This window comes from Anabaena sp. FACHB-1391 (genome assembly GCF_014696755.1).
GTDB lineage: Bacteria > Cyanobacteriota > Cyanobacteriia > Cyanobacteriales > Nostocaceae > Dolichospermum > Dolichospermum planctonicum.
This window is the reverse complement of the sequence record NZ_JACJQS010000001.1, coordinates 56,467-114,137: the sequence shown is the minus strand read 5'-3', so window position 1 is coordinate 114,137 and position 57,671 is coordinate 56,467. Positions and strand designations below refer to the sequence as shown.

The 57,671-nt window shown below is 36.9% G+C and carries 55 protein-coding genes and 1 pseudogene (2 of these 56 only partly in view); 26 read left to right on the top strand and 30 right to left on the bottom strand.

Annotated elements, in window-relative coordinates:
- Positions 1 to 447 carry the 5' portion of an alpha/beta hydrolase gene (locus H6F62_RS00610; RefSeq protein WP_137906471.1) on the bottom strand. Its footprint begins 441 nt before the window's first position, so 447 of the gene's 888 nt are visible here — the first part of the coding sequence; its start codon is at positions 445 to 447; its stop codon lies off the left edge, out of view.
- A gap of 142 nt (positions 448 to 589) precedes the next feature.
- Between H6F62_RS00610 and H6F62_RS00605 the strand changes: the two genes are divergently transcribed.
- The 5 genes from H6F62_RS00605 (at position 590) to H6F62_RS00585 (ending at position 5,291) form a co-directional block, all read left to right on the top strand.
- On the top strand, positions 590 to 901 hold the full coding sequence (locus H6F62_RS00605) for a carbon dioxide-concentrating mechanism protein CcmK (protein WP_137906470.1): 312 nt from the start codon (positions 590 to 592) through the stop codon (positions 899 to 901).
- An 88-nt stretch (positions 902 to 989) separates the two neighbouring features.
- Positions 990 to 1,340, top strand: a complete 351-nt coding sequence (locus tag H6F62_RS00600; RefSeq protein ID WP_137906469.1) for a carbon dioxide-concentrating mechanism protein CcmK — start codon at positions 990 to 992, stop codon at positions 1,338 to 1,340.
- Positions 1,341 to 1,748: 408 nt separating this feature from the next.
- Positions 1,749 to 2,888, top strand: a complete 1,140-nt coding sequence (locus H6F62_RS00595) for a HetZ-related protein 2 (protein ID WP_137906468.1) — start codon at positions 1,749 to 1,751, stop codon at positions 2,886 to 2,888.
- Between the two features lie 485 nt (positions 2,889 to 3,373).
- Entirely contained in the window at positions 3,374 to 4,300 is a 927-nt protein-coding gene (locus H6F62_RS00590) for a class I SAM-dependent methyltransferase (protein WP_137906467.1), read from the top strand.
- Positions 4,293 to 5,291, top strand: a complete 999-nt coding sequence (locus H6F62_RS00585) for a PrsW family glutamic-type intramembrane protease (protein WP_190371075.1) — start codon at positions 4,293 to 4,295, stop codon at positions 5,289 to 5,291. The genes H6F62_RS00590 and H6F62_RS00585 overlap by 8 nt, the downstream gene beginning before the upstream one ends.
- Before the next feature lie 22 nt (positions 5,292 to 5,313).
- Here H6F62_RS00585 and H6F62_RS00580 read toward each other — a convergent pair whose 3' ends face one another.
- The 4 genes from H6F62_RS00580 to H6F62_RS00565 form a co-directional block, all read right to left on the bottom strand.
- Positions 5,314 to 5,475 carry a hypothetical protein gene (locus tag H6F62_RS00580; RefSeq protein ID WP_162501165.1) on the bottom strand — a complete coding sequence of 54 codons (162 nt, stop codon included), beginning with the start codon at positions 5,473 to 5,475 and terminating at the stop codon, positions 5,314 to 5,316.
- Positions 5,476 to 5,830: 355 nt separating this feature from the next.
- Positions 5,831 to 6,856 (bottom strand): bifunctional riboflavin kinase/FAD synthetase, encoded by a 1,026-nt coding sequence (locus tag H6F62_RS00575; RefSeq protein WP_137906465.1) that lies wholly within the window; start codon positions 6,854 to 6,856, stop codon positions 5,831 to 5,833.
- A 104-nt stretch (positions 6,857 to 6,960) separates the two neighbouring features.
- The gene (rsmG, locus tag H6F62_RS00570) at positions 6,961 to 7,695 is read right to left on the bottom strand and encodes a 16S rRNA (guanine(527)-N(7))-methyltransferase RsmG (protein ID WP_137906537.1); all 735 of its coding nucleotides are present in this window, start codon (positions 7,693 to 7,695) and stop codon (positions 6,961 to 6,963) included.
- Between the two features lie 189 nt (positions 7,696 to 7,884).
- Positions 7,885 to 8,565, bottom strand: a complete 681-nt coding sequence (locus H6F62_RS00565) for an energy-coupling factor ABC transporter ATP-binding protein (protein ID WP_137906464.1) — start codon at positions 8,563 to 8,565, stop codon at positions 7,885 to 7,887.
- Between the two features lie 120 nt (positions 8,566 to 8,685).
- On the opposite strand from H6F62_RS00565, the gene H6F62_RS00560 reads away from it, so the two are divergent.
- The 4 genes from H6F62_RS00560 to H6F62_RS00545 all read left to right on the top strand — a co-directional run bounded on the left by H6F62_RS00560 (position 8,686) and on the right by H6F62_RS00545 (position 11,316).
- Positions 8,686 to 9,609 (top strand): Sll0314/Alr1548 family TPR repeat-containing protein, encoded by a 924-nt coding sequence (locus H6F62_RS00560; RefSeq protein ID WP_190371074.1) that lies wholly within the window; start codon positions 8,686 to 8,688, stop codon positions 9,607 to 9,609.
- 74 nt (positions 9,610 to 9,683) lie between these two features.
- Positions 9,684 to 10,142, top strand: coding sequence for a DUF3531 family protein (locus H6F62_RS00555; protein WP_137906536.1), 459 nt, complete (start codon positions 9,684 to 9,686; stop codon positions 10,140 to 10,142).
- An 8-nt stretch (positions 10,143 to 10,150) separates the two neighbouring features.
- Positions 10,151 to 10,582 carry an NUDIX domain-containing protein gene (locus H6F62_RS00550; RefSeq protein WP_137906462.1) on the top strand — a complete coding sequence of 144 codons (432 nt, stop codon included), beginning with the start codon at positions 10,151 to 10,153 and terminating at the stop codon, positions 10,580 to 10,582.
- A gap of 146 nt (positions 10,583 to 10,728) precedes the next feature.
- Entirely contained in the window at positions 10,729 to 11,316 is a 588-nt protein-coding gene (locus tag H6F62_RS00545; RefSeq protein ID WP_137906461.1) for a Uma2 family endonuclease, read from the top strand.
- Between the two features lie 83 nt (positions 11,317 to 11,399).
- On the opposite strand, the gene H6F62_RS00540 is transcribed toward H6F62_RS00545, so the two are convergent.
- Together H6F62_RS00540 and H6F62_RS00535 are read right to left on the bottom strand one after the other, a co-directional pair.
- The gene (locus H6F62_RS00540; protein WP_190371073.1) at positions 11,400 to 11,672 is read right to left on the bottom strand and encodes a cupin domain-containing protein; all 273 of its coding nucleotides are present in this window, start codon (positions 11,670 to 11,672) and stop codon (positions 11,400 to 11,402) included.
- Between the two features lie 19 nt (positions 11,673 to 11,691).
- A complete protein-coding gene (locus tag H6F62_RS00535) occupies positions 11,692 to 12,030 on the bottom strand; it encodes a Mo-dependent nitrogenase C-terminal domain-containing protein (RefSeq protein ID WP_137906459.1) in 339 nt (112 codons plus the stop codon).
- Positions 12,031 to 12,602: 572 nt separating this feature from the next.
- Between H6F62_RS00535 and H6F62_RS00530 the strand changes: the two genes are divergently transcribed.
- Complete coding sequence (locus tag H6F62_RS00530; RefSeq protein WP_190371072.1) at positions 12,603 to 13,388, top strand: hypothetical protein; 786 nt, start codon at positions 12,603 to 12,605, stop codon at positions 13,386 to 13,388.
- Between the two features lie 9 nt (positions 13,389 to 13,397).
- Here the strand turns inward: H6F62_RS00530 and H6F62_RS00525 are convergent, their stop codons facing one another.
- The 3 genes from H6F62_RS00525 to H6F62_RS00515 form a co-directional block, all read right to left on the bottom strand.
- The gene (locus H6F62_RS00525) at positions 13,398 to 14,144 is read right to left on the bottom strand and encodes a DevA family ABC transporter ATP-binding protein (RefSeq protein WP_137906457.1); all 747 of its coding nucleotides are present in this window, start codon (positions 14,142 to 14,144) and stop codon (positions 13,398 to 13,400) included.
- 139 nt (positions 14,145 to 14,283) lie between these two features.
- Positions 14,284 to 15,438 (bottom strand): ABC transporter permease DevC, encoded by a 1,155-nt coding sequence (gene devC / locus H6F62_RS00520; RefSeq protein ID WP_137906456.1) that lies wholly within the window; start codon positions 15,436 to 15,438, stop codon positions 14,284 to 14,286.
- Positions 15,439 to 15,512: 74 nt separating this feature from the next.
- On the bottom strand, positions 15,513 to 16,922 hold the full coding sequence (locus H6F62_RS00515) for an HlyD family efflux transporter periplasmic adaptor subunit (RefSeq protein ID WP_137906455.1): 1,410 nt from the start codon (positions 16,920 to 16,922) through the stop codon (positions 15,513 to 15,515).
- A gap of 3 nt (positions 16,923 to 16,925) precedes the next feature.
- Here H6F62_RS00515 and H6F62_RS00510 point away from each other — a divergent pair, with 3 nt between their 5' ends.
- On the top strand, positions 16,926 to 17,066 hold the full coding sequence (locus H6F62_RS00510) for a hypothetical protein (RefSeq protein WP_190371071.1): 141 nt from the start codon (positions 16,926 to 16,928) through the stop codon (positions 17,064 to 17,066).
- 655 nt (positions 17,067 to 17,721) lie between these two features.
- On the opposite strand, the gene H6F62_RS00505 is transcribed toward H6F62_RS00510, so the two are convergent.
- From H6F62_RS00505 to psbP, 5 genes are all read right to left on the bottom strand, one after another.
- Positions 17,722 to 18,450: a phycocyanobilin:ferredoxin oxidoreductase gene (locus tag H6F62_RS00505; protein ID WP_137906454.1), complete on the bottom strand. Its 729-nt coding sequence runs from the start codon at positions 18,448 to 18,450 to the stop codon at positions 17,722 to 17,724.
- A gap of 55 nt (positions 18,451 to 18,505) precedes the next feature.
- Complete coding sequence (locus H6F62_RS00500; RefSeq protein WP_137906453.1) at positions 18,506 to 18,859, bottom strand: DUF86 domain-containing protein; 354 nt, start codon at positions 18,857 to 18,859, stop codon at positions 18,506 to 18,508.
- Entirely contained in the window at positions 18,849 to 19,139 is a 291-nt protein-coding gene (locus H6F62_RS00495; protein WP_137906452.1) for a nucleotidyltransferase family protein, read from the bottom strand. Before H6F62_RS00495 ends, H6F62_RS00500 begins: the two co-directional genes overlap by 11 nt.
- Positions 19,140 to 19,231: 92 nt before the next feature.
- Complete coding sequence (locus H6F62_RS00490) at positions 19,232 to 19,825, bottom strand: nucleoside triphosphate pyrophosphatase (RefSeq protein ID WP_137906535.1); 594 nt, start codon at positions 19,823 to 19,825, stop codon at positions 19,232 to 19,234.
- 73 nt (positions 19,826 to 19,898) lie between these two features.
- Complete coding sequence (gene psbP, locus H6F62_RS00485; RefSeq protein ID WP_190371070.1) at positions 19,899 to 20,444, bottom strand: photosystem II reaction center PsbP; 546 nt, start codon at positions 20,442 to 20,444, stop codon at positions 19,899 to 19,901.
- Between the two features lie 511 nt (positions 20,445 to 20,955).
- On the opposite strand from psbP, the gene H6F62_RS00480 reads away from it, so the two are divergent.
- The 4 genes from H6F62_RS00480 (at position 20,956) to H6F62_RS00465 (ending at position 24,897) form a co-directional block, all read left to right on the top strand.
- Positions 20,956 to 21,288, top strand: a complete 333-nt coding sequence (locus H6F62_RS00480; RefSeq protein ID WP_137906450.1) for a hypothetical protein — start codon at positions 20,956 to 20,958, stop codon at positions 21,286 to 21,288.
- Between the two features lie 61 nt (positions 21,289 to 21,349).
- On the top strand, positions 21,350 to 23,452 hold the full coding sequence (locus H6F62_RS00475; protein ID WP_137906449.1) for a pentapeptide repeat-containing protein: 2,103 nt from the start codon (positions 21,350 to 21,352) through the stop codon (positions 23,450 to 23,452).
- 53 nt (positions 23,453 to 23,505) lie between these two features.
- A complete protein-coding gene (locus tag H6F62_RS00470; RefSeq protein ID WP_137906448.1) occupies positions 23,506 to 24,000 on the top strand; it encodes a hypothetical protein in 495 nt (164 codons plus the stop codon).
- Between the two features lie 120 nt (positions 24,001 to 24,120).
- The gene (locus tag H6F62_RS00465) at positions 24,121 to 24,897 is read left to right on the top strand and encodes an ion transporter (protein WP_137906447.1); all 777 of its coding nucleotides are present in this window, start codon (positions 24,121 to 24,123) and stop codon (positions 24,895 to 24,897) included.
- A gap of 39 nt (positions 24,898 to 24,936) precedes the next feature.
- On the opposite strand, the gene H6F62_RS00460 is transcribed toward H6F62_RS00465, so the two are convergent.
- The 3 genes from H6F62_RS00460 to H6F62_RS00450 all read right to left on the bottom strand — a co-directional run bounded on the left by H6F62_RS00460 (position 24,937) and on the right by H6F62_RS00450 (position 29,037).
- On the bottom strand, positions 24,937 to 25,530 hold the full coding sequence (locus H6F62_RS00460) for a Uma2 family endonuclease (protein ID WP_137906446.1): 594 nt from the start codon (positions 25,528 to 25,530) through the stop codon (positions 24,937 to 24,939).
- Between the two features lie 61 nt (positions 25,531 to 25,591).
- Entirely contained in the window at positions 25,592 to 27,844 is a 2,253-nt protein-coding gene (locus H6F62_RS00455) for an ATP-dependent helicase (RefSeq protein ID WP_242025881.1), read from the bottom strand.
- 119 nt (positions 27,845 to 27,963) lie between these two features.
- Positions 27,964 to 29,037, bottom strand: coding sequence for a RuBisCO accumulation factor 1 (locus tag H6F62_RS00450; RefSeq protein ID WP_190371068.1), 1,074 nt, complete (start codon positions 29,035 to 29,037; stop codon positions 27,964 to 27,966).
- Between the two features lie 304 nt (positions 29,038 to 29,341).
- Between H6F62_RS00450 and ubiE the strand changes: the two genes are divergently transcribed.
- Together ubiE and H6F62_RS00440 are read left to right on the top strand one after the other, a co-directional pair.
- Complete coding sequence (gene ubiE / locus H6F62_RS00445; protein WP_137906443.1) at positions 29,342 to 30,031, top strand: bifunctional demethylmenaquinone methyltransferase/2-methoxy-6-polyprenyl-1,4-benzoquinol methylase UbiE; 690 nt, start codon at positions 29,342 to 29,344, stop codon at positions 30,029 to 30,031.
- 10 nt (positions 30,032 to 30,041) lie between these two features.
- Positions 30,042 to 31,271 (top strand): DUF445 family protein, encoded by a 1,230-nt coding sequence (locus H6F62_RS00440; protein WP_137906442.1) that lies wholly within the window; start codon positions 30,042 to 30,044, stop codon positions 31,269 to 31,271.
- Between the two features lie 122 nt (positions 31,272 to 31,393).
- On the opposite strand, the gene H6F62_RS00435 is transcribed toward H6F62_RS00440, so the two are convergent.
- Together H6F62_RS00435 and H6F62_RS00430 are read right to left on the bottom strand one after the other, a co-directional pair.
- Positions 31,394 to 33,106, bottom strand: coding sequence for a diflavin flavoprotein (locus tag H6F62_RS00435; RefSeq protein ID WP_137906534.1), 1,713 nt, complete (start codon positions 33,104 to 33,106; stop codon positions 31,394 to 31,396).
- 240 nt (positions 33,107 to 33,346) lie between these two features.
- The gene (locus H6F62_RS00430; protein WP_137906441.1) at positions 33,347 to 35,065 is read right to left on the bottom strand and encodes a diflavin flavoprotein; all 1,719 of its coding nucleotides are present in this window, start codon (positions 35,063 to 35,065) and stop codon (positions 33,347 to 33,349) included.
- A gap of 323 nt (positions 35,066 to 35,388) precedes the next feature.
- Here H6F62_RS00430 and H6F62_RS21140 point away from each other — a divergent pair, with 323 nt between their 5' ends.
- From H6F62_RS21140 to H6F62_RS00410, 5 genes are all read left to right on the top strand, one after another.
- Complete coding sequence (locus tag H6F62_RS21140) at positions 35,389 to 35,520, top strand: hypothetical protein (protein ID WP_255501491.1); 132 nt, start codon at positions 35,389 to 35,391, stop codon at positions 35,518 to 35,520.
- A 460-nt stretch (positions 35,521 to 35,980) separates the two neighbouring features.
- Positions 35,981 to 36,679 (top strand): acyltransferase, encoded by a 699-nt coding sequence (locus H6F62_RS00425; protein WP_137906440.1) that lies wholly within the window; start codon positions 35,981 to 35,983, stop codon positions 36,677 to 36,679.
- A 259-nt stretch (positions 36,680 to 36,938) separates the two neighbouring features.
- Entirely contained in the window at positions 36,939 to 37,580 is a 642-nt protein-coding gene (locus H6F62_RS00420; protein WP_028083111.1) for a hypothetical protein, read from the top strand.
- Between the two features lie 102 nt (positions 37,581 to 37,682).
- Positions 37,683 to 38,492 (top strand): pentapeptide repeat-containing protein, encoded by an 810-nt coding sequence (locus H6F62_RS00415; RefSeq protein ID WP_137906439.1) that lies wholly within the window; start codon positions 37,683 to 37,685, stop codon positions 38,490 to 38,492.
- Between the two features lie 250 nt (positions 38,493 to 38,742).
- Entirely contained in the window at positions 38,743 to 39,486 is a 744-nt protein-coding gene (locus H6F62_RS00410) for a DUF561 domain-containing protein (protein ID WP_137906438.1), read from the top strand.
- A 65-nt stretch (positions 39,487 to 39,551) separates the two neighbouring features.
- On the opposite strand, the gene H6F62_RS00405 is transcribed toward H6F62_RS00410, so the two are convergent.
- Positions 39,552 to 40,700 carry a DegT/DnrJ/EryC1/StrS family aminotransferase gene (locus H6F62_RS00405; protein WP_190371067.1) on the bottom strand — a complete coding sequence of 383 codons (1,149 nt, stop codon included), beginning with the start codon at positions 40,698 to 40,700 and terminating at the stop codon, positions 39,552 to 39,554.
- 110 nt (positions 40,701 to 40,810) lie between these two features.
- Between H6F62_RS00405 and fetB the strand changes: the two genes are divergently transcribed.
- Complete coding sequence (gene fetB / locus H6F62_RS00400) at positions 40,811 to 41,587, top strand: iron export ABC transporter permease subunit FetB (RefSeq protein WP_190371066.1); 777 nt, start codon at positions 40,811 to 40,813, stop codon at positions 41,585 to 41,587.
- Positions 41,588 to 42,183: 596 nt separating this feature from the next.
- Here the strand turns inward: fetB and aroA are convergent.
- Both aroA and H6F62_RS00390 read right to left on the bottom strand, forming a co-directional pair.
- Positions 42,184 to 43,533, bottom strand: coding sequence for a 3-phosphoshikimate 1-carboxyvinyltransferase (gene aroA, locus H6F62_RS00395; protein WP_190371065.1), 1,350 nt, complete (start codon positions 43,531 to 43,533; stop codon positions 42,184 to 42,186).
- 303 nt (positions 43,534 to 43,836) lie between these two features.
- Positions 43,837 to 44,475 carry an IS607 family transposase gene (locus H6F62_RS00390; RefSeq protein WP_137906434.1) on the bottom strand — a complete coding sequence of 213 codons (639 nt, stop codon included), beginning with the start codon at positions 44,473 to 44,475 and terminating at the stop codon, positions 43,837 to 43,839.
- A gap of 216 nt (positions 44,476 to 44,691) precedes the next feature.
- Between H6F62_RS00390 and H6F62_RS00385 the strand changes: the two genes are divergently transcribed.
- Together H6F62_RS00385 and H6F62_RS00380 are read left to right on the top strand one after the other, a co-directional pair.
- The gene (locus H6F62_RS00385) at positions 44,692 to 46,305 is read left to right on the top strand and encodes an ABC transporter substrate-binding protein (protein ID WP_190371064.1); all 1,614 of its coding nucleotides are present in this window, start codon (positions 44,692 to 44,694) and stop codon (positions 46,303 to 46,305) included.
- Between the two features lie 318 nt (positions 46,306 to 46,623).
- Positions 46,624 to 47,649: an ABC transporter permease gene (locus tag H6F62_RS00380; RefSeq protein WP_137906432.1), complete on the top strand. Its 1,026-nt coding sequence runs from the start codon at positions 46,624 to 46,626 to the stop codon at positions 47,647 to 47,649.
- A 327-nt stretch (positions 47,650 to 47,976) separates the two neighbouring features.
- Here the strand turns inward: H6F62_RS00380 and H6F62_RS00375 are convergent, their stop codons facing one another.
- The 3 genes from H6F62_RS00375 to H6F62_RS00365 form a co-directional block, all read right to left on the bottom strand.
- Complete coding sequence (locus H6F62_RS00375; protein WP_190371063.1) at positions 47,977 to 51,045, bottom strand: type ISP restriction/modification enzyme; 3,069 nt, start codon at positions 51,043 to 51,045, stop codon at positions 47,977 to 47,979.
- 478 nt (positions 51,046 to 51,523) lie between these two features.
- The gene (locus H6F62_RS00370; protein ID WP_190371062.1) at positions 51,524 to 52,720 is read right to left on the bottom strand and encodes a site-2 protease family protein; all 1,197 of its coding nucleotides are present in this window, start codon (positions 52,718 to 52,720) and stop codon (positions 51,524 to 51,526) included.
- Between the two features lie 413 nt (positions 52,721 to 53,133).
- Positions 53,134 to 53,382, bottom strand: coding sequence for a photosystem I reaction center subunit PsaK (locus H6F62_RS00365; RefSeq protein ID WP_137906429.1), 249 nt, complete (start codon positions 53,380 to 53,382; stop codon positions 53,134 to 53,136).
- A gap of 144 nt (positions 53,383 to 53,526) precedes the next feature.
- On the opposite strand from H6F62_RS00365, the gene H6F62_RS00360 reads away from it, so the two are divergent.
- Positions 53,527 to 54,177, top strand: coding sequence for a phosphoribosylanthranilate isomerase (locus H6F62_RS00360; protein ID WP_190371061.1), 651 nt, complete (start codon positions 53,527 to 53,529; stop codon positions 54,175 to 54,177).
- 59 nt (positions 54,178 to 54,236) lie between these two features.
- Here the strand turns inward: H6F62_RS00360 and folE are convergent, their stop codons facing one another.
- From folE to H6F62_RS00340, 4 genes and pseudogenes are all read right to left on the bottom strand, one after another.
- Positions 54,237 to 54,944 (bottom strand): GTP cyclohydrolase I FolE, encoded by a 708-nt coding sequence (folE, locus tag H6F62_RS00355; RefSeq protein ID WP_137906427.1) that lies wholly within the window; start codon positions 54,942 to 54,944, stop codon positions 54,237 to 54,239.
- Positions 54,945 to 55,130: 186 nt separating this feature from the next.
- Positions 55,131 to 55,280 (bottom strand): annotated as a pseudogene (locus H6F62_RS00350) (SDR family NAD(P)-dependent oxidoreductase); the annotation flags it as partial.
- A 346-nt stretch (positions 55,281 to 55,626) separates the two neighbouring features.
- Positions 55,627 to 56,607, bottom strand: a complete 981-nt coding sequence (locus H6F62_RS00345; protein ID WP_137906426.1) for an acetyl-CoA carboxylase carboxyltransferase subunit alpha — start codon at positions 56,605 to 56,607, stop codon at positions 55,627 to 55,629.
- 180 nt (positions 56,608 to 56,787) lie between these two features.
- A protein-coding gene (locus H6F62_RS00340; RefSeq protein ID WP_137906532.1) for a long-chain acyl-[acyl-carrier-protein] reductase crosses the window boundary here: on the bottom strand, positions 56,788 to 57,671 show its 3' portion. 136 nt of this gene lie beyond the right edge of the window; 884 of the gene's 1,020 nt are visible here — the last part of the coding sequence; its start codon lies off the right edge, out of view; the stop codon is at positions 56,788 to 56,790.

Below are 57,671 nucleotides of genomic sequence, written 5' to 3'. Positions count from 1 at the left end.
ATCAATTAACACCAGTTTTTTTACTGCTTCTGGATAAGTAAGGGTAAAATCTATAGCGGTCGCACCACCCATAGACGCACCCACCAAAATCACAGGCTGATTAATTAAGGTTTGCCAGAAAGAGAAAAGGTGAGTTTTAATTGATTCAGGACTATAAGTAATTCCCGGTAATCTATCCGTAAAGCCAAACCCTAATAAATCCACCGCCCAAACTTCATTATTTTCAGCTAGTAAAGGCAAAATTTGCCGATATTCAAGGACAGAACTATCAAAACCATGAATTAAGAAAATCGGTGTACCACCCTGACCTTGATGGACATAAGTAGTATCAGTAGTTGCATTTATACAGGGAATAGCGATCGCCTGACGTTGGATATTTTGGGCCAAAGCGATAGATGTGGTTTGTGTGAGTTGCCCAACTGCGGGGGGGAGAAAACTTGGAAACATAAAACCCAGTTTACATCAGCGCGTACCACTTGCAACAATACCCAGTAATTAATTAAAAAAGAAAATTTCCACAAAAATAAAAATCGGTACACAATCCTCGTAAAATAAGAATCAATTATCCCTAACGTAGGAGATTCAGCCCATGCCAATGGCAGTTGGCGTAATTGAAACATTAGGTTTTCCCTCGGTTTTAGCATCAGCAGATGCCATGGTCAAAGCAGCGGGTGTCACCATTGTGTACTATGGTATCGCCGAAGGTGGTCGCTTGATAGTTGCCGTCAGGGGACACGTTGCCGAAGTCCAAACAGCCGTGGCCGCAGGTATTACTGCGGGTGAAGAAATCTATGGTGGTCAGGTTATTACCCACTACATTATTCCCAACCCTCCGGAAAACGTAGAAACGGTCTTACCCATTCACTTCACATCGAAATCCGAACCTTTCCGTATTTTCTAAGTAAGTGCGCTATCAAAAATTGAAGTATTCCTTCATACAAATAATTTGTAGCCCTCCATAACTTTATATTCAAAACAGGAGATGAAAAATGTCATTACAGGCTGTCGGATCATTAGAAACTAAGGGTTTTCCCGCTGTACTCGCAGCAGCAGACGCAATGGTGAAAGCAGGACGAGTTACCCTAGTTGGTTATATCAGAGTTGGTAGCGCCCGGTTTACAGTTAACATTCGTGGTGACGTTTCCGAAGTGAAAGCCGCTATGGCTGCCGGTGTAGATGCTGTAGAAAAAGTTTATGGTGGTACTTTAGAATCTTGGGTAATTATTCCCCGTCCCCATGAAAACGTAGAGGCTGTATTGCCAATCGCTTATACAGCAGAAGTACAACAGTATAGAGATTCCGTAGAAAATCCCATCATTGCTGCCTCTAACAGGGGTTAATTTAATACTTTATCAATGGGTAAGGGGTAAGAGGATGAATGCAGTAGTCTAAATTAATACTGAAATCGGCCATAGTCAATCACGGCTACACAGATAAAACCTGCTTATGCAGGTTAGAAATCCTTGGTTTTTCATTAGTCCACCCAAGTGAAATTGGCTTGTGTAGTAGCGAATTATATTCGCTTTTAAAACATCCTCTCATAAACATCTAACGGTAAAGATTGTAGAGCCGAGAATCCCTAACAGAAGAACCTCTCTACATCCTTTACCGGCAATGTCTATTAAATCATCTATTCTTATCTGCGTTTATCTGCGGTCAATCACTCTAGAAATCTTATACATAATAAATTAGGAGTTATTAATTGCCACTAAATCGCCAAATCTAATTTCGAGGAGAGCAATATTGCTATGACACAAAATGGGGTAGATATAGCTGAATATTGGCAACAACGACTGGCTACAGACTGTCCAGAACAAAGTCAGGCTAATAGAGAAAGTATTATTTCCTGGCTGTTGGAAATAGATTTAAACCGGTTTAATTTACTTAACCCCAAAGAATTAGAAATTGCTAAACAAGCAATAGAATATCGGTGGCGAATTTTGCACAAACGCTATTTAGGAATGAGCAGAGAAAAGGCTTATTGTCAACTTATTAGTCGTTTGGGTAGCGTAGTTACGATTAGAAATAAAATTCAGTCTTGGATATCTCTAAGCAGAGATCGTCAACGTAGTGTTGTTGATGTACTTCAAGAAGTGCTTCAGGAATTATTACAAAGTGATTCCTATATTCAACAACAAATGAGCCAAATTAGCGCATTAACAACAGATAAAAGATTGCGAGATATGTTGTTATTTGCTAGTATTGAAGAATATTGTTTACGTCCAGTTCGGAATCAACCAATATTAATGTACAGGTTTGTTAATTACCTAAGAAGAATCCAGAGAGGGGGTTTAACACAAGTACCTACCAGTGAATTAGTGAGACTTGTTTCCGAGGAGATTATAGCAGAAAATAACGATAATCCTGTTAGCTTAATTGATAATCAAGCGATCGCACAATATCAAGAAATCCAATATCTAGAAGAACAACAAGCTAACCGTCAACTCGTACAAGAAGAATTTGCAGAATATTTATTAGCAAATATTGGACGACTAGCAGTAGATTGGTTGCAGTTATATCTGCAAGGTAAATCTCAAGAACAAATTGCCAAACAACTTAATAAACCTATTAAAGAAGTATATCGTCTGCGAGAAAAAATTAGTTATCATGCTGTGCGAATTTTTGCGATTAAAGGTCAACCAGAATTAGTAGATAACTGGCTTTCCACATCCTTAAAAGAAGATAACTTAGGGTTAACTGCAACAGAATGGCAACAACTTGAAGAACAATTAACCCCTTTAGCCCAGCAAGTTCTCAACCTGTGTAAAGCTGGTAATTCCATAGAAGAAATAGCCCAAAAACTACAACGTAAAACCCATCAAGTTCTAAGTGAATGGACTAAAATCTATCTTGCAGCCCAAAAGCTGAGAAGTAATAATCATCCTTAAAAATCAAGAATTTCTGGTGTAACCTTATTTCCTTATTTCTTTATTTCCTTACTGTTCATGCCTTTGCGTCTTTGCGTGAGACAAATTCATACCTTCATTCACCAACACGTAAATTAAAGGTTTATTAAATTACAACCACTTTGATAATATTTCAAGATAATATTTCAAGATAATATTTCAAGATAATATTTCAAGATAATATTTCAAGATAATATAGGAATCCGGTTTGATTCTGTGAATTTACTTGTGTGGTCAGGGAACAGGGAACTCTTAACAGGGAACTCTTAACAGGGAACTCTTAACAGGGAACAGGGAACTCTTAACAGGGAACAGAAAAGACAGAATTGATACCTACTGAGTCTTGTATGGCTACGCCACGCAAGCTATCAAAAATCAAATATTATTCCTATATTTCAAGTAAGTATTGAATTTCATCAAATCCTTAGGCTTTAATGTATGTAAAGGCTACTTACCAAAATTGATTTATGACAACTACCATCAACAATGCCCCTGATTTAGCTTCTCGCTTCATTAATGGCATTTTAGCGATTAAACCCCTAGCAAACCTGGCCAAACACCAAGCCCGACAAATGATGATTAAACGGGCAGAAAAAATAGGTGTACCCTGGACAGAGGAAGTAGAAAAACTGCAACAGCGTGACTGGGTAAAAGACTTATCAAAAGTTGAAAATCCCCAAATTCAAATTAATTACCCAGAATACTATTTGCGGCCATTTCATGCCTACGAACACGGAAATTTAAGTTGGCCAGCAGCTTTTGAATTAGAAGTGGCTGCTCGCACCGTTCATGCTAGTATCTGGACTGAAGCCGGTTCTCAAGGTGACACTAAACTGCGTCAAAGTTACCACAATATTCTCAAAGAAAAAATTTATCCCCAACCACAAAATATATTAGACTTAGGATGTGCGGTGGGATTAAGTACCTTTGCCTTACAATCAGCTTATCCCCAAGCCAAAATTACCGGTTTAGACTTATCTCCTTACTTCTTAGCTGTAGCTAATTATCGTAGTCAAGAACGTCAAACTCAAATTAACTGGGTTCACGCTCAAGCAGAATCTACAGGATTTACAGATGCTACCTTTGATTTAGTTTCTATTTGTCTGATGTGTCATGAATTACCACAATCAGCAAACTACAGGATTTTTACTGAAGCTAGACGTATCTTACGTCCAGGTGGCCACTTAGCAATTATGGACATGAACCCCAAAGCAGAAAATTACAAAAAAATGCCACCTTATATTTTGACACTGCTCAAAAGCACCGAACCTTATTTAGACGAATATTTTAGTTTGGACATTGAACAGGCTTTAATTAAGTCCGGCTTTAACGCTCCTACTATTACTAGCAATAGTCCCCGTCATCGTACTGTAATTGCTCAGGTGAGTGGATAATTTATTACTAGTGCTATGGGCAGTGATTCCCCCCTTACTGTTTTTGTGGTTCTACTACCGCAGAACCCCGGCTGCCCCACCTGTGTTAAATTTACTCATATTGTTCATTATTGGCGCTATATCTGGTTTTGTGGCTCTTGGGCTGGAATTTGCCCTGGAAAACACTGCTAACTGGCTTTTAAACTGGCAACAGATACAGCGTCATTTTTTTGGTGTAATTTTTCGGCAAATATTAGCAATAGCACCAATTGAGGAAAGTTGTAAATTAGTAGCAGTTATTCTGCCCATTTGCTATTTACAACGTCAGTATTATTTGCGATGTACTACCGTATTTTTGTTTACCATAGCAGTAGCGTTAGGGTTTGCAGCAGAAGAAACCTGGATTTATCTATTTAATGGTACATCCTCAATTTTAGAAAGGACTATTGGTACACCAGTTCATGTGATGTTTTCCGCTCCTTGGGGTTACGCTTTGGCGGTATATTTTGGTACTAAACCAAGGTGCGATCAAGATCGGAATTTGATTTTTACCGCTTGGTTAAATTCTGTCTTTTTTCATGCTTTAGTTAATATTTTATCTATTGCTGGCAGGTTTCCACAGCCCTTATACTTACTTACTTATGGTTTATTTCCCTTGCTGTTATGGATGTTTTGGAGGTGGGAAAAATTACTGAGAAAATTACAGGGTAAACGTCCTTTAGTGTTAATTGGTGGACATAGATCCTCAGTGCGTAAGTGGCAAAAGGGTTTAGTATTATTAATGTTTTTATTGGGTGGAAATTCTATATTTAGGTTTTTAATTTTGTATAGAAAAATTAGCCCTTTGCGGTGGGAACTTTGGTTTGAACCGGCAATTTTTTGGTTTATAATTAGGGATATTACGCTCAATCTCTGTTTAGGAGTTTTAGCTTGGTTAATTTATCGGTATTTACGGAATTTAGTGCGTCCTGAGTACTTTTTAAATCATCAATACTTTATACGTAAGTCCTGAATAAATTTATTATAACCATTTCTCACTGGGGGGAAATGTAGAAGGTTTGTTTCTGAGTTTGGACTAAAAACTTGTTTAATAGTTTAGCCTTTCCTACAGTATTACCACGTAAAAATTCTAATCTAGCATGAGAATTAAAAATTTCTGAAGTTGCTAAACCACCGACACAAGGAGAGGAAAGCAAAAAACAGCTTTTTGGAAATGGTTTTACTTTTAAATATATTATTCAATCACAGATTTTATAATTAATTTCAAAAAGTTTAAAACCATGATCTTCTTCTAAAAATTTTTTCGCAAGTGCTATATAATAGAAATACTTTTTGGGAGGTTATACCTCCCATGATATTTGATATTAAATAAGCGGTTTTTTATTTGTAGATGCACTTTTTACCTTTCTTATTACAGCAATTTTAATGTACTTGTACCACACTTTTGTTTTTATATTCCTTTCTTCCTTTGCGTAAGATTTTCAAACTTGGTTCATTTACTTAAAAATCGCTGTAATGTTTAAGTTGACATTAAAAATTCCCCGCGCAATATTAAGAATTAAAAATTGCTTGAGCTGCTGTACAATCAAGTTGAATTTGATCTTTCAGCGCTTCCAAAGAGGGAAATTTCTGTTCAGGACGCAAAAATTTTACTAGTTGTATCTCTAAAATTTTTCCGTATAAATCACCAGACCAATTTAAAAAATGTACTTCTACACGAGTATCTATACCATTAACTGTGGGACGGTTCCCGATATTCATTACCCCTAATTGCGGAATAGAGTCTGTATCTGGAGTTTCGTTATGAATCATCACCTCCACAGCATAAACACCATGACGAGGTAAAAATTTATCCTTTGGTAGTTGGATATTCGCCGTAGGAAAGCCGATAGTTCTACCTAATTTCTGACCTGTTACTACTTCACCCGTAAGAGTATAAGGTCTTCCCAGTAGACGATTTGCTTTAGGAATATCACCTACTTCTAAACTTTCCCTAATTAAGGATGTACTGATACGAGTATCATCTGTTGTGGACAAGCTGTCTGTATCATTTTTTATAGGAACTATGGTCACGGGTATATTGTATTTAGCTGCGAGTATTTGCAAATCCTGGGCTGTACCCATACGCTTTTTGCCAAAACAGAAATCTTGGCCAACGCTAATTTGTTGACATTGGAGTTGTTGAACCAGAATTTTATCCACAAATTCCTCCGGGGAAAGAGCGGACAATTCTCTATCAAAAGGTAATAATACCAATTGTTCTACCCCAAGCGATCGCAATTGTTGCACTTTTTCATCCAGTGGTGTTAATAAATCACGGGGTTGTCCTGTAAAAAACTCATGGGGGTGGGGATCAAAAGTAACAACGGTTGAGTAAGGGCGCGGATTTTTTCGGTCTGGGTCGGTTGAATTTTCCCCACTTTTACCCCATACTGACTGCAATACTGGCTGAATTACTCTTTGATGACCAAGATGAACACCATCAAATTTACCAAGAGCAACAGCGGTTGGTGTCAGCAGCCTTTCTGTTGAAGAAGCAACCCATACAGAACACCCATTTTGAGACAAATTTAACACTTAGATTTTGGGAATTTTAGGTTTATTGTCGCTGTTAGCGTTGAGTCTCTCACGCTATTAGATATCTAATCACTAATCTAATCTAAAATCGAGAAATTCGCTGATTAAATTGGTTTTTGACTGGGTATACCAACCCCACGGGGAAAACTAATTGGTGTGTTGGTGACTTTTCGCAAATAAAGGCAATGACGCATACTATTACTCCAAGGAGTAGAAAATTCTTCAATTAATTCAACTGCTCCACCTAATTGTTCAACAGCAGTTTCTAAACTTTCATTTTCTGCTTCGCTCCAACTACCCCGATAAATTATCGCCAAACCGCCTTTTCTGACTAATGGTAAACTATATTCAGCACAAACAGAAACATTTCCCACAGCCCGAATCACAGCGACATCATAATTTTGTCTGTGTTCATACTGTTGACCAATTTCTTCCGCTCTCCCAAGTAAAGTTTTAGCATTATTGAGAGTAAGTGCTGATAAAACTGTCTCAATAAAAGCAATTTTCTTACCCGTAGAATCTAAAAGTGTAACTTGAGAATTGGGAAAAATTAGAGCAATTGGTAAACCAGGAAAACCTGCACCTGTACCAATATCAATTATCCGTTTTCCCCTGTCAATACCGGGAATAAATATTTGTTTTGGTGCAATTCCTCGCAAGGAATCCCAAAGATGTTTCTCCCAAAATTCTTCAGGTTCAGTAATGCGAGTTAAGTTAATTTGGCGATTTCCCGCAATGATTAATTGATAAAGTTGTTGAAATTGGTTTTCTTGTAGATTTGTCGGTTGCCAATTTAGGGTCTTTTCCCATATTTCCGCCATTTTCGGTAAATTAGCGATAGATAAAGGTTCTATATCCATTATTGAAAATCACTTTTTCCCATTAATTTTAGCCAATTTTTACTTGAACATTGATATCAAATTCATCTGCGTTTATCTGCGGTTAAATTCCCTATTTCTTGACAAAATATGAATTAAATGAACCACGAAGACGCAAAGAAGGAAGAACAACGAAGAAGAAAGTTAATATTAATCTGGTAAATTAGTCACTACTCCTTGTGTTTTATTTCCCAAAGTTGTCGGCTCAACTGATTTTAAAATACCATGATCTAATGTCCAACAATAATCAGCTATTGGTAACATATCACTGGCATCATGTGTTACAATTAACAATGTCCAATCTTTTTTCAGTTTAGCTAATAAGTTTACCAGTTGACGACGCATAGACCAGTCTAAACCGGCTGTGGGTTCATCTAATAGCAATAAGTTCGGCTGACGAATTAATTGGACTGCTAAAGCTAACCGTCTTTGTTGTCCACCGCTTAAATTAGTAGGAGATACAGATAAAGATAAATTATTTAATCCAACTTCTGTTAATGCTTGTTTAACCTGTTCTAATCCTAGTTCAGGATGTCCTAAGCGCAACTCTTCTAAAATTGTCCCCCCGCAAAAGTGTCGTTCTGGAAATTGAAATACTAAACCTGCTAATTGTTGCAGTTGTTCAGCTATGAGTCCCTGCTCTCGCCAAAAAACCCCACCAGTGCTAGGATCAGCTAGTCCAGATAGAATTTCTAATAAGGTGCTTTTCCCTGAACCGCTAGGTCCAATTATTAAACCCAGTTTCTGGGGTGGTAATTCTAAGTTAATGGCTTGGAGAATTGCTTTGGGGCAAGCCGTGGGGTGATAAGTTAGATTTCTAAGATAGAGCATCTGTTAAGATTACCAAGTTAGGGTAAATTTTGGTGGCAATAGACGTAATTTATAATTCACTGTTTTGCATTTTAGGTAATAGATAAAACAATTTCAACCGTAATTATTCCCGTGATGACGATGTTAAAACATTTCTTAATTCCTCAATTCATCATATCTTGGCGATTTCCTATATTTTTAAAAGTGACTGTTACTACTTCAATTCTTTTAAATCTATTTGTAAATCCCTCCTTTGCTGCTGATCCATTTCGGACTCAAGAAACTCGTAAAATTGGTGATAATACGGAATTTGTTTTTAAGGCGATTTTCCAAGAGGGAAATTACCCAAAAGCTAAAAAATCCTTACAAGCAGCTATTTCTAGCGAACCCAATGAACCCTTAATTTATGTGATTCAGGCTGGTTTAGCTTATAGAGATCAAGATTGGGCAAGTTTAGAAAACTACAGTCAAAAAACTCTGGAAACTGCACAAAATCTTATTTCTAGTGATCCATTACGTGGTAATTTATACATTGCTGCCAGTCATTTTTTAGAGGGGGCGCTAATTCTCGGTCGAGAAGGGACTATCAATGGTGCTGGACCTGCTTTTAGTCGCTTACGAAAAGTATATACATATTTTGACAGAGCGGAAGAAATTTCTGCCAATGATCCAGAGTTAAACTTAATTCGCGGCTATATGGATTTAATGTTAGCTGTAAATTTGCCTTTTACCAGTCCAGATGATGCAATTGAACGGTTGCAAAAAAATGCGGCACCTGGTTATTTAGTAGATAGGGGTATTGCTTTAGCTTATCGAGATTTGAAACAATATTCTCAGGCTTTAGATTATGTCAACCGCGCTTTAAAAACAACTGCTGACAACCCAGAAATTTACTATCTAAAAGCTCAAATTCTTCAGGAAAAAGGAAAAAGGGAAAAAAGTCAGGATTTGATTAAGGAAGGAATAGTTTATTTTGACAAAGCATTAGCCAAAAAATCTCAACTTCCTGTTAATTTAGTCGAACAAATTGAATATGAACGCAGTCAAGCTGTTAGTAGTTATTAGTTATTAGTTATTGGCAAGAATTTCTTACCCATTACCCATTACCCATTACCCATTACCCATTACCCATTACAAAAATGCAAATTCAATTCCGCGAGTTTAATCCTTTTGATGTCTGGATTTGGTTGAAGTTTAGCACCATTCCCTCTCTGCAAGAAAAAAAATATGTAGAAGAAGTATTTAATTCCTGGTTTTATTTAGGTAAATTGGGGGGATTTAATGCGGAAAATCTGCAAATACAAGATACAGGAATTGATATCAGCTATATGAATTATGATGCAAAAGGCTATGATAAAAGCTTACTGGCTTTGATGCACAATATGGGTGAATTTGAATATGAAGGAGAATGGATGCGTTGTTGGTTTGATTTGGGAACAAGTGATGCGATCGCTTTAGACATTCTGATCAACGCATTAACACAACTAACTCAAGAATATGTCGCTATCGAAGAACTATACCTTGGTGGTGAAAATTCAGATTGGCCTATAGAAAATAGTGAAAGTCACCCCGATTCAATCTACGATCATTATAATTAATTACTATCATGAATAAAGAAGGTCAAATTCGAGTAATTGTTTTAGCACTAATTCGAGATGGTAATAGAATCTTTGTTTCTGAAGGATATGATCCTACAAAACAATCAATCTTTTATCGCGCTTTAGGTGGTGGTGTAGAATTTGGTGAAACTAGCCGCATAGCTTTAATTAGAGAGTTTCAAGAAGAAATTCAAGCCGAATTAACCAATATTCGCTATCTAAGTTGTATCGAAAACCTATTTACTTTTAACGGTAAACAAGGACATGAAATCATTCAACTCTATGAATGCGATTTTGCAGATTCCAAATTTTACCAAATCGAAAGTTTAACTTTTTCAGAAACACCAGAACGTCAACATCGCGCATTATGGATAGATATTTCCCGGTTTAAATCTGGTGAATTGAGATTAGTTCCTGACGTATTTTTTGATTTTTTATAAACAGTTTTCTAAACCCACGCAGGTGGGTTTTGTCTCTGTAGACCCGGTTTCTAAACGCCTAATTTAGTCTAAATAATCAATTGAGTTGAGAAGTCGGGGATATTATTGCTATTTTAAAAATAAAGGTAAATAGGAGAAAGTTAATTATGACCTTACAATTAGCAAAACCACAGGTTAAAAATTTTCGCTTTAATATTTCTCAATACCATCAAATGAGTGAAGCCGGTATTTTGTCAGAAAATGATAAAGTAGAACTGATTAATGGAGAAATTATAGAAATGTCACCAATTGGTAGAAGACACGCAGCTTGTGTTGACAGAATTAATCGCTTATTCAGCAATATTCTGGGAATAAAAGTAATTGTTAGGGTACAAAATCCGATTCTCTTGAATAACTTATCTGAACCTGAACCAGATATCGCATTACTACAAACCCGTGCAGATTTTTATGAATCTGGACACCCCCAACCCCAAGATATATTCTTATTAATTGAAGTTGCAGATAGCAGTATTGAATATGATAGAGACGTAAAAATTCCTCTCTATGCTAGTAGTGGTATTACTGAAGTTTGGTTAGTTGATATTTATCAACAAGTAATTATTGTCTATCGCTACCCTAGTGAAAATGGTTATAGGGACATTCAAATACTAAGTCGCGGGGAAAAATTGTCAATTTTAGCATTCCCCGAAAATAATTTATTTGTAGATGATATTTTAGGATCAATGGTTTCATAGCAACCCGCTAAAAAATATCAAATTCCCATCTCTCAGATATTGATTATTTGGGTTGCATCAAAATTAGTAAAAATAAATTACAATTAATCAAAGCGATAATGTTTCCTGACATCGCTGATAATTTCCCAGACACAAGACATACCAGCAGGAAAAGTCACTAAATCTCCTTTACCCATTTGTACCGCTTGTCCTCCATGAGGAGTGACAATGACATTACCTGCTAAAAAGTAGCAAACTTCCTGATCATCGTAAGTCCAAGGAAACTTGGATATTTCCTTTTCCCAAATTGGCCAATTGAATACATCTAACTGATTGAGATGTGCAAGACTTGGTTGATGTTCGACTTTAATTTCCATGGCCTATTTAATGTTCTATTCAGCAGTAAGATTGAATGTCTTCTCCACACTTATCTACTAAATAACATAATGCACGAAAACGCAAGCCTACAAACTGGTCATACAGGGGGTTAAATTTGCATAAAGGGGGAATGTGGGCGATTTTGCGACCAAAAACCACGATATCACGCTCAAACGGACATTGGGCAGGAATAAGTTTAGCAATCAATTTAGCGACTTGACGATTATCAATTTCGATTTCATCCAGAAATTGACGTAATTTTTGCAATAAATTAAACTGATTTTTAGCTTGACGGTTTTGCTCCTCATGGTTAACAAAACTAGAGATAATCATTGGTTGACTATTGGTTTTCAGCATAGTTGTAAGTCCTCCGTAGATGAGATTGATGAAAATTTGCCTTGGTCATTTAGATGATAAATTGTCTTGGCAATTTGCACTGAACTTGAGGAACGGTAAAGTAGTTGAACTAATTTTTATTTAAACGGGCTTTATGTGGAATAACTGTTCCCCCCAATACAAAATAACAAAGAAAAGATAAAAGTGGTATAGCATTAGCTTATGGATTTCTGATATTCAATATAGTAATCTCATATATGAGATCCCAATAATAGTCTAAAAACTGCACAATAATCACCATATACATTGGCAATAACATGGACTTATACAGCTTTTACCCTTGCCAAGCCGCATAACCATGAGGAAACCATAACATTGATTGTAGGTTATGGAATGTCAAGAAAAATGTAATGTATGTTACATTACCCTAACTAAATTCTGAATACTGATAGCCTGTTAATATAGCAATCGTAAATGATAGTTGAAAAAATTTAAGTAGTGTAGTCAGGCCTGGAAAACCAGCCCAAGGTTGGCAATGCACTAGGTATATTTCAACAATCAAATATTAGTCTTATAGTTAAAGGTTGCAAATTATGTCTAGTACAAATTTTCTCAATCAATCTTCTTTACCGAAGATCACAAAAACGACTCAAGCCGTAGTTGTCAATGAATCCCAAAGTCCACCATTGCTACTATTTGCCAGTGGAGGAATGGTTTTAGCTCTGATTGGTGTAATTGTTTATAGTAAAATTTTATTGCAGCAGAGTGAGAAAAAATTAAATTTTGAAAGATTCCGCACACAAGAATTAGACAAAAAACTGAAGTTAGCTTTGGAAACTATTCGCAAACTGGAAAATAATCCCGATTTAGCTGACTCACGGCATTTTAATCTAGATTATCTGCGAATGCGGATGTCAGAGGATGTATTCCATTTAGCCCTGATTAATCAAATGAAAATCAAGGTTAAAGATAAGATATCTTTGGCGCTGCGTCCTGGTCAATCGGGACAAGGATCTGTGGGAGTTGCCAGTAGCAATCATGGTAAGCAAATAGATGAAACTTTTGATATTGAATATGAAACCGGTGTAGCACCGAAAATTGTGAAGCGGGTACTATTCCGAATACAAATTCGATTAATTAAGTTACCAATTCAAGCCACTTCTACTACTATCTCCCAAATAATTAATTGTATAGAAACTTACCTGCTGCCCAGTGAAAATGGCGATACCTGGCAACCGACTATTCAAGGTCGGATTGTTTATATGCATTGGGATCAAAAGGCGAAACCTACGCCGCTGCTTGTACTGGAACAATTAAGTGAAGGGGTGAATGTGACATTCAAAACTACCCGCAAAGCACCTGTAGTGACAATATACTAATAAGCAAATTCACGTTATTAGACTGTTATGATTATTTGTCTTAGAGTCGTGATTCAAAGCGACATTTTGAGCATCACGGGTCAGAAGACCATCTTCCATTTCCACAATGCGATCGGCAATATCTAAAATCCGGTTATCATGGGTAACAAGTAAGATAGCAGTTCCCTGATCTTTAGCCAAACGTTGCATGATTTCTACTACATCACGTCCTGATTGTTTGTCTAATGCCGCTGTTGGTTCATCAGCCAATACTAAAGGAGGATGATTGACTAAAGCGCGAGCGATCGCTATTCTTTGTTTTTGTCCACCTGATAAATTATCTGGATAGTAATTAACACGTTCTTGTAAACCCACAGATTTCAGCATAGCTTCTGATTGAGAAATAGCTGCTGATTGGGAAATACGATGATTTAATTCTACAGCCATTTGCACGTTTTGTCTAGCAGTTAAAAAACCCAATAAATTGTGAGCTTGGAAAATATAACCAATATTACGACGCATCTTTACTAGTTTACTTTGACTTGCGCCGCACAGTTCTTCACCTAAAAATTTTAGACTTCCTTCTTGTACCGATCTTAAACCACCAATTAGGCTCAGTAATGTTGTTTTACCTGAACCTGATGGACCGGTCATAATTACAATTTCTCCGGCATATATTTCCAAATTAATATCAAATAAAATCTGTTTTCTTAGAGATCCTCTACCATAGTAGTGATTAATGTTTTTAATAGTTATTACAGGTTTTTTGTTGATCATAATAGAAAAGTTGAGAAGAAAGATGGAATAATCAGGGCTGATAAACCTTTAAGCATAACCAGGGCGGTTAAGATAACCACCCCACAAGAGTTTTAATTTTAGGTAATATGTAAGTTAAATACCTATTATGTATTACCTATTAAAAAATATCTGCTGGGTCCGCAGAACCCAATTTACGAATAGCAATCATTCCCGAAATAAAGCACATTAAAATAGTTAACATGATTACCATAATAGCGCGATTATAACTCATGAATATGGGTAAAAGAGTAGCGTCTCTAGCAACATTGTACAAAACAAGAGCGCAGGCAAATCCGGGTAAATAACCGACAACAGCTAATAAAAAAGCTTCTTGAAGGATCACCGTTAATAAATAATTTTGAGTGTAACCTATGGCCTTGAGAGTAGCATATTCAGATAAATGATCTGTTACTTCTGTATACAAAATTTGATAAACAATGACAGTTCCCACAATAAAACCCATAATTGTCCCTAATGTAAAAATAAAACCAATAGCCGTACTACTTGCCCAATAATTTCTTTCAAATTCAACAAATTCCTCCTTAGTTAGAACATTAATACCTGTAGGTAAATAACTTCGCAAATATTGAGCCACTTGATTAGGATCTGCGCCAGGTTTTAACTTAATTACCCCAATATCAATTAGTCCCCGTTGACGATTATTAAAAATTCGCAAAAAGTTAAGATCGCTAGTAATTAAATTACCATCTGCACCAAAAGATGCTCCTAAAGTAAATAATCCACCCACCTTAACTTGTCGTCTTCTTACTTCAGCAGTGACAATTTTTCCCTGATTAAAACTATCAGTAATCGGACCATATTCTACCCGAGAAGAACGATCATATAAAACCACATCAGGAAGTTTAAGTTTATTTAAGTTTTCATTTACTCCGGGTAAATTAAACAAATTAACCTCTGGATTTATGCCGAAAATCAAAATACTGCGAGGGCGACCTGTAACGGGATTTCTCCAGCTTGTATAGTCTAAATATATGGGATGTACTGATTGAACTGTGGGTAAATCTAACGCCTTATATAAAGTTCTTTGGGAAAAACTTTTCATTGATAAAACAGCATTAGATTGATTATTAATTAAAATCACATCACCTGCTAAACTGCTGTGCATTCTGACGTTACTATAATAGAGTGCATCCCGAAAACCCAATTGCATGAACATTAAAATATCAGCAAACGCAATACCTGACAAAGCTACCGCTAGGCGAGTTTTTTCTCTTGTCAGTTGTAGCCAAGATAAAGGTATTTTCACTGCCATTTTTTAGCTTTTTTTGATTTTGGAAACAATTAATTAAGTAGTTTAACCTGAATATTTTTCAGAGAAATAGGAAGTTAATTAGCATTAATTTCTACCGTAACTTTAGCATTAGTTAAACCAGAAACTTGCTTATTAAACTCTGGAGATAAAGCAATTTTTACTTCTACAACTCTAGCATCAATATCTGCTGCCGGGTCGTTATTGAGAACATCTTTCTTGCCAATTTTTCTACCAATTTCCGTAACTTTACCCTTTAATTGACCATTAAATGTGCCATTATCACTGGAAATAGTAGCAGTTTGACCTAAACGGATTTTACTAATACTATCTTCAGGAACTTCTGCGACTACAAACATTTGATCGGTTTGTCCAATTTCCGCAATCCCATTTACACCCATCATCTCCCCTGATTTAGTATGAATTTTTAATATTTCACCGGAACTAGGAGCTTTAACATAACTTTGCCGAAGTTCTGCTTGAGCTTTTCTCATTAAGGCAATTGCATTAGTAACTTGAGCTTGAGCTACTTGAACATTTAGTGGACTAACTACTAATAGACGATTTAATTTTTCTCTTTCTTCGTCTATTTGTTTTTGCAAAGTGGCTATAGTTTTATTGCGGTTAGCGGTAGCTTCAATTAACTGCTGTTGTAAAGTATTTAGAGTTTTTACTTGATTAGCTCTAGCTTCAGAAATTTGTTGTTTTATAGTAGCTATTGCCCGTTTTAAACTAGCTTGACTTTCAATTAATTGTTGATTAGTTGTCACTGCATTTAACTGTCTTCTATCTCGTTCTTGCTGAGAAATAGCACCTTGTTTGTATAAAAATTCATAACGTCCAGAATCTACTTGAGCATTGCGTTGTTCTGCTCTAACGCGCTCAACTGTAGCTTTTAAAGACTCCCTTTGTCCCAATAGTTCGGCCTCTAAACGGGTAACTGTGGCTTCTTGGGCAATTTTCTCACCACTTAACTGAGCCGCAATTCTGCTAATCATGGCTTGTTGAGCTTCCTTTTCCCCGGCCAATTGGGCTTGTAATCGGGCAATAATGAATTTTTGGGCTTGAACGTCCTTAGGAGAACCCGCACGCACCTGGGCTAAATTCGCGCGGGATTCTTGCATTTTGGCTTTGGCTTCTTCGACTACGGCCATACTGGTATCGCGGTTATCTAAAATAGCCACAACCTGCCCTTGTTGTACTCGTTGTCCTTCTTTAACTAGAAGTTGTTGGACTCGTGAATTACCTGATAAACCTGCAGGAGCGGAGAGTTTAATAATTTCTCCTTTTGGTTCTAAACGTCCTATGGCGCTAATAGTATTCGGAATTGGTGCTACAGATACAGCAGAAGTCAGTTTTTTCAATTGTTCCATTCTGGTTGTAGCTAGTAAACCGGCAGCTAATGCTACTGGTAAGGCTACAGCAACACTTAACCAAACTTTAGGTTGTTCAACCTTAAATTTCGATTTTTCATCCACCGTTGACATGATATGTTACCTATTGATCTGAATTGTGGTGATGAAACTAAAAAAATTAACTTAGCTATAGGGGAATTAGTCACTTTATGGATTAACTTAGTGACTATGGAAAATCCACATTTTTATGGCTTGATTTTGACAACCATTGTTTAATTGGTATGATTGACTTTGGATAAACTACATGATGATCATCTTAATCTCTATCAACTTTGACCTTAATTTATTCAATTAATAAATTAAAGTTTAAAACTTTGATTTTTAGAGTTAATTGAGGAGAATTTGCAAGTCTTTTTAAGATGACTAGCACTTTTTAAAACATCTGTTTAATCCCTTACTTTTATGTGAGAACGTCAAGAAGATTTAATATCTACAAAACACATAAAAAATCTAACAGCACAGGAAATAGATGATAATTTTACCAATTAATAATCACTAGTTATCGGCTTAAATTAGATAACTAGAAATTTGGCTGATTAACTTTAGTTTCCCGTCCGAGAAGTATCAGTGGTGATCACTTCATGTAAATTCTACATTTATTGATTGAGAGAAAACGTAACACAACTTACAGTTAGAGTAATAGAGTAATAATGGCAAGTATTTGGCTATCAGAGATGATTTATAAATTTATAAAGTAATCTTAAATAGTAATCTTAAATAGTAGGGTGTGTTAGTGCCAGCTTAATGCAGTTTATGTATTGATATATATCGGTGCATTACGGCTAATTATTAATATCTAATTATTAATATCTCAAACTCCTAAATATTCTATAACCGTAACACACACTACTTAATATTTACCGCTGAATGCTTACGGTAAGTCAAATAAAACTGTAGTCATATAATTTTCTGCCCATTCTGTACCAAAAGCTTTTTCTAGAACTCTCCGGGTTTTATCATTTTGTTGTTGTTTTGTACAGTAGTTATGTTGTCCAGCAATAATTTGAGCTACTTTTTCTGGTGCCACTGGACTAGATGCAATTGCTTGTGTACAATGTATTTCTAGAAATGACTTGACTTGAGATAAAAAACTTATTTCTTCTGCGGAAGAAGTAGGACGAATAAACAGACAAAAATCAGAAAATATATTTCCCCATTCTGGTAATTCACGAGGTTGAGAAAAGTTGGGTTTAGTTAATTCCCTCAGTTGAGAATTATAACCATCTGGTAAAATCCGATCTAAATTTACAGGAGAAAGATCAGCAATAGCGGCACTAATTTGACCTCTACCTCCAACTAAATCACAGCCAAACATGGGTATATCATATTCTGGACGGGGAAACATCACACAATGAAGAATATCTAACATATTCCCCACCCTTGCTAGTTCTAAGTGCATTTTGCGAAACTGGGAAGTTTGATAACAACGATTTTCAATAATCAATTTTTCTCCCTCTAGTCTACCTTCCACATATCCCAACTCCGCAGGTAAATGGTATGGTGATAAGTCTAGGTGTTGATGCCAAACTGCTTCAATACAATCAGCTAGTTGACGAATTAGGGGATGTTGTTGTTCGCGCAAGGAAGGAGTAAAGGACATATTATTTAGGAAATACAATTTATTTGTTAGTTTACAACTATCTGCACCAGATCAACTATTCTTCTGATATTTCTCTCTCCAGTATTTCTTGTAATTGTGGTAATAATGGGGATAAATCATTTTGAATAGTTTCCCAAATCCTACTCAAATCAACTTGAAAATATTCGTGAGTTACCACATTTCGCATTCCTCCCATCAAACGCCAAGGTATAAGAGGATAGCTTAACTGAATATCGTTCGGTACATTTCTAGTAGCCTCTCCAATCACGATAAAATCATAGAGAACAGCTTTGACAATCGTTTGATTTTTTGCAAATTCTTCAAAGGTTATATCCCTTGTCCTTTGTTCAATTTCATTGATAGATAAGACAATATCTTGAACGCGAAGCCGCCAATCTCTAAAAGGCACGAATGATATCCTTGAATACAGGTTTTCGCAAATGTTCTCTCAAAGCATCCTGAGTTCCCAAATCTACAGGACATCCCAGAATATCTTCTAAATAATACTGCACTCGCAAAAGTTGAAACAACCCACCCGGACGATTAAACTCCACTAAAAAGTCTATATCGCTATCTAAAAGAGCTTCATCCCGCGCTACTGAACCAAACAAATTAAGGGATTTTACTCCCAATTCCTGCAACTTTTCTCGATGTGCTGCTAAAGTTGCTATTACCTCATCTCGTCTCATGGTTTGTTTTCGGAAACTAATTTCATATTCAGATAGTAGTCTCTATTTTCTAACATTTTCTCTGAGAAAAATTGGGAATAATAATTACCTAACTATCCCCAAAAATCTGTCACTTCATATCCTAATTCTCCGATCATTTCCCGTAATAGAGGTAAACTTAAACCAATGACGTTACTATGACAACCCTCGATTTTTTCCACAAATAAACTCCCGTACCCTTCTAAAGCAAATGCTCCAGCGCATTTGAGGGGTTCACCTGTTTTTACATAGGCTTGAATCGCGCGATCGCTCATTTTAGCAAAATACACCCTAGTAACTTGACAGTTGACAAGATGCCGATTTTGTGCAGTGTCAATCAAAACATGGCCTGTATACAAGTCGCCAAAATTACCTTGCATTACTTGCCAACGAGCGATCGCTTCTTGATCATCTGCTGGTTTACCATGGATTTTACCATTAATTGCCAAAACTGAATCACAACCCATGACCAAAGCTGATGGAAATTGGGAAACTACAGTTTCCGCTTTAGACTGGGCCAAAGTTTGTACCAATTCCCCGGGTTCATTGAGTTGTATTTGCGACTCATCAAAATCACTAGGGCAAATTATTGGGTCAATACCGACAGTTTGTAGTAAACGACGACGCGCAACGGAAGCAGAAGCAAGGACAAATTGCGGAATTTTCATGTCTTGAGTCTTGATCATTAGTAATTGGTAATTTACCCTATTCCCGTCCCCATTTTTAATTATCAATACACAATTAATACACAGTAAAAGAACTGACAACTTCATCAATCATGCGTTGTATTTTTTTCCAGCGTTTCTGGGGTACTGACGCATTAAAGGTAAAAAGCTTACTACGACTTACAGCCACACTAGAGATATTGTGTCTTTTTTGTCCATTAGGAAGTTTAACTTCATATTCTAGAAAGTAGTAGATTTTACCATCTACTTCCCTTTGCGCCGCGTTAATTAATTCAGCAGTACGGCCAGAATCAACAGGAGCAAGAGCCGCTTTTCCCAACTTATAACCGACTTCTGAAGGTGTTCCTAGTTCTGACAAAGTTTTACCAGCAGGAACGGGACTAATAATAACAGAGACATTTTCTGATACTTCAATTAAATCGTGAAATACCACATCAGGTCCATCAGCAACCTTCACTTGTAACCAACCATTAGGATAATTAAACTGATAACCATCAGCACTATCTACAAAGCTTTTAAGTCCAGCAGCTTCAGCTAAACTGGGATTAATTATGCTCAAGCTCAACAGCAATAATAAAATTAAAGTAACTCTTTTGCACATTTTTTAAGATTCCTTTGGTTTGTCAGCAACACAAAGCAGGGATGATTTCCAGTTTTTATTCTCTCACTAATAGGAGATGTCTAATGAGTAAAAAGGTAATTACTGTTATGCAACTACGCAAATAAGTGTAGTTATGCAGATAGTGACAAATTCAATAGAATTACTATAGGAAAAAATTAAAACATCCTGAACTTACTGGTCAAAAGGAGAAAAATCTGCCTAAGTTCCCATGAAAGTCAATGTTCCCAGTTGTTACCCAGGTAAATTTTATTTTCCCAATTTAGTCAAGGCTTGTATTCTGGGCATCTGGCCGACTAAAATGATCCAAAATAAATGCAACCAAGTACCAATCATAATTTCTGAATATTTCTTTTTTCAGTAAAACATCATTGGACGTTAAATTGTATTAGTGATAATCAATATAGCGGTTATCAGTTGGACGAGAACATACAATTATCATTAAACCTAGATAGTCGCCTAAATTTCCACCCTATTACCCACTCCCTGTGATATGAACTCTCAACCAGAAGAAGACTTACAGCGTCGTCTGCAAAATCTAGAAGCAGAAATCAAGTCCACTGGAGTTAATACCCAAGGACCAAAGGCACAGACACCTATCACAAGTTTCTTTAAATGGAACTTATATTTAGAAAGATGCAGAATTTGGTTTAATAGTTTATCAACAATTAAAAAGCTGGTAGTTACAGGTATAGTCATGCTTTTAACTGTTTGGATACTGCAAACAGTATTTGCTTTAGTCGCTTCTGTAATTAGTTTGGCAGTTTTGGCGGGGTTAGTGTATCTTGGATACAAATTTTTTGTTGCTGACAAAAAAGGGAAATAAGCAATAGCCTATTTTCATCACTCTGACACTGGTATAAAATAAATTAATAGGTAATTATCCAATGGCGAATCCAATTATGGGGAGAAGCAGTAATCAATCTAGCCACCCAGAAGAACCGAAAAAAGTCAATATTACATCACTAACAGCTAGGCGTTTTGCGGCTTGGACGGTGGAAATAACCCTCTTTATTGCCAGTGGGTTAGTTCCTTATGCTTTGGGTGCATATATAGATTCCCGTAGTGATATCCAGCGAGTCCCCCTCAATCCGATCCTAGTAGTCACAGAAAAAGCGATCGCTAGACCTCTAGCATTACCCGTAAATTATGGTATTCGTAATGTAGCCTGGCCGACTAATATCCTGTGGACTCTAGCTGTATTATTACCCACCACCTTTTCCTGGTGGCAATTGTATTTATTAGCTCAAACCGGTAGTACCATTCCCAAGCGTTGGTTTGGTGTGCGGGTGGTTAATGCAGAAGGAGCAGCCCCCGGATTAAGTGCAATAGTAGTCAGAGAAGGATTAGGGCGCTGGACTGTACCAGTTTCCGCAGCTTATCTGCTCTGGCGCTACAGCTTTATTTTTCCCAACTTATCTCTGTTTACATCTTTAACTATGTTAATTATCCTGGCAGAGGCAAAGGGTTGGCCTGGACAAAAGCATCACCGATCCTTTCATGACCAATTAGCTCGGACTTATACAATAGACGCTAAAAGCACTTTCAGTCAGTCTGGTGAAGAATCAAAAATACATGAAGATAATGTAGATAGTTTCTCCAGTCAACAATCTATTTCCAGCCTTTCCCAGAGAAGCAATTCTAATTTCAGCCTGTTTTTGGTGGGGCTGACTAGTATGATTGCTGTATTATCAACTTTAATAGGTACACAAATCTATATCCAAACCCAAGAAAGCCAACGCAGAAGCGAACAAACTAATAGCCAAAAGTTTGTTGAACTCATTAAAGCACTTAATCCCAACAACGGTGTTACCAATGAAGAGCGTCAAAAAACCGTTTTAGCATTGGGTAGCATGAATGACACACAATCCATAAAATTACTAGTTGATTTACTGGTAAAAGAAACAGACCCCCAAACCCTGGATACGATTCAACAAGCTTTAACTAATACAGGGCTAAAAGCCATGCCAGAATTAAAGCGCGTGAATCAGTTTTTAGCTGGGGAAATAGAATCTATGGGGAAAAGTTCAAACTGGGAATTTAGACAAAATCAGTTAATTCTCACCCAGCAGGTAATCAACAAAATTCTAGCTATCTATGGTGGCAAAATTAACAATATTGACTTGAGCAATGCTCAATTAGGTTCTCAAGGATCTGGGGGAAATTCGTCATTCAAATTGGTACTAAACAACGTTGATTTATCAGGAATTGTCTTGAAATCTGCAAATCTCAACCAAGGCAATTTCCAAGGTAGTCGTTTCCGTAGTGTAGGCGAAGATGGACGTTGGGATACTTACGATGATACCATGGCAGATTTAAGTAACGCTCAGTTAAAGCAAACTAATTTTACTGATGCCAATCTAAGTCGTATTTTGATGAATCAAAGTGATTTAAGTCGCGCTACTCTTAACAAAGCCAACTTATCCTATACCCGGTTATTTGGTGCTAATTTAAGTAGCGCCCAGTTAGTAGGTGCAGATTTACGCAATGCACTCTTAGAAAATGCCAGCTTAACTAATGCAGATATAAGCGATGCAAATTTAACAGAAGCAAATTTATATGCGGCTCATTTAGTTCGTGTTTCTGCCGTCGGTACACAATTAGCTTATGCAAATTTAACTAAAACTGATTGGCAAGGTGCAGATTTATCCGAAGCCTATTTAGATTATGCTAATCTTAGTGATGCGAACCTCAGTACTACTCGACTTACTGGCGCTAGTTTGCAATCAGCTAACTTAGAAAACGCCAATTTACGAAATGCTGATTTAAGTCGTACCGATTTACGGGGAGCAAATGTAGCCGGAGCGGATTTTCAAGGTGCAATTCTGTTTACAGGTAAACAAGAGTCAGACAAATTTGTAGAAACTCCTGATCTTGGTTCACAAAATGCTTCAGTTCAAGGAGTAGATTTTAGTAAAGCTAAAAATTTAGATCCTCAACAATTAGCCCTAATTTGTACTAAAGGTGGACTACATTCTCGTTGTCCATAAATACAAATAATCACAAATTAACTTAGTATTTAGATTCTGCTAGGAGTGGTGTGATGAAAAAAATTCAGCATTGGTTTGGACTGATGTCTGTAGTCACAGTTTTGGGTTTAGCTGTCAACTCTCAACCCGCACAAGCTCAAGTAGCCTATGGTAGTTATGTTGGCATTGGTCCTACTGTTGGATTGACGGAGGATAGTCAATTAGGTGCAGTCCTGGCTTTTCGTTATAAGTTACTGGAAACCCCTATTTCTTTCCGCACTCAAGCCTTAATTGGCAAAGGAACAGCAATAGTACCTACTGTTTCCTATGATATCCCTCTCAACTGGCAAACTGATGCTTATTTAGGTGCTGGATTAGTCATCAATAGTAGTGATGCAGTTTCTCCTGTAGGTAATAAAATTAGCTTTGCTTTGCAACCAGGAATTGATTACGTTGTTCCTAATAGTAATACTGTGATTTTTGGTAATGCTATTATTGCCTTTGATGCTGATCGTAATAGTGGTAGTACGGCTTTATCTTTACAAGGTGGAGTGGGTTTAAGGTTTTAATGGTAATGGTTAATAGTTAATGGGTAATTGGGGAAAAATAACAAATAACTAAATAACTTAACTAAGAGTTTTGTTTAAATTTAAAATTGTAATTATTCCCCATAATTTTTTGGATGAAAAATGGTGATAAATCGAGAAAAAGTAGAGTTTTACCTAACAGATATAGAAACATCTATAGGTAAAGTAATTAGTTTAACTATCGCTTTATTAGTGTTAGTATCTTCAGGGATTTTTGTCGCAGAAACCTATAGTATTCCTGAAGATGCTCACTTAGAGTTAAGAATATTAGATACTTGTATATTAATGATATTTGCTGCGGAATATTTATTGCGCTTATGGAGTACGAAAGATAGAGTTAAGTATATTCTGAGTTTTTATGCAATTATTGACTTAATGGCAATTCTACCATCTTTGATCGGATTAGCAGATATTAGTTTTATCCGTTTATTACGCTGGTTTCGTATCTTACGATTACTGAGATTTATTGACAAAAAATTTTTAATTGGTAGTATTAGTAATGAAGATAGTGTAATTTTTGCCAGAATATTATTTACTTTATTTGCCATAATTTTTGTTTTCTCTGGGTTAATTTATCAAGTCGAACATCCACTTAATCCCCATAATTTTAACACTTTTTTAGATGCCTTTTATTTCTCAATTGTGACAATGACAACCGTGGGATTTGGTGACGTGATTCCCATTTCTGAATTAGGTCGTTTATTGACAGTATTAATGATTTTAACAGGAGTGGCGCTGATTCCTTGGCAAATTGGAGATCTAATTAAACGATTAGTAAAAACAGCAAATCAGGTGGAAACTATTTGTGAAGGTTGCGGTTTAGCTTTTCATGATACAGATGCTAAATTTTGTAAAAGGTGTGGTCAACAATTAAAGTGATGAATTTTTATCTTTTTAATCCACAAGAGTGACGTAAGTTTAAACAATTAGATCTTCTCCAGCAGCAGTTCCAAAATTTACATCTTCATACACATCTGCTATAGAACAGTTAAAGTTTATACTTTCTAAATGAATATTTTCCCCAGGTTCATAACTATAAAGTACCCATTGTCCTTCTGAGTTACGACGAAAAACTTCTACACTGATGCGGTTTTGACTCACTAGTACATATTCCTGAAGTGATGGTAATTTTCGGTAGTCAGCAAATTTATCACCTCTATCAAAGGCTTCTGTGGTAGGGGATAAGACTTCGATAATTAAACAGGGATAACGCAGAAAGTTATGAAAAGCCTTGTCTTTTTGGTGACAACTAACTATGACATCAGGATAGTAATAGGTATTAATTGACTCAATATGTGCCTTTGTATCGGAAATATAAGCTTGACAACCACTTCCACGCAGATGGTTTCTTAACATTGAAGCAATATTAAGTGTAATAATTACATGAGTATTACTAGCACCTGCCATTGCGTAGACTTCTCCGTCCCTGTATTCATACTTAATAGGACTGTTTTCTTCCCCTTGGAGATATTCTGTGGGGGATATGTAGTTATAACTTGGAGTTGCGACCATAAAATTTCGTTGTTAGTTATTCATTGCTAATAATCAATTATTAATTAATAATTATCAATTGTCAATTGTTGCAGATATTTTGAATAAATTGACGTTTTAAAGCTGCAAAAACTGGACAAGGGGTTGTTGGTTGTAAATTCTCCGGTTTATTCCAAGTAAAAGGGGCTTTTTCAGCCGCAGACATCCATAACAGTTTTTTTGCTCTCGTCATAGCAACATAAAGTAAACGATATTCCTCTGCAATTTTCAGATATTTTGATTCTTCTCCAGCTTGCTGAATATCAGGTATGGGTTTTTGATGAAGGAAAGCGCGAATTTGAGCGCGTGCGACTTCTGATAAACTAAAATCCCCTAAAAATTGGGACTGGGGGGGAATCCAAAATCTTCCCGGAATTAAGTTTTCATGGAGAAATGGCAAAAATACATAATCCCAGTCTAACCCTTTGGCCTTGTGCATGGTGATAATTGTTAATTGTCCTTTTTGGGTATATTGTTCTTCAATATTTTCTGTTTCTACTGGTTCAAATTTTTCGGAACTGACAATTTCAATTAAAGTTGATATCATCTTTCCCGTGGAACTATTACTAAAAATTTGCTGATTTACCCGTTCTGCAAGTTTGTCAGCAGTAGCTAATTCTCCTTGGTTATATTTTAATGTTAAAGCGAAAAAAGAAATTATTTGATAAAAAGGTAATTCTAAATAAGCGCGAAGTAAACTCCGACAAATATGAGCCGCTTTTTGAACTATTTCTGTTTGAGGTGGGGTTAAAGGTCCTGGATATAAAAATTCTTCGGGAACAATAGCTAGGGTGTTAATATCTTGGGTAGGAATTAATTGACGTTCTACAAGCACATCTAAAGTGGCTTTCAGATAATCAGCGGAATGAGGGCGATCGCAAAATTGTAATAATGATAAAATCTCTTGAGGAACATGAGAACGTCGTTCTTTTTCTCCCACATCATAAAGTTTGATTTTATGCTCTTGACATATTGGTTCTAAAGCAGTAGCTAACCATCTTCCTTGACGATTTTCTCGCACTAATATCGCTGCGGAAGATTCACGATTTTCTGTAAATAACTCAATTACTCTTTGGGAAATTAGTTCAACTGTATGATGTATGTCTTTGGGGGTATAAAGTTCTAATCCTCTCCCTACTGGTTCAGGGTTTTGTTTACCGTCACTGATATCTAAAGGGTAAATTTTCTGATTTATAAATGGTGTTTGTCTGCTGTTATTTTTAGCAAAGTTCTGATGATTTACCCATTCTAAAACAAAGTTAGCAGCATCAATAATTATTTGTGTACTGCGACCAGCTTGAGACATTTTAGCTAGTCTATTTTTACTTTCACAATCTTGACAAAATTCCCGAAAATAAATTGGATCAGCAGGGGTAAATGTAGAATTAACGGCTTGATTAGTATCACCAACTCTGATTAAATTTAATGTTTCTTGACTAGCTAGTATTTCTAATAACCTGGTTTGCAATGGACTGGAATCTTGAGCTTCATCTTCAAAAACAGCTAAAACTTTATTTTGTTCAATCCGACGAGCGCTAGGATTTTCTAATACTTTCAAAGCGGCTAAAATCATATCATCGTAATCAATAAAATCCTGTAATTTCATAAATTCTCGATATTCTGTATACAATCCTGCTGCTACTGTTAAAATATCATATTTATCTGGATTTATTTGACTCCATTTTAATAAATCTTGTGGTAATATTCCTGAACTTTTGGCCTCATGAATAACAGTATAAGCCAAATCTGGTAATACTTCGGTTCTCAGCACTGACTGACGACGTAATCTTTCCGTTTCTTCTCCATCAAATTGTTGTCCTGCAAGTAATTTAAGATAAAGTTGGGGATGATTAAAAATCCATCTTTCTACCGCTATATGAATAAATCTGTGACTTTGATTTGGTGTAATTAGGGTCGCATTTTCTAACTGTAAACCCGATAAATCAGGATAACGACTAGCAATAATTAAAGCTAAAGCGTGCAAAGTATAAACTGCAAATCCTGTTTGTGGTAAAGATAATTTTTTTAAATTTTCCCGAATTTTAGATTTAATATTCGCAGTCGCAGAACGGGTAAAAGTAACAACTACTAACTGTTTATATTCTTTATTACCTGTATTTAAATAATATTGATATTGACGAGCAATAGCAATGGCCGCAGCCGCAGCCATTCCCGTTGATTTTCCCGCTCCAGGAACGGCAGCCACCGCCAATGGACCCGATTGCCAATCAGCCATTTGCGTTTGTCCTGGACGCAATTTAGCCCTAATTTCGGCAATATTTTCTTTTAGTTTCATAATAGATGATTGGTCATTAGTCATTCTCTTGTGGGGTGGGCTTCTAGCCCGCCCAAGTATATAAATTAAATCCTTCTTAGTAGATTCTTGTTAGCCTAGCTATTACCTTTCTTGATCAATTATTCATCAATTTGCCAAGCATCTTTGGTAAATTCTTCATCTAGAACTTTCTTTGGCCGAACTAAAACAATCATTTTTCCCAATAAGGGAATTTTTGGTGCAGTTTCAAACCATTGGAAGTCAATACTCTCCCCATTATCAAAAACAAAGTAGTTGGAAATATCCCATTCTCTTTGAGCGCGATCTATGACAATCATAATCGGTTCAACTTTGCTTTGATGGGGGTTAGGGAAAATATCACTATTACCAATGACTACAACGGGATCTTCTGCATTTAATAGCACTTTCCACCCAGGTAAAGATACCCAAGCTTGTTCCCCGGCAAATTTGACAATCCGAAATGGTTGAATCTCCGTAATCAATGGTACAGCTTTTAAGACTTCTGGTGTTAATGGTAACTCACCTATGACGGGTAAAATCCGGGGTAAGTCTTCATCAGATTCAAGACGGTAAAAGGGGAGGATAGGTGGAGCAACTTTGGGAGCAACGCTAAAATCCATTAATAATTGTTCTAATTGCTTTCTAGCACTCTCCGAATGGACAAAACGTAATCCCTTAGCTATTAAGCGCGATCGCTCGGACAAGTCAGATTTTTGTTTAGCGAATTTCCAAGATTGATAAGCGACTGCATCCCCCGGATGTTTACTGAAGCCTTCTGGTAAATTAGGAAACCAAGAAAAATCTTTAACTGCTTTGGCTATATCCCTGACTACATCCGCATCAAGCTTGTATTCAAAGGTTAAATCAGCGGTATTAGCACGGTCTTCTTGATTTAGTCCACGCAATTCATATAACACATCACTGCTTTTTTGCTTGTAATATGCTAATGTTTCTGCTGATGCTCCACATTTTTCCATAGAAGCATAAACTTGAGAGCCAACAATTACCTGATTCTGTTGAATTGGTTCAAATCCTGTTGCTTCAAAGATAGTCTGAGGATTATAACCGTTTTTTTGCAAGTAAGCGATAGCTTGTCCCCATTCTACCCAAGAACCCTGTTTTTGTCTCAGCTTCACTAATAATTCTGTAGCTGTATCCTCAAGATTTTGAGAATTGGGCTGTATTTCTGTCATAATTCAATTAAAAAGCAATTAAAAATCTGCGTATAATAAGTTTTAAACAACTCGTTATAGGCCATTATTGAGTCACTTATACGAGTATATCACTAAAGCTGGTCACTATGGAGAATTAGGGACTGACAAAAAATAAATTACTAATTTTCCTGGACTGTGTTGATAACGCACCAATATTCATAAATTAAATCTATTAACGATGCGTTACTAGTCGCTAACGCACCCTACAAGGTAAAAATCCCCCAGTTGAAACCGTCAGTTGGTATGATCAGGTTTAAATTAAAATTATGCTTTTTCCTGAAAAATGACTAACGAAATTCGTACTATATTTAACCGCATTGCTCCCGTATATGATCAACTCAATGATCAATTAAGTTTAGGACAACACCGAATTTGGAAAGAAATGACAGTCAAATGGAGCGCCGCTAAACCTGGTGATACTAGCTTAGATCTATGTTGCGGTACTGGTGATTTAACCTTTCGTTTAGCACGTCGTGTGGGAATGACAGGAAAGGTTTATGGAGTTGATTTTTCCCCTAATTTACTGAATAATGCTCAAGAACGCTGCAAAAATTATTATCCTCAACCTCCGATTAATTGGTTAGAGGGCGATGTATTAAATTTACCTTTTGAGACTAATTATTTTGATGCAGCTACTATGGGATATGGATTAAGAAATGTTAAAAACATTGTCAAAAGTCTTCAGGAAATATACCGTGTTCTCAAACCAGGAGCTAAAGCTGCGATTTTAGACTTTCATCGTCCCAGTCATCAACAGTTACGCGCTGTGCAACAGTGGTATTTAGATAATTGTGTAGTTCCTATAGCCACTAATCTTGGTTTAAAGGAAGAATATGCTTATATTAGCCCTAGTTTAGACCGTTTTCCCACGGGTAGGGAGCAGATAGAGTTAGCGCGTCAAGTTGGTTTTCAGGAAGTTACACACTATCCCATTGCGAACGGTATGATGGGAGTATTAGTAGTAATTAGGTAATCCAAAAGCCGTGGATTTGTCTCAAATCTTATTATATGTATCACCCCCAATTCTAGGTGGATTAATTGGCTATTATACTAACGACATAGCCATAAAAATGTTGTTTCGTCCCTACAAACCAGTTTATATTTTTGGGAAAAAAGTACCATTTACTCCTGGGTTAATTCCTAGTAATCAAGAGCGGTTAGGACAAAATATTGCTAATGCGATTATGAAGTCGTTACTGACTCCAGAAGAACTGCAAAATCTAGCGCGGAAACTTTTACAACCTGAACGGTTACAAGGAGGAGTTCTTTGGTTATTACGTTTGCTATTTGAGCAAATTAAAGATGATAAAAACCCCCGCACTACTAAAATTGTAGCGGGAATTTTACGGGATTTATTGGGTGAATCTTTACCCCGTCTTTTGAGGGTATTAGCACGACAAGAAACATTTTTAGAAACTCAAATTAACCAAATATTTGATAAGGTACTACTAGAATTTCAACTCACTGAAGAACAATCTATCCGGTTAGCTGATTGGTTATTAGAGATAGTTTTACCTCCTGATAGATTACGACAAATTATCATTGATTTCTTAACAGATCGGACAATTCAAACTATTGATGAAAGCTTTCGAGAAAAAACCAGTGGTACTTATTGGGTAGTTGCAAATTTGTTTGGTTTAAAGAATACTCTAACTCGGTTACGGACATTTTGCTTAGATGAAAAAGAAGCAACCAATGAACGATTACAAGAATTAATTAAAGATTTAAAAATGCGCGATCGCATTAAGGGATTATTACAGAATTTATCTTTACAAAATCTCCCCGTCGGTACTGTACGTCAACTGCGAAAAACTATTAGGGATAATGTGCGTCAATACCTGCAAAATAGTGGTAGCAATTTACTCAAAGAATTAACAGAATCCGCTGACTGGGAAAGGATCTCTATTGTATTACTAAATCGCTTGAGTAGTTCACCAGCTGTCAATACTTCTTTAGAAATAGTTGCTGGGGATTTGACCTTAATTTTAGAAAAGTACCTAGAGAAAGATTTAGAAATGATTGTAGCGCAAACAATTCCCATTTTATCTATAGATCAAGTAATTGTAGAACGAGTAAAAGCTACATCACCGGCTGAACTAGAAGATGCTATTGAAGGAATTGTCAGAAATGAATTACAAGCCATTGTAACCTTAGGTGGTATTTTAGGGTTTTTTGTCGGTTTATTACAAACCGGATTTTTATTCTTTAATTAACCTAGAAAGCACCTAGTTTATGTATTTTTGGGCGGGCTAGAAGCCCACCCCACAAGAGTTAAAGACAAAGAATTAGGGTTTCTAAAACCACCCAGAAAACACTTTTTTCCTTCTTCTCCTAATTAATAATATGAGCCTGTTTTCCGGTGGTTAATAGCAGTTATCGCATCAGGTTTGAGTAATTTACCATTATCTACAGTTGCATATATTACCCAATGATCACCGCATTCTAGCCGCTGCTGTACTGAACACTCTAGATATGCACAAGCATCGGTTAATACTGTACAACCATTGTCTGCTTCCGCTGTAGGGAAGTTAGTAAAGCGGTTTTCTCCGGGTTGGAAATTTTTGCGGAAATGTTTCATATATTCCAAGTGAATACCTTCAGGGAGGATATTCAGCGCGAATTTACCACCGGGATATAATAAAGATTCGATCGCTCTATCCTTGGCGATCGCTACCGTAATTCCTGGTGGATTAAACGTAGCTTGAGACACCCACGCCCCCATCATTCCCGTAGAAAAATCCCCTTGTTTAGCTGTAATAACGCATACAGAACCGATAATCCGACCTACGGCTTGTTCCGTAGGGGTTGCTGCTTGTTGGGGAACACGGACTTTCTTGGCCTTTCGCAAGCTTTGAGCAAAATCTGTACCGACTTCTTCACAATATTTAAGAGTAACCTCATCAGGTTTAAATTTTACCTTCAAAGTATCAAAACCAAAACGATATCCAGCGTCTCTAAGTTTACCTTCTACTAAATCTAAAGCTTCACCACTCCAACCATAAGATCCAAATACTCCCGCAGGTTTACTATTATCACCCGTAGAAAGAACAATACCTAAAGCAGTATGAATAGGTGTAGGTGCGTGTCCTCCAATAGTGGGAGTTCCAATAATAAAACCATCTGCTTGTTCTACAGTAGTACGAATTTCATCAGCAGAAGCAAATTCACAATTAACAGATTTAACCGCAACTCCACCTTTTGTTAATCCTAGTGCCATTGCTTGTGCTAAAGTTGCAGTATTACCGTAAGCAGAAGCATAAAGAAGTGCTACAGATATTTCTCTATCTTTTTGGGCGCGACTCCACTCATGATAAGATTTTGTTAATTCAATTAAACTAGTACGGACTATAGGTCCATGACCTACAGCATACATTCTCACTTGTAAATCAGAAATTTTTTCCAAAGCTGATTCTATATATGTCGCATGGGGAGCCATAAGACAATTAAAGTAATAGCGTTGATCTTCTTTAAAACTTTCCCAGTGATCATCGAATACTTCTTCACCACAAATATGAGCGCCAAATAACTTATCTGTAAACAGAATTTGCGTTTTTTGATCATAGGTACAAAGTGCTTCTGGCCAACGAGGACTAGGAGTAGGTAAAAATTTTAAAACATGATCTTTACCTAAATCTAGTGTTTCTTTTCCTCGCATAACTAAAACTTTAATATCTTGGTCAGTGAAAGCCGCACGTAAATTATTAGCAGCAGGAAGAGAACAAACAAAAGTAATTTGTGGCGCAATTGCTAAAATTGCTTTTAACGTTGGAACACGATTAGGGTTAAAATGTCCTAAGATTATGTAATCTAATTTCTGAACATTAATTGTTTTTTGTAACGCTTCTAAATAAATTTCTGTAAATCCTTCTGCTGGTGGGTCTGTAATAGCAGTTTTATCTGCTTCTATTAAATAACAGTTAGAAGTAGTACCGCGTTCTAGTGCATATTCAATTTCAAATCTGAGCCGTGATTTACTACGCGCCCTTAGAACTTTTGTATTAGTACCAATAGGTAAAATTTGTACATCTCTGGGTCGGGAATCATTCATAGATACCTGTTGAGGTGAAAAAACTTGAGAAACCCAATTTTTAGCTGATTCAACAGCGTTAGAAAAAGAATCTGGAATTGACATATTAATTATCTGCAACGAGTAAATAATTATCTAGATAATGAACAATTTTTAATTGATAATAGATTATTACCAATTAAAAATAAGTAATGGATTAAATGCAATTAAAAATGGATAATAAAAATTTATTTATTGTTTATTATCCATTATTTATTGTAATTAGTAGTAATTTCCTACTTTGCGATGACGAACTGCTGTAATACCATCGGGTTTAGAAACTTTGCCATCATTAACAATGCAATATAAAATCCAATGATCACTACATTCCATACTATTAATAACTTCACATTCCATATATGCGAGTGCGTCGCTAAGAATAGGTGAACCGTTTTTAGCAGTTTGGATTTTTACATCTGTAAATCTATCAATACCGGGAAGTAAACGTTTAAGAAAATGTTTTTTTAGGTCTTGATAATTCCCTTCTTCAAGAACATTAAGAACAAAATGATCATTGATTTGTAGTAAACTATCAAGAGCGCGATCTTTAGCAACAGCAATAGTAAAACCTAAAGGTTGTAAACTAGCTTGTGTTACCCAAGAAGCAATCATTGCACCACTAACATCACCTTTTTTAGCAGTGACAATATATAAACCATTGCTAATTCTTCCCAACGCTTTTTCCATATTCACGTCAAGAGCTTTGATTTGTTTAATATTGCGTTCTCGTACTAACAATTGTCCTAAACTAGTTCCTGCTTCTTGGCACAGTTGATAGATAGATTCATTAGGTGTTTCTTTGATACGAATAGCTGGGAAAGCTTCTTTAATACCTAAGTCAATAAATTTGCGTCTCAGGGTATCAATTGGTTCATCATCTCCACCATAAGATTCAAATAAACCAACTACTTGTTTATTTTTAGCAACTGCTAATAAAGAACTAATTGCGGCTTGTGCTTTAATTGCACTAGTAGGAGGCATACCAATAATTAAACCGGATGATCTTCCTGCTAACTCTTGAATTTCTTGGCTTTCTGCGGTGCTAAGATCCAATATTTCCACACCGATACCGGATTTTTGTAAACCCTCAGAAATACTATGTCCTAAAAGATCACTATATCCATAACCAGAAACATAAAATAAACCAACAGTAGTTTCTGTTTTCGTTTGTTTCTGACTCCAATTCTGATAAAATTCAGTCAGAATATCAAGATTATGATAAAGCAATGGACCATGGCCATTGGCAATAATTTTAATTTTACCAAGTTCACCCATTCTCTTCATAGCATTTAGTAAAGAACGAGCATTTGGACCCATTAAACAATCATAATAAAAGCGAAAATCAGCTTCAATTGCCTCTAAATCTTCGTCGAAAGTGCGATCATCACAGAAGTGCATCCCAAAAGCATCACAGGTGTAGAGAATTTGAGTTTTGCGATCAAAACTAAAGATAGTATCTGGCCAGTGTAAATTTGGCGCACTAACAAATTCTATTTCATGATCTTGACCAATTTTGATTCGATCTCCACTTTTAACAATGCGTTTAGAAAAAGGTTCATGTACCAAACCTTCTAGAAATTGTAAAGCCACTTTCGATGCTAAAACAGTTGCTCTGGGAGCTAATTGTAAAACATCTTCTACTAAGCCACTGTGATCAGGTTCAGTATGACTAACAATGATATAATCAATACTTTTAGGATTAACTAAACCTTTGAGAGTGTCTAAATAAAGTTGACGAAACTTCTGATGAGAAGTATCAATTAAAACTGTTTGTTCACCCCTAATTAAATATGAATTATAGGTTGTACCATTTTGTAACCCAAATTCAATATCAAAACGATCTCTATCCCAATCAAGAGAGCGAATTGCGGTGGTGTTGGGAGCAATTTCTACAGTTTGTATAGTTAATCGGTTCTGAATGTTCTCTGAGATAGCTACCATGATTTCACAACAGCAAATAAACAATTATTTCTTCTGCCCCCCATTCTCCCTATTATTTTTTTTTAAAGCTGTAATGAAAAGTATATTTTGGGAAATTAAAATTGTGATCATAAATACATTTTTAGAGAGCATTCCCGCTACACTTGTATTAATGATAAATCTCTGTTGATTTTTAAATCTTCATAATTTATCCTTAAACTTTACTATTACTTCATATTTATTTCATAAATGTCTTTTAAGATAATAGAAGGACATTATTTATGTCACTATAAAGGCGTTTTATACGAAAATTAAAAGTGCATAAGTAAATTTTTTGACATACTATGATTACAACAGCGGCAGATTCTAAAAATTGGCTGCAAAGAAGCCGTTATAGTAATCGGGGAAGTATTTATTTATTTGCTCCGATGGTTAATTTTAATGTGATGGCAGAAGTTGGAGATACTCCCCCCTGATTTGAGGTGATTGTACTTATCAGGAAATTTGATGAATAATTCAATAATTACATTTTGATGGTAGTGATAAAATTTCACCTCTATTTTGCAATTGCGTAAAAAAATGTAATTCGATTGAAATAAATATTTTGGTATTTTGTAACTGAATATCTGAATTATAATAGCTTGTTAAACTGCTAAATTATGTGCAGCAATAGTTAGCAATTTGATGTGATGTTAAAGCATTAAATCTCAGTATATCAGTTCTAAACATCAAAAAGTATTTTCTCTAATTTCCAGTTAGTAAATATCAGATTGAAAATTGCCTTGGGTTTTCATATTGGTCATATTATTTTTCTATAAATCTGTTTGATAAAAATGCAGATATAGAAATATATATGGTTATATAGTAGCGAGATTTTTTAGGCATTTCATAATTCTGCCCATCTCCAATATCACATTAGTTAGCAGCAATAAGGTTATGAACAAAGTACAAATATTTTCCAAGTTTAAGCGGCTTCAAGAACTTTTTCTAACTACTTTTATTGGCGATATACCAACAATTTTTGGTGGTGTAAAGTTACGTAATTTACTTTATAAATTTATTTTTTATCGGCTAGGTAGCTCAGTTTATCTTCAAGATGGCATTGAATTTATTGGCACTGATTCTATTGAAATCGGTAATAGAGTTTATATTTTTAAAGGAGTTCGTATAGATGGAAGAGGACACGAAAATAATAGAATTCATCTAGAAAATGGAGTTATTGTTGAGCATAATGTTGTCATAGGGTCACTTGATCATACTTATATCGAAATCGGTCAAGATACTTTTATTGGACCTGGTGTTTGTATTGCTGGACCTGGAAATATTAAAATTGGCAAGCAATGTTTAATTGCAGCCCATACTGGGATATACGCTAATAATCACAATTTTGCAGATCCAAGTAAGTCAATCAAAAGCCAAGGTGTTACTCGTCTGGGAATCGTAATTGAGGATGATTGCTGGTTAGGAGATGGTGTAAAGGTCTTGGATGGTGTCACTATCGGCAAAGGTAGTGTTATTGGTGCTGGTGCTATTGTTACTAAAGATATTCCTCCATTCTCAGTAGCGGTGGGGGTACCGGCACGAGTAATTAAAAACCGCGATGGTAAGGAAGTTATCAAGTTTACAGTCAACTAGATTCCCGACTTCTAGTATTTCAGAATGTCCAAGATTAAAGGATAAACAGGATGAAAACAGGGATTTTATCACCAATTACCAATTACCCATTACCTATTACCAGTCTCAACTAGATAACTAGCAACTTGAGTTATTAGACATCTTGTGAGTTATCAAGCAAGGAGTTGGGGGCTGAAATTACCCAATCAGTCCACTTTCACGGTAAACTCTTTATGTTGCAATAAAAGACATTTACCGTCATGACTGGAGAATTAAGACTTTGGGCATAGAACTACGCAGTTTCGTATTTCTAGACAACCTGCAACCTCAACACGCTGCATATATGGGAACAGTAGCCCAGGGTTTCTTACCATTACCAGGGGATACATCCTTATGGATTGAGATTTCCCCTGGTATCGAAATCAATAAGATTACGGACGTAGCCCTCAAATCTGCTTCTGTCCGTCCCGGAGTGCAAGTAGTAGAACGTTTATACGGACTTTTAGAGGTACATTCTGGCTCTCAGGGGGAAACACGAGCCGCTGGGGATGCGATTTTGGCGTTTTTGGGCGTGAAAAAGCAGGAATGTCTCAAACCCCGTGTGGTTTCTAGTCAGATTATCCGCAATATTGACGCGTATCAAACTCAATTGATTAACCGTACTCGTCGAGGACAACTGTTATTAGCAGGACAAACTCTGTACGTATTAGAAGTTGAACCGGCAGCTTATGCGGCACTAGCAGCTAATGAAGCGGAAAAGGCAGCACAAATTAATATTCTGGAAGTTCAAGCTGTGGGTAGTTTTGGCCGACTTTATTTAGGGGGAACGGAACAGGATATTTTAGCAGGAGCAGCAGGAGCGTTAGCAGCAATTGAAAATTCACCTGGTAGGGAAAATCCTCAAGGTAAGCGGAACGAATAAACAGTTAAAAGTTAAAAATTAAAAGTTAAAGATTTTTTCTGATCATACAAATGAGGTATGAAACTCTTTAATTTTTGTTAATTTTTGAGCAAGGAGGAAAAAATGGCGAATCAACAACATCTTAATTTATTACGATCTGGGGCAGTTATTTGGATAGAATGGAGAAATCAACATCCTCAAGTTGAAATTGATCTTAGTGGTGCAAATTTATTAGGAGAAAACCTGCGAGGGGCAAATCTCGCAGGGGTAAATTTCAATCAGGTCAATTTAGCTCATGCTTTGTTAGTGCGAACTAATTTTAGTCAGGCAAATCTGAGTAATGCTATTTTTTATGAAGCTAAATTAATTGCAGCTAATTTGAGTCAAGCTAATTTGAGTATTGCTAATTTGAGTGGAGCAATTTTGACCGCAGCAAATTTAAGTTATGTAAATTTAATTGGTGCTGATTTAAGCGGAGCAAATCTAGAAAATGCTATGATTAATGATGCTAATTTAATTGGTACAAATTTTCAAAATGCTAATTTAAAAAATGCGGATTTATCAGGGTCAAAACTTATTCGTAGTCATCTCAGTTTTGCTAATTTAATGGCAGTTAATTTAATTACGGCTAATTTAAGTCAAGCTAATTTATATGAAGCAGAATTAATCAATGCTCAACTTTATCAAGCTAACCTACATCAAGCTAATTTAACTAAAGCTCATTTAGGAAACGCATTTTTATCTAAAGCTAATTTAACGGAGGCTAATTTAACAGAAACCGATTTAAGTTGGGCTAATTTAAAAGGTGCGAATTTAGCAGGTGCAAATTTGCAAGGTGCAACTATTAGGGGAGCAAATTTTCAGGGAGCAAATCTAAAAGGGACGATTTTAGAGGATAAATTAGAATTATTAACCCCAAAAAAATGCAATTAGAAGCAATGGAAAAAACCAGGTTATGATATAAGTTATGATCTAAAACTTAGGATGGACTGCATTAGATTACTCCCAGGGAAAATTATACAGGCGGGAGAAGTAACTATAGATAGAAAGTTGGCAAGTGATAAAGTGAACATAAATACTCTAGTATGCAACATTAATCGCCATCAATTTTTTTTCAAAATCAAATCTGGCCAGATTTGATGTAAAAATATTCCTACTGAAAGAAACTGCTCTCATAAAAATTATGACTATGTATCCTGATTTCCAACGTGCATTCGCCCATCCTGTGCTAAAAGTAATTAGCGGTTTGAATAACTTCAATGCTGCTAGTGTCGCTGCGACTGTTAAAGCCGCTGATTTGGGTGGTGCTACTTTTGTAGATATTGCTGCTGATGTAGATTTGGTAAAGTTGGCTAAAAGTTTGACTAAATTACCTATTTGTGTATCTGCTGTTGAACCGGAAAAATTTGTAACGGCTGTGGCTGCTGGCGCTGATTTGATTGAAATTGGTAATTTCGATTCTTTCTACGCTCAAGGGCGCAAATTTGAATCAGAGGAAGTTTTAGATCTAACTTACCAAACCCGTGCCTTGCTGCCCGAAATTACCCTGTCTGTAACCGTTCCCCATATCCTTACCCTAGATCAACAAGTACAACTAGCGGAAGATTTGGTAAAAGCCGGTGCTGATATCATTCAAACTGAGGGAGGTACTAGCAGTAACCCTATTCACCCCGGTACTTTGGGATTAATAGAAAAGGCTGCTCCCACCTTGGCCGCAGCTTATGAAATTTCCCGTGCGGTTTCTGTGCCTGTACTATGTGCTTCGGGTATTTCTAATGTTACCGCACCAATGGCGATCGCTTCTGGTGCAGCTGGTGTTGGTGTCGGTTCGGCTATTAACCAACTCAATAGCGAAATAGCCATGATTGCCGCTGTCCGTAGTTTAGTAGAATCCTTAGCTACTGTCAATACCCGAATATTTGCGTAATAACTAGGAGTCAGGAGTCAGGAGAATAAGGAAATTTCTCCCCTACTCCCATGTTCCCCGATAATTCAAGACAAACAAGATTTTAAGGTATCAATGACTTTATCTTGTTGTTCTTGGTCTAATTCGGGGAACATGGGTAAAGATAAAACTTCATGACAAACTTGTTCTGATACTGGCAATTGTCCGGGTTGATAACCTAAATTTTTATACACTGGCTGCAAATGTATGGGTAAGGGATAGTAAATCATAGAATTAACACCCTGTTCCTGCATTTGATTTTTCACCCAATCTCGATATTTACCACTTCCACCATTGCGTTCTACTCCAGATACCCGAATTGTATATTGATTCCAGACACTAACCCCTCCAGGAGATTCTTGGGGGGCTGTGATACCAGGAACTAGACTCAGGTGTTGATAATAATAATCAGCAATTTCCTTGCGTCTGTGATTCCAAATATCGAGATAGCGCAGTTTGATTTGCAGAATTACCGCTTGAATAGCATCTAAACGACTATTGACACCGATTTCTTCATGAATATATCTCACTTTACTACCATGTTCTCGCAAAACTCGTAATTGAGTAGCGATCGCTGGATCATTTGTGATTATTGCCCCACCATCGCCACAACCGCCCAGATTTTTAGTAGGGTAGAAACTGAAGCAACCAATATGGCCAATACTACCAACTTTTTGATTTTCCCAACTTGCACCAGTAGCTTGAGCGCAATCTTCAATTACTGCTAAATTATAGGATTGGGCAATTGCCATTAATCCTGTCATTTCTACAGGCAGTCCAAACAAATGTACTGGTATAATCCCTTTAGTTTTTGGTGTAATTGCTGCTTTTAGTTTCTCTACATCTAAATTAAACGTAGTGGCATCAATATCTACAAATACTGGTATTGCTCCTACAGCACTGATAACTTCTGTGGTAGCAAAAAAAGTAAACGGTGTAGTAATAACTTCATCACCTGCACCAATGCCTAAAGCCCGTAATGCTAAAAATAGAGCATCAGTACCAGAGTTACAAGCTACGCATTCACTGACACCATGATAAGCTGCAAACTGTTGTTCAAAATCTGTAACCGCTGGACCACCAATATAACGGCCAGAAGCCAGAACCCCTAAGACAGCAGCACTTACCTCAGTTTTAATGGTGGCATATTGTTGTTTAATATCAAAGGCGGGAATGGAATTTACACTTTTAATCATGAGTTTTTATTTTATTTGCGGACTTTGTTTGTGTATGCGATTTTTAATCGTCAGAACTGGTTACAGCTATAAGTTTGTCAAGTTTTCATTGGTTAAGAGGTACAGAAACTATGCCAGAGCTAATTAAACTGGATATGGTAGATTTGGCTTTAGCTATGGGCTTAATGGCCATTGCCATTGGTATATCGGCCTGGGAACAATTAGGGCTAGAATTAAATTTAAGTGTGGCTACTGGTAGAACTATCCTCCAACTCCTTGTACTGGGTTACATTTTTGACTTTATTTTTGCCCTGAATAATGTTTGGGCAGTAGTAGGGATTTTAGCAATAATTCTCACCATTACTGCAATTATTACTCGTAATCGCATCGGCCGAAACATCCCCCAGGTGTTACCTTTGGTTTGGATAGCAATTTTTGTGAGTACGGCGTTAACATTGCTTTACACTAACTTTTTAATTATTCAACCAGATAAATGGTATGAACCCCGCTATTTGATTCCTTTAGCTGGGATATTGTTGGGTAATGCTATGAATGCTGCCGTAGTAGCGGGGGAGCGTTTGGTTACTACCATCAATCAATTTCCTACGGAAATAGAAACCCATTTAAGCTTAGGTGCAACTCCCGAACAGGCTATTAAACCCTACCGCAAAGAAGCTATTCGCGCCGCATTTATGCCGACTTTAAACCAAATGATGTTAATTGGTATGGTGACAATACCAACCTTCACCAACGGACAATTATTAGCCGGTGTCACACCTCTAGAGGCTGTATCCTACGAAATTTTAATTATTTTTATGGTAGCTGTCACAAACTTATTCACAACCATTTTAATTACTAAAGGCCTATGTCGGCAATTTTTTAATTCAGCAATGCAGTTAGTTAGGTAATGGATAATTAGGAATTACGCAATTGTGACACTAAAAAATCTGTTGTCAGGTGCGTCAGATATCAACAATTTGGTTATTTACAGCAGTTCCCGATCTTATGAAGTACAGATATTAATAATAAAACTCTTGTGGTGCGGGCATACTTCGACCAAACTCAGTACAAGTCTTGCCCGCACAAGGTGTACCTCACTCAAAGCTACTTGCTGTAAGTAAGTGAACGGAAAAAAACCGACATAAGTAACGAAAAGTAACGAAAAGTAAAGTTACCTGTAACCTGTTACCTGTTACCTGTTACCTGTAACCTGTTACCTGTTACCTGTTACCTGTAACCTGTTACCTGTAACCTGTTACCTGTTACCTGTTACCTGTAACCTGTTACCTGTTACCTGTTACCTGTTACCTGTTACCTGTTACCTGTTACCTGTTACCTGTTACCTGTTACCTGTTACCTGTTACCTGTTACCTGTTACCTGTTACCTGTTACCTGTTCCCTGTAACCTGTTCCCTGTTCCCTGTAACCTGTAACCTGTTACCTGTTACCTGTAACCTGTAACCTGTTACCTGTTACCTGTACCCTTTACCCTGTCCCTAAAAAATTATTGACAAATTTCCCTAAGTGTGCTGGTGAAATTGGGATAAGATATAGCCGCTGCTTCAGCGCGGTAAATAGTAGTTTTACCAGTAGCATTGAGAGCAGCTATACTCAAACTCATGGCAATACGATGATCTGTATGACTATCTACTTCAGCACCTATTAAGGGAGTACCACCAATAATTTCCATACCATCAGGTAACTCAGTAACTTTTGCACCCATTTTATTGAGTTGTTGTGCCATCACCGTAATGCGATCGCTCTCTTTAACTCGTAACTCCTCCGCATCTCTAATAATTGTTGTGCCTTGGGCAAAAACTGCTGCCACTGCTAAAATCGGAATTTCATCAATTAATCTGGGAATAATATCACCAGCAATGGTACAGCTTTTTAAACCACCGGAACGGACGCGGATATCAGCTACCGGTTCTCCTGCGACTTCCCGCTGATTTTCTAGTTGAATATCTGCTCCCATGAGTTCCAAGGCTTCTAAAATACCGGTGCGGGTGGGATTCACACCGACATTTTCCACTACCAGATTTGAACCAGGAACTATCGCACCCGCAACTAACCAAAAAGCCGCTGAACTGATATCACCAGGTACAATTACCTTTTGTCCATAAAGTTTCGCTCCACCAGTGATAGTAACGCTATTGCTGTCTGGATCTATACTTAATTCCGCTCCATAAGCTCTTAACATCCGTTCACTGTGATCTCGTGATAAAGCCGGCTCTGTGACAGTAGTTTTTCCCTCAGTGTTTAAACCAGCCAGGAGGATACAGGATTTCACTTGAGCCGAAGCAATGGGAGAATGATAATGAATCGGTTGTAAGGCTTGTCCTTGAATGGCTAGGGGTGCTAAAGTATTTCCTTTACGTCCCCAAATTTGCGCCCCCATTTGTTGTAGCGGTTTGACGACACGGGACATGGGACGCGATCGCAAAGAACTGTCGCCTGTGACTGTAAAAAAACGTCCTGGATGGGATGCTAATAATCCCAACATCAACCTCATGGTTGTTCCAGAGTTACCAGCATCTAAGACATCTATAGGTTCTTGGAAATTGCCCAAACCGATGCCTTTAACTGTGACTAATTCTGTATTTAATTCCGAAATTTCCGCACCTAAAGCCCGAAAACAGGCGGCTGTACTGCGGGGATCTTCCCCTAAAAGTAGCCCTTGAATTTGAGTTTCACCGTAAGCGATCGCACCTAACATTAAAGCTCGATGGGAAATAGATTTATCTCCAGGTACACGGATAATTCCCTGGAGAGATAGGCCAGCTAGGGGTGGCTGAATAATTAAGTGATCAGAAGAGTTTGCTTGAGTTTCTAAAGTAATCACAACAGCCGACATCAGGATATAATGGCTTTAAAATAGATATAAAAGCTCAAGAGCAACTTGATTAATTGTCACTATAGGCTTTCAATTTAGGATTTTACCGTCTTTTGGTAACTATTGCCGGCGTTGCATAATTGAACTATGTGAATTAAGTAGGTGGGCGTTAAAAATTGTCGTTGGGGCAAGGGAACAGGTGACAGGTGCTACGCCACGGGGACAGGGAACTCTTAACTGGAAAGATGCTTCGCCGTGAGCGTCAGCCGAACGGTTTTGGACAACTTTACTTTTCGTTACTTATGTCGGTTTTTTTCCGTTCACCTACTTATATTCTTGGACAGCTTGAGAAACTTTGTCCAGTAGTTTCTTGTTCTTATCACTTTGCGAACCGTACAGTCTTGCAGAAAAAACAGTAATTAGTTCAATCATATCTGTTACCAATTCTTGCTCACAAGTAGTCTCTTCGATTGATTTATTGATAATTACAACTTGAGTTTCAAATTCTTCGCACATTGTAAAGACAATCTCAGATCCGAATCTAAGCAATCTATCTTTGTGAGTCAATACCAACCGACCAACATCACCTTGCATAATGCGTTTTAGTAGTTTCTGAAGTCCTTTTTTATTGTAATTAAGTCCCGATCCTAAATCAGATATGGTTTCAAATTGCCACCCGTTAGCACTGCTAAAAGCCTCTAGTACCTGTCTTTGTCTCGTTAAATCTTCTTTCTGGTCATTACTAGAAACTCGTGCATAATTAATAGTTATGCGGTCTTCTAGTTGATTAAAATCCCTTGGTGTAATTCTTGTTATGTCTGCTAAATAAAAACGTCTATGTCCACTTGGGCTACGCTCAAATCTCAATTTGCCAGCGTCAGCCCATCTTCGCACTGTTTTAACTGAAACGCCAAGTTTTTTAGCGGCATCTCCTATAGAAATTATCTTATGAGAGTCTTCCATAATTTGTCTATAATTAGGACTACTCCCAATATATAGACTTTACGCTAGTTTTGTCCAGACTTGGGTACAAATTATCTGGCTGTTTGTACTCCTTGAATTTTTCTCTCTCATTGCAGAAGGCAAAATTACTTTATATGGTACAATGACTGACTGCTAATTGAAAAGATTTTGACCATGATAACTTGGTGTTCTCTGTTAATACAACGGTGGGGTAGGATGACAAAATTCCTATCCTTATTCTGTTTATGTCTATTCTTGGTTGTTAGTTGTACTCCTAAACAACAAACAAATACACCATCATCTAGTATTGTTAATACTCCTGTAGGTGATGGTCGGATCACTATAGGAACAACGGCAAAACCAAGAACTCTTGATCCCGCTGATGCGTATGAATTATCATCCTTGAGTTTAATATTTAATATGAGCGATCGCTTATATAAGTATGAACCAGGTAGTACAGAGATTAAACCAGAATTAGCCACAGCATTACCTAAAGTTAGCGCTGATGGTTTAACTTATACTATTCCTATTCGCAAAGAGGTAGTATTTCATGATGATACTCCATTCAATGCCAAAGCAATGGAGTTTAGTATTCAACGTTTCATTGAAAATAAAGGTAAACCGTCCTTTTTATTATCTGATACCATAGCTTCAGTGAAAGCCACAGGAGAATATGAATTAACAATTAAACTCAAAAAACCCTTTGCAGCTTTTCCTTCCTTGTTAGCATTTTCTGGAGTTTGTGCAGTTTCACCAAAATCCTATGAAATTGGGCCTGGGAAATTTCAACCCAATACCTTTGTAGGGACTGGTGCTTATAAATTAGCTAACTATGGAACTGATTCTTTAAGATTTGATATCTTTGATAAATATTGGGGAACAAAACCCGAAAATAAAGGTGTAAATGTCCAAATTCAAACCAGTCCAGTTAACCTATTTAATGCTTTTAAAACTGGTGCGGTAGACGTGGCTTACCTATCCTTACAACCAGACCAAATTCAGAGCTTAGAAGCAAGTGCTAAAAAAGGAGATTGGCAAGCAATTACCGCTCAAGGTAGTGTAGTTAGTTATATGGTGTTAAATCGTAATCAAAAACCTTTAGATAAAATAGAAGTGAGAAAAGCGATCGCATCATTAATTGATCGACCATTATTAAATAATCGGGTATTATTTTCCCAAGCTGATCCCCTTTATAGCATGATTCCCACAACCTTCAACGTTTCCCAACCATTATTTAAAGACAAATATGGTGATGGTAACTTTGAACAAGCCAAAAAATCCTTAATTGCGGCGGGTTTTTCCAAAGAAAATCCTGCTAAAGTCCAAGTTTGGTATCCCGCAAGTTCACCCACTCGCGGTTTAACTGCACAAACCCTAAAATCCCTGGCGGATACTAAAATGGATGGTATATTACAATTAGAAATTCAAAATGTAGAAGGCGCTACCTTCTTTAAAGAAATTTCCAAAGGTTCATATCCAGTCGCTTTACTTGATTGGTATCCAGACTTTTTAGATCCAGATAACTATGTACAGCCATTTTTAGCCTGTGAAAAAGGTTCAGTTACTAAAGGTTGTGAAATCGGTGGTAGTCAATCTCAGGGTTCATTCTATTATAGTGAAACCATGAATAAACTCATAGATCAACAACGCAAAGAACAAAATCCCCAAGCCCGGAAAAAAATATTTACTGACATTCAAACCCAAGTTTTAACTGATCTTCCTTATATACCCTTATGGCAAAATAAAGATTATGTATTTGCTCAAAAAGGCGTAAATAACGTTAAACTTGATCCCACCCAAAACCTGATTTATCAAACAATTAAAAAGTAGTTGTTCTCGTTCCCCGACTCCGGCTGAAAAAGCCATTTAAAAGCCATTTTAAGGCTCTGTCTCTTGTTAATTATATGATACAGCAGTTCCCAGTATTATGAAGTACAGATATTAATGATAAAACTCTTGTGGTGCGGGCATACTTCGACCAAACTCAGTACAAGTCTTGCCCGCATAAAGTGTATCTCACTCAAGCTGAACTTGCTGTAATATGTATAATATGATGCAGAGCCTCAAAACTGCATTCCTTGTCAGAGACCAGGAACGAGGTTTTTATGAATTTTGAAATTTTAATTAATGAATTTTTAATTAATAAATATGTCGCGTTCCAAAGCATTACAATATTACATAGTTTCTCGGTTACTATTTGCGCCATTGCAACTATTAACTATTATTACCATTGTCTTTCTTTTATTAAGAGCCACACCAGGAGATCCTGCTGATGCAATTTTAGGAGGAAGAGCGCCAGAAAGCGCGAAAGAAGAACTAAGAAAACAACTTGGTTTAGACCTACCAATTTGGTTACAATATCTCAATTATTTAGGTAACTTACTTCACTTTGATTTAGGAACTTCCTTAACCAGTCGCGGCCAAAATGTTGGCGAAATCATCGGTCAATATTTCCCAGCCACCCTAGAATTAGCCTTTGCTAGTATGGCCGTAGCCTTAATTGTCGGCGTTTTAGTTGGTACTATTTCCGCTTCCCGTCCGGGAACTATTTTTGATGTTAGCGGGCGTTTATTTGGGATTATTACTTATGCACTACCCATGTTTTGGGCGGGTATGTTATTACAATTAATTTTCTCAGTTCAACTCGGTTGGTTTCCCAATTCTAATCGCTTTCCCCCTAACCTTCCCGCACCCACAAATATCACTGGCTTATATACAATTGATAGTTTATTAAGTGGGAATTTAAGTCAATTTTTCATATCTTTACATCATTTAGCCTTACCAAGTTTAACTTTAGGAATTTTACTCAGTGGAATTTTTGAGCGCATTGTCAGAGTTAATTTAAAACAAACATTAAAAGCTGATTATGTAGAAGCCGCTAGAGCGCGGGGAATCTCTGAAAATAAGATTTTAGTCTCCCACGCCTTAAAGAATGCCTTAATCCCCGTAATAACCGTCCTAGGATTAACATTTGCTTCCTTATTAGGTGGAGCAATCTTAACAGAAGTCACATTTTCCTGGCCAGGTTTAGCAAATCGCTTATATCAAGCCATTTCTGACCGTGATTATCCCACAGTTCAAGGTGTGTTAGTATTTTTTGGTGCAATTGTTGTCACTGCGAGTATTTTAATTGATATTCTCAATGCTTATGTAGATCCGAGAATTAGATATTAATGAATATTAAGTAGGTTAGCATTAAAAATTGTCGTTATGACAAGGGAACAGGTAACAGGTAACAGGTAACAGGTAACAGGGTACAGGGTACAGGGAACAGGTAACAGGGAACAGGTAACAGGGTACAGGTAACAGGGTACAGGGTACAGGGTACAGGGTACAGGGTACAGGGTACAGGGTACAGGGTACAGGGTACAGGGTACAGTTTGGATATCCTCAATTTTCCAAATCCGACCAAGAAAAAGGCAATTCATTATTATCTGCGTTTATTTGCGTTCATCTGCGTTTAATTTTTGATATTTCATCCTGTACATCTTTTAATCCTGGTTATCCTGATTCAGACATTTCTCTAATTATTTTCATCGTTTCCACACTCACGGTACAAACTCTCATTAATAAATCTATTACCTGTTCTTTATAATCTGCGAAACGATAGGTATTGAATTTTTCCGCAATGGTGGGATCTTTTGGTTTTTTCTCTTTATATTGATCTAAAATCCATTCTAAAGCACTACGATTACCTAACATATATTCCCACGCGATTTTAGGAATGTTTGATAATGTGGTGACATCATCTAAGATGATACTATCTTTGGTTTTGTCTGCTTTCAATTTAACTTTAATAGTTTTCTGACGTTCCCTGAGCGAAGTCGAAGGGGTGTCTTTTAAGGGAATATCAAGACGGGTTAGGTTATAAGGTGTGACTGTTTCATAGTTAATATGAATTTCCATGAGTTGTTTTCCCCAATTAACCCATTTTCGGAAGTTTTCATAATAGGGTAAGCGGGGAAAGTCGCGTTTTAAGTTGAGTTCGTATTTGGTGCGATAAGCTGGGTTATGTAGGACTGCGTAGGTATAATGAAAGATGTCTATTTTGGTAATTGTTTCATCTTGGTAATGGGTTTGAATTTGTTTTAGTCCCCAGTCGGTTATGTTATCAATGCGTTTTCCTTCTTTGTCGTAAGTATATAATGCAAAACAACTAGATCCTCTTGCACAAAAATTCAAATCACATAAAGTATTAATAGCTAAAACAAGAATATCAGTCTGTTCATTATTCGCAAAACAAATAACATGATTGTTAGAACTTTTTTTAGGGAAAAATAAATGCTGTGAACCTTTTATATCAATGGGAATATAACTAAAATAGATATATCTCTTTACGAAAGGTCTATAATGGGATTCTCTTAAATCTTCTTGATTAAAAATATCTGTTTTTTCTTTTCTTAATTTATCTCTTTTTATCATTTTACTCCATTTAATTAAATTTCTTTCACTAAGAAATTTATCTAAAACAGGATTAGATTCTTGCTTTATATCTTGATATTTGTTATCTTTTTTATATTGAATCCATCTTTGAACCTCATAATTATATTCATCAATAAAGAATATACTTTTATTTTCTAAATTCTCTAAATCAGTATCATATACCCATTCATCTCTATTAGTAGCGACTCCATTAGAACATACCTCAAAAATAGATTTATTCTTTTTATCAGCTATAGAAATTAGATCATCAAAATCATTATCAGTTAAATCAATCCAGTTATTTTGATGATCAGGTTTAATATGTTCAAAAGCAAAACAATCAAATTTAGTTTTTCCTAAAAAATCAAGTTTTTCTTGTGCTGAATTAAAATTTTCAGTATTACAATACATAATTTTGCAAGGTAGCTTATTTTTGGATTTTATTTTAATCATAAAGGTAATAGCAACGCCAGTAATAATGTTAAAAACATTACCTGTTGTATCACCTTCTCTAATATCTCCACCTAAGTCTATTATATAAATATAATCAAATTCGTTGATTAAACTTTTTCTAAACCCATCAAAGCCTTTTGCATTAATGAAAGATGAATTAGTAATAAAAGCAATAATTCCATTATCTCCTAGTCTATCAGTAGCCCATCTAAAAAAACGAGAATACATATCATAAACTTTAGTTTTTTGTGCTGTACTTTCCTTAACATAAGTAGCCTTAATTAACTTATCTATTTCTGAGTATGCACGATTTTTGTTATTATCATTTTCATTCTGTTGATTTGCATTATAAGGAGGATTACCAATAATCACAGAAATAGTTCTATCATTCTGTCTTTTGATTCTCGCAGTATTCTCCACAGTCATAGCAAACAAATCCAATTGCTTACCCTCAAAAGAGGTATTATCCAAAGTATCCACAAAACAAATATTTTCAAACTCCTCATACACCCCCATTTTCTGCTTATAGGTGTATTCAATATTCAAATTCGCAATATAATAAGGTAAAATAGCCACCTCATTACAATGAATCTCATGTTTATATTTGTGCTGTAAACTATGGGTTGGTAAATAATCAATTAACTCCGTAATAAAAGTCCCCGTTCCCGTCGCAGGATCTAAAATCTCTACATCTTTATCTGCTAACAACTTCCCAAAATGTTTATGTACTAAAAAATCTGTACTCTCTATCATAAACCGGACAATTTCATTCGGAGTATAGACAATTCCTAATCTATCCGCAGCTTTGGGATTATAAGCTTTATAAAAGTTCTCATACAATGCTTTGAGAAACTTCTGTTTTTCTTGATGATTAACAATATTAGCCGCAGTGCGTCTAATTACTGCATAATATCTTTCAATACTTCCTAAGGTATTTCTCTTTAAACTTCCAGTAAAAAAGGTGGAAATTACCCCTTGTAATTCCCGCGCAACGTTATTTTCTTGATGAAATTGTGACTCACTAAATATATTGATAAAGATGTCTTCTGTTAAAATATGTTGGATGATCATTTCCTGAATATCTAACAAAGTAATTTCAGGATTTATGGACTTTTGACAAATATTAAAAAACTTATCTCTGGCGTTTTCAAATAATATATTATTACCCTCTTGACATTTTATCAACTTTCTGAGAGAATCTAAGATAATGGGTAAATCCTGCCTAAATGTATCTATTGCTTCCCGAAAGTCCCGCACTTCAGGACGGACATAATTAATAAAGTTATTAATAATACTATCTACCGCGTCAGCATCGCCCATAGTCACGCGCTGGGTTTCTTGTCCAGATTGAATTAAAACCGCAGTTTGAGAGTCTTCAAATAGTATATTACTATCGGGATAACCTTTATTTAATTTTTTTTCTATTTCCTCGTCTAATTTGTCGTATTGGTCTTTACTTTCCCAGTAACCCCAATCTAAACGCAAAGCATCTTTGATTGTCCCGTCGGGATAAACAATTTTCCCGTTTGGTAGTTTGTAATCTAGTTCGGGAATGAGGAGAAAATCACGGGGTTTACAATATTCGTTTAAGAGGTTTTGGAAAGCGACGCGAATGGATGTTTCTTTGCGAGAACCACCATATTGAATGATTTTTTCTACTTCCGCTTGGTATTGAGTAACGAGGAGTCTGGACATAGTTGAAAAATTGATATAGTAAAAATTGATATTGATATAGTCATGGAGTATTTATATTTTAATCATAGCATTTTCTGGTCAGAATCAGGATGTAATTGATCCTAAAAATCCTGAAAATCCTTAAATCCTGGTTATCCTGATGCAGACAATTTCTTTTTTTTATCGAACCACAGAGAACACAGAGAAAATGTCAAAATTATCTGCGTTTATTTGCGTTGATCTGCGTTTAATTTTTGATATTTCATCCTAAAAATCCTTAAATCCTGGTTATCCTGATGCAGACAATTTCTTTTTTTTATCGAACCACAGAGAACACAGAGAACACAGAGAACACAGAGAACAAAGAGAACAAAGAGAACAAAGAGAACAAAGAGAACAAAGAGAAAATTATCTGCGTTTATTTGCGTTGATCTGCGTTTAATTTTTGATATTTCATCCTGAAAATCCTTAAATCCTGGTTATCCTGATGCAGACAATTTCATTTTTCCACAGATTTCGCTATCATCCCTAATTGTAAACCGGGAGGAAAATTACCCTCTTCCTTAATTCTTTTGATTTCCGATGAAGTAATAGGTAAATTTAACCTTTGTGCTAATGCTTGAACAATGTCCCCCCTATCAATAATTCCAGCAACAGTATCAGCAGGAGAAAGAACGGTAATTCGGGGTAACTGTTCAGCTTCCAGTTTATTAATTACCTCCGCTAAAGAAGTAGATTCCACAACAGTTGGAATTGCTGTTAATGGATGAACAATAGTTTGTAAAGTTTGATTTTCCCATTCACTTCTTTCCGTAGTTCGCAAATCATTAATCCCCACCAAACCGCGATAACGACCATCAGCAGCAGCAAAATAAACCTCTGGTACAGTCGTTTCTAAAAGATATAAATCAGCGAATTGTCGCAAAGTTTGATTAGCATCAACAACCCGAAAATTACGAGTCATAGTATCAGCTGCTACTAGTTTTAGTAGCGTTTCCTGTAATGTAGTTAAACGGTCATAACTGTTAGCATTGCGAACCGCAAACCAGCCAATCAAAACCACCCATAAACCCGTGATAAATTCCCCAGTCAAAAAATCAATAATAAACCCTAAAGCGATCGCACTGTAACCTAAAATTTGTCCAGACCTTGCAGCCCAATGTACTGCTTGAAAACGGTTTCCTGTAATTTTCCATAAAGCAGCTTTTAAAACCTGTCCTCCATCCAAAGGTAAACCAGGAATTAAATTAAATAAAGCCACAACCAAGTTAATTCTCGATAAATCTCCCGTCATTTCATTCAGGAGGTTACTATCAGGAATTACAGTCGCTATTAGACCCAGTAGAAAAAATAGAATCACACTTACCGCAGGACCTGCGATCGCTACCTGAAAAGCCAGTCCTGGAGTTTCCGATTCCTCCTCAATGGCCGCAACTCCCCCAAACAAAAATAAAGTAATAGAATTAACTTTAATTCCCTGGGATTGTGCCACCAAACTATGTCCTAATTCATGCAGCAACACGGAAACAAATAACAGCAGTGCCATAATTAAACCAGCACCCCAACCCGCGACAGTCCCCCATTGTTGGTAAGTTAAACCAAAATTGAGAGTTGTTAACCCCAAAATTAGAAACCATAAGGGGTCTAAAAACAAAGGAATGCCAAATAAAGAACCTATTTGCCAATTTGTTTGCATTATTAGATATTTCCAGAAATTTTTTTATAGTCAGAAATGTAAGTATAAGTAGGTGAAAGGAAAAAAACGACATAAGTAACGAAAAGTAAAGTTGCCCAAAACCTCTTCCCAGTTAAGAGTTCCCAGTTAAGAGTTCCCTGTTCCCTGTCCCCGTGGCGTAGCACCTGTTACCTGTTACCTGTCACCTGTTACCTGTTACCTGTTCCCTTGTCATAACGACAATTTTTCACGCCAACCTACTTAACTCTAGGATAGACAATTTCCCGATTTTGATCACTATAGAGAAAGCCATATATCCGTTTCAACCCCCGACTTCTCTGAGAAGTCAGGGAGATCAATATCTTATCTTGTTCAAAAAAGCAACAAGTAAATTCATTACCTATTGCTGATGACAAAAAAGAATATTAATCCAATTACAAACGACCAATGTTAGTCAGTCCTAACACAATACCAATACCAATTACATGACCAAAAGCCATTGCCCCAATGAATCCTGGTACACTTACAGGTAATATAGGCATCCCAGGTCCAACTTTAGCAGATTTCAGTGCAAAAGTGAATAAAAGCACAACTGCGCTGCTGGCGCTGATAATGATGCCTACTGTAGGACTCCACACCGGTGTAACAGGAACAGATGCTGCGGCTAATAAGATTGATGACATGAAGGTGTGTTCTCCTCAATGAAAAAATGAATATTACAGAATTATAAAATTACATCAGACAAAGCAAAACTTTTTAAGTTAAATTAATATACATTTGTGATTATTTGTAACTTTTCAGATATTAAGCCTTTGCTTCACTATTAAATGCGTGTTAAAATTTGCGGCATTACTCAACCACAGCAGTCTATAGCCATAGCGTCCCTGGGTGCAACTGCACTAGGATTTATCTGTGTTCCTGATTCTCCTCGTTACGTTACTATAGCTCAAATTCAGACCGCTATTACTCCCATTTCCCAAAATATTGATAAAATCGGCGTTTTTGCCAATACCACTATTTCAGAAATTAGTCAAGTAGTTACGGAGTCTGGTTTGACTGGTGTGCAGTTACATGGAGAAGAAACACCAGAATTTTGCCATCAATTACGTCAATTTCTCCCCCAAGTAGAAATTATCAAAGCTTTCCGAGTCCGCAGTTTAGAGCATCTACAAACCACCAGAAATTACACCGATTATGTAGATACTCTACTACTTGATGCTTACCATCCACAACAACTAGGAGGAACAGGACAAACTTTAGATTGGTATCAGTTAAATCAGGAATTTAGTCCCAGTCTTCCTTGGTTTTTAGCGGGAGGACTCACACCAGATAATATTTTGACTGCGTTAGCGCAGATTAAACCCAATGGTATTGATTTATCCAGTGGTGTCGAACACTCACCAGGTCACAAAAATTTAGCTAAAGTGGCTTTATTGTTTGAAAGGCTTGCTAATTGGCCAGTAGTCAGTAGTCAGTAGTCAGTGGTAATGGGAAAATTTTTGTTACCTATTACCCATTACCCATTACCCATTCTTCACTAAAAGAAGGACGCTTGGTGACGAATCAAGTTGAAAAATTCCTCACGAGTTTTTTGTTCTTCTTGGAATACACCCACCATGGAACTAGTCACTGTCCAAGAACCGGGTTTTTGCACTCCGCGCATCACCATACACATATGACTAGCTTCCATGACCACAGCAACACCTTTGGGTTCGAGAACTGTTTGCAGTGCTTCCGCAATTTGTCGAGTTAGTCTTTCTTGGACTTGCAATCTACGAGAATACATCTCAACAATCCGCGCTAATTTACTTAATCCTACAACCTTTTGATTAGGAATATAGGCAACGTGCGCCCTACCCATAAAAGGTAACATATGATGTTCACACAAGCTAAAGAAGTTAATATCTCTAACCAGTACCATCTCATCATGTCCTTCATCAAATATCGCACCATTGATGAGGTCTTCTAGGGATTCATTGTAGCCACTAGTGAGAAACTTCATAGCTTTAGCTACACGCTTGGGCGTTTTCAGAAGTCCTTCTCGTTCAGGATCTTCCCCTACTCCCACTAGCATTGTCCGTACAGCTGCCATCATTTCATCCATTGTTTCCTCAGATGGTGGATGTATTTCTGCTGCTTTACCACCGTGAGTGTTGCGGTCTGGTCGAACATTGATAGTTTCTGCTAAATCAGGAATCAGGGGAGATTGAAAGCGATTAGAACCGTTTGAACCAGCGATAGTCATGATTAAATTTTAGTAGTTAGTCAGTGGTCAGTGGTCTGTTGTCCGTTGTCTGTTGTCTGTTGTCCGTTGTCAGTTGTCTGTTGTCCGTTGTCAGTTGTCAGTTGTCAGTTGTCAATTATCATTCATAGAGATAAATAACGAAATCACCAATTAGAAAACAGAAGGTTTCACCTTCCACTTTTAATGTGCGGCTTTAGCTACGGACTCTAATTTATCTTGAGAACGGCTGACTAATGCTACATCTATCCCAGCTTTGGCATAAGCTAAAGCTGTTGCTGTCCCAATTCCGCTACTATCCCCAGTCATCAAAGCCCGTCTTTTTTGCTCAAAATTCATGATATTTGCCAACTTTTTGCCAGTGCTGTGAGCCAACAGCTACTTATAAAATCAAGTAAATACAAATGCTTATAGCTGAGAGGATTGTTAAAAATCTTGAAGCAGCCATAGGCAATTATAGCATTACTGTAATTCTATGGGATTGTCTTGAATTTTTTTAGCTTCACCAGCAGCAGCCGCTCATTTACCTATCAGGGAGATAAATAATATTAAGACTTACGCAAATGTCACACTAAAAAATCTGTTGTAGGGTACGTCAAATATCAACAGCACCCTACCAATGTCCCAGTTGCCTAAGTCCTGGTTATGTTATGCGGCTGATCACCTTGGGATAGCTGTAAGTATTTCACTGAGCAAGTTCTGTAAAAACACCAATATTACGGAATTTATCATAACGGAGTTGGCGACGTTCAGCGGGGGTGAAACGGTTAAGTTTATCTAAGTTTTCTACCAAGGCTTGTTTCAAATTAGTAGCCGCTGTTAATGGGTCAGAATGTGCGCCACCCAAAGGTTCAGGAATAATTTCATCAATAATTCCCAAATTTTTCAGATCATGGGAGATAATTTTTAAGGCTACCGCTGCTTGAGGGGATTTACTAGCATCTTTCCACAAAATTGCAGCACAAGCTTCCGGGGTAGCAACTGTATAAACTGAGTGTTCAAACATCAGTAAATGATCGCCAACACCAATACCCAACGCCCCACCGGATCCACCTTCACCAATCACTGTACAAATAATGGGTACGTCAAAGCAGAACATTTCCCGCAAGTTATAGGCGATCGCTTCTCCTTGTCCCTGGTGTTCCGCTTCTATGCCCGCCCAAGCCCCAGGAGTATCAATAAAGCTCAAAATTGGCATATTAAACTTATTGGCGTGTTCCATGAGCCGCAGAGCCTTACGGTAGCCTCCAGGCGCAGCCATACCAAAGTTCCGGGCAACGTTATCTTTGGTATCCCGACCTTTTTGATGTCCTAACATCATTACCGGTTGTCCAGCCAAACGGCCGACACCACCCACTAAAGCGGGATCATCTCCGCCACAGCGATCGCCGTGTAACTCCATCCACTCATCACTGATAGACTGAATATAGTCTAAAGTGCTAGGTCGGCGAGGATGACGAGCTACTTGTAGTCGTTGGGATGGTGTCAGACTACTAAAAATCTCCTCCCGCAACTGCATAGCCCGTGCTTCCAGTTGGCGAATTTGTCCGGAAACATCAACACCATTCTCTTCAGCTAGTTGGCGAATTTGCTCAATTCGAGTGGCCAATTCTGCTAAAGGCTTTTCAAAATCTAATAGTAGCGGTTTACGCTCAGTTGTTGCCATATTAAGGGAATAGGGAATAGGGAATAGGGAATAGGGAATAGGGAACTCTTAACAGGGAATAGGGAATAGGGAACAGGGAACTCTTAACAGGGAATAGGAAAACCAGGAGAATATTTATCTTTGCCTCTTGCCTCTTGCCTCTTACCCCTTGCCTCTTGCCTCTTGCCTTTTGCCTTTTGACTAAACTACCAATGGTCTAAAACCGTGTTTGATAGACACTCGACCAATTTGCTCCATTTTGTCTACGGTAATCTGATTACGACCCCAAGAAAAGTTTGTATATAACTTCTCAAATTCCAGTAGCATTGATTCGGCAAAACAAGCAAATAATTGGCGGCCTGGTACATCCATGTTGACAATTTTCATAATTTTCCAGTCAATATCTAGGGAATGCTCCACAATGCCACCATTTAAAACATATACCCCCGGATGCTGGATTTTTGTGCCTAAGTTTTTAGGATAACCACCATCAATTAATAGACAGGGTTGCTTTAATGTGGTTGGATCAATTTCTACGCCTTTGGGCATACTAGCCACCCAGACGACAATATCCGCTTCGGGTAATGCCTCCTGTAACCCCATTATTTTACCCCGTCCTAGTTCTGCTTGTAGTTCTTGCAAACGTTCTTGATTTCTGGCAATTAATAGCAATTCTTGGACATCTGTTTTTTTATCTAACCAGCGGGTTACTGCGCTACCAATATCCCCCGTCGCCCCACACACAGCCACAGTTGCTTGGGATAATTCAATTCCTAGTTTTTGGGATGCTGTTTCTACTTGCTTGCAAATAATGTAAGCTGTATGAGTATTGCCTGTAGTAAAGCGTTCAAACTCTAGATTAATATTGCGAACTTGTTTAAACTGTTCTAAATTAAAGTTTTCAAAGATAATTGAGGAAAATCCCCCCAAAGCTGTAATATCAATGCCATGCTTTTGTGCATGAGCCATAGCGTTGAGGATTTTGCGTGTTGCGGCTTTAATCCGCCTATTAGCCAGCATTTCCGGTAAAAAACAAGATTCTACATACTTTCCTTCTATTTTCTGTCCCGTAATACTGGTGACAG

Bases quoted from the DNA above. Each gene is read 5' to 3' on its own strand.
- H6F62_RS00540 (WP_190371073.1), bottom strand. From the start codon at position 11,672: ATGGAAATTAAAGTCGAACATCAACCAAGTCTTGCACATCTCAATCAG.
- aroA (WP_190371065.1), bottom strand. From the start codon at position 43,533: ATGTCGGCTGTTGTGATTACTTTAGAAACTCAAGCAAACTCTTCTGAT.
- H6F62_RS00550 (WP_137906462.1), top strand. From the start codon at position 10,151: ATGAATAAAGAAGGTCAAATTCGAGTAATTGTTTTAGCACTAATTCGA.
- H6F62_RS00410 (WP_137906438.1), top strand. From the start codon at position 38,743: ATGACTATGTATCCTGATTTCCAACGTGCATTCGCCCATCCTGTGCTA.
- H6F62_RS00475 (WP_137906449.1), top strand. From the start codon at position 21,350: ATGGCGAATCCAATTATGGGGAGAAGCAGTAATCAATCTAGCCACCCA.
- H6F62_RS21140 (WP_255501491.1), top strand. From the start codon at position 35,389: ATGATTACAACAGCGGCAGATTCTAAAAATTGGCTGCAAAGAAGCCGT.
- H6F62_RS00450 (WP_190371068.1), bottom strand. From the start codon at position 29,037: ATGACAGAAATACAGCCCAATTCTCAAAATCTTGAGGATACAGCTACA.
- H6F62_RS00590 (WP_137906467.1), top strand. From the start codon at position 3,374: ATGACAACTACCATCAACAATGCCCCTGATTTAGCTTCTCGCTTCATT.
- H6F62_RS00560 (WP_190371074.1), top strand. From the start codon at position 8,686: ATGTTAAAACATTTCTTAATTCCTCAATTCATCATATCTTGGCGATTT.
- H6F62_RS00455 (WP_242025881.1), bottom strand. From the start codon at position 27,844: ATGAAACTAAAAGAAAATATTGCCGAAATTAGGGCTAAATTGCGTCCA.
- H6F62_RS00515 (WP_137906455.1), bottom strand. From the start codon at position 16,922: ATGTCAACGGTGGATGAAAAATCGAAATTTAAGGTTGAACAACCTAAA.
- H6F62_RS00365 (WP_137906429.1), bottom strand. From the start codon at position 53,382: ATGTCATCAATCTTATTAGCCGCAGCATCTGTTCCTGTTACACCGGTG.
- H6F62_RS00385 (WP_190371064.1), top strand. From the start codon at position 44,692: ATGACAAAATTCCTATCCTTATTCTGTTTATGTCTATTCTTGGTTGTT.
- H6F62_RS00535 (WP_137906459.1), bottom strand. From the start codon at position 12,030: ATGCTGAAAACCAATAGTCAACCAATGATTATCTCTAGTTTTGTTAAC.
- H6F62_RS00600 (WP_137906469.1), top strand. From the start codon at position 990: ATGTCATTACAGGCTGTCGGATCATTAGAAACTAAGGGTTTTCCCGCT.
- H6F62_RS00435 (WP_137906534.1), bottom strand. From the start codon at position 33,106: ATGAATGATTCCCGACCCAGAGATGTACAAATTTTACCTATTGGTACT.
- H6F62_RS00530 (WP_190371072.1), top strand. From the start codon at position 12,603: ATGTCTAGTACAAATTTTCTCAATCAATCTTCTTTACCGAAGATCACA.
- H6F62_RS00375 (WP_190371063.1), bottom strand. From the start codon at position 51,045: ATGTCCAGACTCCTCGTTACTCAATACCAAGCGGAAGTAGAAAAAATC.
- H6F62_RS00555 (WP_137906536.1), top strand. From the start codon at position 9,684: ATGCAAATTCAATTCCGCGAGTTTAATCCTTTTGATGTCTGGATTTGG.
- H6F62_RS00490 (WP_137906535.1), bottom strand. From the start codon at position 19,825: ATGAAAATTCCGCAATTTGTCCTTGCTTCTGCTTCCGTTGCGCGTCGT.
- H6F62_RS00415 (WP_137906439.1), top strand. From the start codon at position 37,683: ATGGCGAATCAACAACATCTTAATTTATTACGATCTGGGGCAGTTATT.
- H6F62_RS00430 (WP_137906441.1), bottom strand. From the start codon at position 35,065: ATGGTAGCTATCTCAGAGAACATTCAGAACCGATTAACTATACAAACT.
- H6F62_RS00505 (WP_137906454.1), bottom strand. From the start codon at position 18,450: ATGTCCTTTACTCCTTCCTTGCGCGAACAACAACATCCCCTAATTCGT.
- H6F62_RS00390 (WP_137906434.1), bottom strand. From the start codon at position 44,475: ATGGAAGACTCTCATAAGATAATTTCTATAGGAGATGCCGCTAAAAAA.
- H6F62_RS00345 (WP_137906426.1), bottom strand. From the start codon at position 56,607: ATGGCAACAACTGAGCGTAAACCGCTACTATTAGATTTTGAAAAGCCT.
- psbP (WP_190371070.1), bottom strand. From the start codon at position 20,444: ATGTGCAAAAGAGTTACTTTAATTTTATTATTGCTGTTGAGCTTGAGC.
- fetB (WP_190371066.1), top strand. From the start codon at position 40,811: ATGCCAGAGCTAATTAAACTGGATATGGTAGATTTGGCTTTAGCTATG.
- H6F62_RS00495 (WP_137906452.1), bottom strand. From the start codon at position 19,139: ATGAGACGAGATGAGGTAATAGCAACTTTAGCAGCACATCGAGAAAAG.
- H6F62_RS00425 (WP_137906440.1), top strand. From the start codon at position 35,981: ATGAACAAAGTACAAATATTTTCCAAGTTTAAGCGGCTTCAAGAACTT.
- H6F62_RS00565 (WP_137906464.1), bottom strand. From the start codon at position 8,565: ATGCTCTATCTTAGAAATCTAACTTATCACCCCACGGCTTGCCCCAAA.
- H6F62_RS00370 (WP_190371062.1), bottom strand. From the start codon at position 52,720: ATGCAAACAAATTGGCAAATAGGTTCTTTATTTGGCATTCCTTTGTTT.
- H6F62_RS00545 (WP_137906461.1), top strand. From the start codon at position 10,729: ATGACCTTACAATTAGCAAAACCACAGGTTAAAAATTTTCGCTTTAAT.
- H6F62_RS00480 (WP_137906450.1), top strand. From the start codon at position 20,956: ATGAACTCTCAACCAGAAGAAGACTTACAGCGTCGTCTGCAAAATCTA.
- H6F62_RS00460 (WP_137906446.1), bottom strand. From the start codon at position 25,530: ATGGTCGCAACTCCAAGTTATAACTACATATCCCCCACAGAATATCTC.
- H6F62_RS00605 (WP_137906470.1), top strand. From the start codon at position 590: ATGCCAATGGCAGTTGGCGTAATTGAAACATTAGGTTTTCCCTCGGTT.
- H6F62_RS00465 (WP_137906447.1), top strand. From the start codon at position 24,121: ATGGTGATAAATCGAGAAAAAGTAGAGTTTTACCTAACAGATATAGAA.
- H6F62_RS00510 (WP_190371071.1), top strand. From the start codon at position 16,926: ATGTTACCTATTGATCTGAATTGTGGTGATGAAACTAAAAAAATTAAC.
- H6F62_RS00525 (WP_137906457.1), bottom strand. From the start codon at position 14,144: ATGATCAACAAAAAACCTGTAATAACTATTAAAAACATTAATCACTAC.
- ubiE (WP_137906443.1), top strand. From the start codon at position 29,342: ATGACTAACGAAATTCGTACTATATTTAACCGCATTGCTCCCGTATAT.
- devC (WP_137906456.1), bottom strand. From the start codon at position 15,438: ATGGCAGTGAAAATACCTTTATCTTGGCTACAACTGACAAGAGAAAAA.
- H6F62_RS00595 (WP_137906468.1), top strand. From the start codon at position 1,749: ATGACACAAAATGGGGTAGATATAGCTGAATATTGGCAACAACGACTG.
- H6F62_RS00470 (WP_137906448.1), top strand. From the start codon at position 23,506: ATGAAAAAAATTCAGCATTGGTTTGGACTGATGTCTGTAGTCACAGTT.
- H6F62_RS00405 (WP_190371067.1), bottom strand. From the start codon at position 40,700: ATGATTAAAAGTGTAAATTCCATTCCCGCCTTTGATATTAAACAACAA.
- H6F62_RS00360 (WP_190371061.1), top strand. From the start codon at position 53,527: ATGCGTGTTAAAATTTGCGGCATTACTCAACCACAGCAGTCTATAGCC.
- H6F62_RS00380 (WP_137906432.1), top strand. From the start codon at position 46,624: ATGTCGCGTTCCAAAGCATTACAATATTACATAGTTTCTCGGTTACTA.
- folE (WP_137906427.1), bottom strand. From the start codon at position 54,944: ATGACTATCGCTGGTTCAAACGGTTCTAATCGCTTTCAATCTCCCCTG.